Annotated in this window: 50 protein-coding genes, 5 tRNA genes and 2 pseudogenes (1 of these 57 running past the window's edge); 50 read left to right on the top strand and 7 right to left on the bottom strand. The window is 65.4% G+C overall.

All coding sequences use genetic code 11. The features are described 5' to 3' along the window. The 4 genes in view from WKW82_RS21585 to WKW82_RS21570 are tightly spaced (at most 17 nt apart) and all read left to right on the top strand, a layout consistent with a single transcriptional unit that may run on beyond the window. Window positions 1–253: the final stretch of an AMP-binding protein gene (locus tag WKW82_RS21585; RefSeq protein ID WP_340344389.1), read on the top strand. 1,217 nt of this gene lie to the left of the window's left edge; only the last 253 of its 1,470 coding nucleotides appear in the window; the start codon falls outside the window, past its left edge; it ends in the stop codon at window positions 251–253. Next, a complete protein-coding gene (locus WKW82_RS21580; protein ID WP_340344388.1) occupies window positions 250–948 on the top strand; it encodes an iron-containing redox enzyme family protein in 699 nt (232 codons plus the stop codon). The genes WKW82_RS21585 and WKW82_RS21580 overlap by 4 nt, the downstream gene beginning before the upstream one ends. Further along, window positions 945–1,829, top strand: coding sequence for an SDR family oxidoreductase (locus WKW82_RS21575; protein WP_340344387.1), 885 nt, complete (start codon window positions 945–947; stop codon window positions 1,827–1,829). The genes WKW82_RS21580 and WKW82_RS21575 overlap by 4 nt, the downstream gene beginning before the upstream one ends. Window positions 1,830–1,846: 17 nt before the next feature. Next, window positions 1,847–2,542 (top strand): tetratricopeptide repeat protein, encoded by a 696-nt coding sequence (locus WKW82_RS21570; RefSeq protein ID WP_340344386.1) that lies wholly within the window; start codon window positions 1,847–1,849, stop codon window positions 2,540–2,542. A gap of 28 nt (window positions 2,543–2,570) precedes the next feature. On the opposite strand, the gene WKW82_RS21565 is transcribed toward WKW82_RS21570, so the two are convergent. Further along, on the bottom strand, window positions 2,571–3,911 hold the full coding sequence (locus tag WKW82_RS21565; RefSeq protein WP_340344385.1) for an ATP-binding protein: 1,341 nt from the start codon (window positions 3,909–3,911) through the stop codon (window positions 2,571–2,573). After that, window positions 3,908–4,582: a response regulator gene (locus WKW82_RS21560; RefSeq protein WP_340344384.1), complete on the bottom strand. Its 675-nt coding sequence runs from the start codon at window positions 4,580–4,582 to the stop codon at window positions 3,908–3,910. The genes WKW82_RS21565 and WKW82_RS21560 overlap by 4 nt, the downstream gene beginning before the upstream one ends. A gap of 135 nt (window positions 4,583–4,717) precedes the next feature. On the opposite strand from WKW82_RS21560, the gene WKW82_RS21555 reads away from it, so the two are divergent. Next, entirely contained in the window at window positions 4,718–5,395 is a 678-nt protein-coding gene (locus tag WKW82_RS21555; protein ID WP_340344383.1) for a phosphoglycolate phosphatase, read from the top strand. 120 nt (window positions 5,396–5,515) lie between these two features. On the opposite strand, the pseudogene WKW82_RS21550 reads toward WKW82_RS21555, so the two are convergent. Continuing rightward, a pseudogene (locus WKW82_RS21550) lies at window positions 5,516–6,068 on the bottom strand (chalcone isomerase family protein). Between the two features lie 331 nt (window positions 6,069–6,399). On the opposite strand from WKW82_RS21550, the gene trpE reads away from it, so the two are divergent. From trpE to WKW82_RS21415, 27 genes are all read left to right on the top strand, one after another. After that, complete coding sequence (gene trpE / locus WKW82_RS21545; RefSeq protein ID WP_340344382.1) at window positions 6,400–7,902, top strand: anthranilate synthase component I; 1,503 nt, start codon at window positions 6,400–6,402, stop codon at window positions 7,900–7,902. Next, window positions 7,899–8,288 carry a GxxExxY protein gene (locus WKW82_RS21540; RefSeq protein WP_340344381.1) on the top strand — a complete coding sequence of 130 codons (390 nt, stop codon included), beginning with the start codon at window positions 7,899–7,901 and terminating at the stop codon, window positions 8,286–8,288. Before trpE ends, WKW82_RS21540 begins: the two co-directional genes overlap by 4 nt. Next, window positions 8,285–8,869 (top strand): anthranilate synthase component II, encoded by a 585-nt coding sequence (locus WKW82_RS21535; protein WP_340344380.1) that lies wholly within the window; start codon window positions 8,285–8,287, stop codon window positions 8,867–8,869. Before WKW82_RS21540 ends, WKW82_RS21535 begins: the two co-directional genes overlap by 4 nt. A gap of 11 nt (window positions 8,870–8,880) precedes the next feature. Beyond that, window positions 8,881–9,936, top strand: a complete 1,056-nt coding sequence (gene ltaE, locus WKW82_RS21530) for a low-specificity L-threonine aldolase (protein ID WP_340344379.1) — start codon at window positions 8,881–8,883, stop codon at window positions 9,934–9,936. A 17-nt stretch (window positions 9,937–9,953) separates the two neighbouring features. Then, complete coding sequence (gene trpD / locus WKW82_RS21525) at window positions 9,954–10,988, top strand: anthranilate phosphoribosyltransferase (protein WP_340344378.1); 1,035 nt, start codon at window positions 9,954–9,956, stop codon at window positions 10,986–10,988. A 2-nt stretch (window positions 10,989–10,990) separates the two neighbouring features. Then, window positions 10,991–11,791, top strand: coding sequence for an indole-3-glycerol phosphate synthase TrpC (gene trpC / locus WKW82_RS21520; RefSeq protein WP_340344377.1), 801 nt, complete (start codon window positions 10,991–10,993; stop codon window positions 11,789–11,791). Between the two features lie 9 nt (window positions 11,792–11,800). After that, complete coding sequence (locus tag WKW82_RS21515) at window positions 11,801–12,529, top strand: uracil-DNA glycosylase (RefSeq protein WP_340344376.1); 729 nt, start codon at window positions 11,801–11,803, stop codon at window positions 12,527–12,529. A gap of 45 nt (window positions 12,530–12,574) precedes the next feature. Then, window positions 12,575–12,660, top strand: a tRNA-Tyr gene (locus WKW82_RS21510). Window positions 12,661–12,767: 107 nt separating this feature from the next. After that, a tRNA-Gly gene (locus tag WKW82_RS21505) sits at window positions 12,768–12,841 on the top strand. 50 nt (window positions 12,842–12,891) lie between these two features. After that, window positions 12,892–12,966, top strand: a tRNA-Thr gene (locus WKW82_RS21500). 124 nt (window positions 12,967–13,090) lie between these two features. Further along, entirely contained in the window at window positions 13,091–14,284 is a 1,194-nt protein-coding gene (tuf, locus tag WKW82_RS21495) for an elongation factor Tu (protein ID WP_340340188.1), read from the top strand. 12 nt (window positions 14,285–14,296) lie between these two features. Further along, window positions 14,297–14,372 (top strand) — tRNA-Trp (locus WKW82_RS21490). Window positions 14,373–14,488: 116 nt separating this feature from the next. Next, complete coding sequence (gene secE, locus WKW82_RS21485; RefSeq protein WP_340344626.1) at window positions 14,489–14,872, top strand: preprotein translocase subunit SecE; 384 nt, start codon at window positions 14,489–14,491, stop codon at window positions 14,870–14,872. Next, window positions 14,872–15,465, top strand: coding sequence for a transcription termination/antitermination protein NusG (gene nusG / locus WKW82_RS21480; RefSeq protein ID WP_340344375.1), 594 nt, complete (start codon window positions 14,872–14,874; stop codon window positions 15,463–15,465). The genes secE and nusG overlap by 1 nt, the downstream gene beginning before the upstream one ends. 154 nt (window positions 15,466–15,619) lie before the next feature. Then, a complete protein-coding gene (gene rplK / locus WKW82_RS21475) occupies window positions 15,620–16,051 on the top strand; it encodes a 50S ribosomal protein L11 (protein ID WP_213958619.1) in 432 nt (143 codons plus the stop codon). Beyond that, window positions 16,052–16,747: a 50S ribosomal protein L1 gene (gene rplA, locus WKW82_RS21470; RefSeq protein WP_340344374.1), complete on the top strand. Its 696-nt coding sequence runs from the start codon at window positions 16,052–16,054 to the stop codon at window positions 16,745–16,747. A 249-nt stretch (window positions 16,748–16,996) separates the two neighbouring features. Beyond that, on the top strand, window positions 16,997–17,533 hold the full coding sequence (gene rplJ / locus WKW82_RS21465) for a 50S ribosomal protein L10 (protein ID WP_340344373.1): 537 nt from the start codon (window positions 16,997–16,999) through the stop codon (window positions 17,531–17,533). A 46-nt stretch (window positions 17,534–17,579) separates the two neighbouring features. Next, the gene (gene rplL, locus WKW82_RS21460; protein WP_340344372.1) at window positions 17,580–17,954 is read left to right on the top strand and encodes a 50S ribosomal protein L7/L12; all 375 of its coding nucleotides are present in this window, start codon (window positions 17,580–17,582) and stop codon (window positions 17,952–17,954) included. A gap of 420 nt (window positions 17,955–18,374) precedes the next feature. After that, a complete protein-coding gene (gene rpoB, locus WKW82_RS21455; protein ID WP_340344371.1) occupies window positions 18,375–22,487 on the top strand; it encodes a DNA-directed RNA polymerase subunit beta in 4,113 nt (1,370 codons plus the stop codon). A 20-nt stretch (window positions 22,488–22,507) separates the two neighbouring features. Then, on the top strand, window positions 22,508–26,758 hold the full coding sequence (gene rpoC, locus WKW82_RS21450) for a DNA-directed RNA polymerase subunit beta' (protein WP_340344370.1): 4,251 nt from the start codon (window positions 22,508–22,510) through the stop codon (window positions 26,756–26,758). A 101-nt stretch (window positions 26,759–26,859) separates the two neighbouring features. Then, on the top strand, window positions 26,860–27,465 hold the full coding sequence (locus WKW82_RS21445) for a LemA family protein (protein WP_340344369.1): 606 nt from the start codon (window positions 26,860–26,862) through the stop codon (window positions 27,463–27,465). A gap of 174 nt (window positions 27,466–27,639) precedes the next feature. After that, window positions 27,640–29,031 (top strand): 16S rRNA (cytosine(967)-C(5))-methyltransferase RsmB, encoded by a 1,392-nt coding sequence (gene rsmB / locus WKW82_RS21440; RefSeq protein WP_340344625.1) that lies wholly within the window; start codon window positions 27,640–27,642, stop codon window positions 29,029–29,031. A gap of 43 nt (window positions 29,032–29,074) precedes the next feature. Next, window positions 29,075–29,638 carry a DUF4390 domain-containing protein gene (locus WKW82_RS21435; protein ID WP_340344624.1) on the top strand — a complete coding sequence of 188 codons (564 nt, stop codon included), beginning with the start codon at window positions 29,075–29,077 and terminating at the stop codon, window positions 29,636–29,638. A gap of 80 nt (window positions 29,639–29,718) precedes the next feature. Further along, window positions 29,719–31,983 carry a sensor histidine kinase gene (locus WKW82_RS21430; protein WP_340344623.1) on the top strand — a complete coding sequence of 755 codons (2,265 nt, stop codon included), beginning with the start codon at window positions 29,719–29,721 and terminating at the stop codon, window positions 31,981–31,983. 21 nt (window positions 31,984–32,004) lie between these two features. Continuing rightward, a complete protein-coding gene (locus WKW82_RS21425) occupies window positions 32,005–32,700 on the top strand; it encodes a response regulator (RefSeq protein ID WP_340344368.1) in 696 nt (231 codons plus the stop codon). Between the two features lie 18 nt (window positions 32,701–32,718). Next, window positions 32,719–32,794: transfer RNA gene (locus WKW82_RS21420), tRNA-Phe, on the top strand. A 234-nt stretch (window positions 32,795–33,028) separates the two neighbouring features. Then, window positions 33,029–34,537 carry an arylsulfatase gene (locus WKW82_RS21415; protein WP_340344367.1) on the top strand — a complete coding sequence of 503 codons (1,509 nt, stop codon included), beginning with the start codon at window positions 33,029–33,031 and terminating at the stop codon, window positions 34,535–34,537. 195 nt (window positions 34,538–34,732) lie between these two features. Here WKW82_RS21415 and WKW82_RS21410 read toward each other — a convergent pair whose 3' ends face one another. Then, a complete protein-coding gene (locus tag WKW82_RS21410; protein WP_340344366.1) occupies window positions 34,733–35,380 on the bottom strand; it encodes a TetR/AcrR family transcriptional regulator in 648 nt (215 codons plus the stop codon). Between the two features lie 17 nt (window positions 35,381–35,397). Beyond that, window positions 35,398–36,003, bottom strand: a complete 606-nt coding sequence (locus WKW82_RS21405) for an acyltransferase (protein WP_340344365.1) — start codon at window positions 36,001–36,003, stop codon at window positions 35,398–35,400. A 284-nt stretch (window positions 36,004–36,287) separates the two neighbouring features. Here WKW82_RS21405 and WKW82_RS21400 point away from each other — a divergent pair, with 284 nt between their 5' ends. The 15 genes from WKW82_RS21400 to WKW82_RS21330 all read left to right on the top strand — a co-directional run bounded on the left by WKW82_RS21400 (window position 36,288) and on the right by WKW82_RS21330 (window position 51,663). After that, window positions 36,288–37,070, top strand: coding sequence for an enoyl-CoA hydratase-related protein (locus WKW82_RS21400; RefSeq protein ID WP_340344364.1), 783 nt, complete (start codon window positions 36,288–36,290; stop codon window positions 37,068–37,070). An 8-nt stretch (window positions 37,071–37,078) separates the two neighbouring features. Beyond that, complete coding sequence (gene paaI / locus WKW82_RS21395) at window positions 37,079–37,522, top strand: hydroxyphenylacetyl-CoA thioesterase PaaI (protein WP_340344363.1); 444 nt, start codon at window positions 37,079–37,081, stop codon at window positions 37,520–37,522. A 31-nt stretch (window positions 37,523–37,553) separates the two neighbouring features. Further along, the gene (paaK, locus tag WKW82_RS21390; RefSeq protein ID WP_340344362.1) at window positions 37,554–38,867 is read left to right on the top strand and encodes a phenylacetate--CoA ligase PaaK; all 1,314 of its coding nucleotides are present in this window, start codon (window positions 37,554–37,556) and stop codon (window positions 38,865–38,867) included. Window positions 38,868–38,883: 16 nt separating this feature from the next. Next, the gene (gene paaA / locus WKW82_RS21385; protein ID WP_340344361.1) at window positions 38,884–39,894 is read left to right on the top strand and encodes a 1,2-phenylacetyl-CoA epoxidase subunit PaaA; all 1,011 of its coding nucleotides are present in this window, start codon (window positions 38,884–38,886) and stop codon (window positions 39,892–39,894) included. Continuing rightward, entirely contained in the window at window positions 39,891–40,184 is a 294-nt protein-coding gene (gene paaB / locus WKW82_RS21380; RefSeq protein ID WP_340344360.1) for a 1,2-phenylacetyl-CoA epoxidase subunit PaaB, read from the top strand. Before paaA ends, paaB begins: the two co-directional genes overlap by 4 nt. A 7-nt stretch (window positions 40,185–40,191) precedes the next feature. Beyond that, window positions 40,192–40,968, top strand: a complete 777-nt coding sequence (gene paaC / locus WKW82_RS21375) for a 1,2-phenylacetyl-CoA epoxidase subunit PaaC (RefSeq protein ID WP_340344359.1) — start codon at window positions 40,192–40,194, stop codon at window positions 40,966–40,968. Next, on the top strand, window positions 40,965–41,501 hold the full coding sequence (gene paaD, locus WKW82_RS21370; protein ID WP_340344358.1) for a 1,2-phenylacetyl-CoA epoxidase subunit PaaD: 537 nt from the start codon (window positions 40,965–40,967) through the stop codon (window positions 41,499–41,501). The genes paaC and paaD overlap by 4 nt, the downstream gene beginning before the upstream one ends. An 11-nt stretch (window positions 41,502–41,512) precedes the next feature. Further along, a complete protein-coding gene (gene paaE / locus WKW82_RS21365) occupies window positions 41,513–42,598 on the top strand; it encodes a 1,2-phenylacetyl-CoA epoxidase subunit PaaE (protein ID WP_340344357.1) in 1,086 nt (361 codons plus the stop codon). Between the two features lie 253 nt (window positions 42,599–42,851). After that, a complete protein-coding gene (locus tag WKW82_RS21360) occupies window positions 42,852–43,997 on the top strand; it encodes an ABC transporter substrate-binding protein (protein WP_340344356.1) in 1,146 nt (381 codons plus the stop codon). A 190-nt stretch (window positions 43,998–44,187) separates the two neighbouring features. Beyond that, the gene (locus WKW82_RS21355; RefSeq protein ID WP_340344355.1) at window positions 44,188–45,216 is read left to right on the top strand and encodes a branched-chain amino acid ABC transporter permease; all 1,029 of its coding nucleotides are present in this window, start codon (window positions 44,188–44,190) and stop codon (window positions 45,214–45,216) included. Next, on the top strand, window positions 45,213–47,072 hold the full coding sequence (locus WKW82_RS21350) for a branched-chain amino acid ABC transporter ATP-binding protein/permease (protein WP_340344354.1): 1,860 nt from the start codon (window positions 45,213–45,215) through the stop codon (window positions 47,070–47,072). Before WKW82_RS21355 ends, WKW82_RS21350 begins: the two co-directional genes overlap by 4 nt. Before the next feature lie 70 nt (window positions 47,073–47,142). After that, window positions 47,143–47,898, top strand: coding sequence for an ABC transporter ATP-binding protein (locus WKW82_RS21345; RefSeq protein WP_340344353.1), 756 nt, complete (start codon window positions 47,143–47,145; stop codon window positions 47,896–47,898). 35 nt (window positions 47,899–47,933) lie between these two features. Next, on the top strand, window positions 47,934–49,979 hold the full coding sequence (gene paaZ / locus WKW82_RS21340) for a phenylacetic acid degradation bifunctional protein PaaZ (RefSeq protein WP_340344352.1): 2,046 nt from the start codon (window positions 47,934–47,936) through the stop codon (window positions 49,977–49,979). Window positions 49,980–50,770: 791 nt separating this feature from the next. Beyond that, window positions 50,771–51,256: a DUF433 domain-containing protein gene (locus WKW82_RS21335; protein ID WP_340344351.1), complete on the top strand. Its 486-nt coding sequence runs from the start codon at window positions 50,771–50,773 to the stop codon at window positions 51,254–51,256. Next, complete coding sequence (locus WKW82_RS21330) at window positions 51,253–51,663, top strand: PIN-like domain-containing protein (RefSeq protein WP_340344622.1); 411 nt, start codon at window positions 51,253–51,255, stop codon at window positions 51,661–51,663. Before WKW82_RS21335 ends, WKW82_RS21330 begins: the two co-directional genes overlap by 4 nt. A 279-nt stretch (window positions 51,664–51,942) precedes the next feature. Here the strand turns inward: WKW82_RS21330 and WKW82_RS21325 are convergent, their stop codons facing one another. Beyond that, entirely contained in the window at window positions 51,943–53,544 is a 1,602-nt protein-coding gene (locus WKW82_RS21325; RefSeq protein ID WP_340344350.1) for a phospholipase D-like domain-containing protein, read from the bottom strand. A gap of 218 nt (window positions 53,545–53,762) precedes the next feature. Between WKW82_RS21325 and WKW82_RS21320 the strand changes: the two genes are divergently transcribed. Then, window positions 53,763–54,407 carry a Crp/Fnr family transcriptional regulator gene (locus WKW82_RS21320; protein WP_340344349.1) on the top strand — a complete coding sequence of 215 codons (645 nt, stop codon included), beginning with the start codon at window positions 53,763–53,765 and terminating at the stop codon, window positions 54,405–54,407. A gap of 118 nt (window positions 54,408–54,525) precedes the next feature. Here WKW82_RS21320 and WKW82_RS21315 read toward each other — a convergent pair whose 3' ends face one another. Then, entirely contained in the window at window positions 54,526–54,861 is a 336-nt protein-coding gene (locus WKW82_RS21315; RefSeq protein ID WP_340344348.1) for a GNAT family N-acetyltransferase, read from the bottom strand. A gap of 356 nt (window positions 54,862–55,217) precedes the next feature. On the opposite strand from WKW82_RS21315, the gene WKW82_RS21310 reads away from it, so the two are divergent. Together WKW82_RS21310 and WKW82_RS21305 are read left to right on the top strand one after the other, a co-directional pair. Beyond that, the gene (locus tag WKW82_RS21310) at window positions 55,218–57,245 is read left to right on the top strand and encodes an FAD-dependent oxidoreductase (protein ID WP_340344347.1); all 2,028 of its coding nucleotides are present in this window, start codon (window positions 55,218–55,220) and stop codon (window positions 57,243–57,245) included. A 228-nt stretch (window positions 57,246–57,473) separates the two neighbouring features. Next, window positions 57,474–57,671, top strand: a pseudogene (locus WKW82_RS21305) (tripartite tricarboxylate transporter substrate binding protein); the annotation flags it as partial.

The following is a 57,671-nucleotide window of genomic DNA, read 5'->3' as shown; positions in this document are numbered from 1 at the left end:
ATTGAGCGCGGTGCTGTGGCCGGTGCATGCGGACGCGCCCGATGCCGTGCTGAACGCCGCCGTCGACACCGCCAACGCCACCTTGCCCGACTACGCACGCGTGCGGCGCTGGGTGCGCGCGCGGGCCGCTTTCGGCGCAGAGGCCGGCACGGCCACCGCCAATGGCAGGCCGCAGCGCGCGGCCATCCTGCAACTTCACGCCGACGCACTGCTTGCCCCGGCGCTTTCAACCGACGAATGGGAGACTTCATGAGCTTTCACGCCCGACTTCTCGCGCAGACTGCCGACGCCCGCATGGGCCTGCTGGGCACACCCATCATCCAGGGCTGCCTGCGCGGGGAGGTCTCGTTGCCCAGCTACCTGGCATTCCTGCGCGAGGCGTACCACCATGTGCGGCACACCGTGCCGCTGCTGCATGCCTGCAAGGCCGCGCTGCCGGAGCGCAACCACTGGCTGCAAGGCCCGCTGGATGAATACATCGAGGAGGAGCAGGGCCACGACCAGTGGATCCTGGACGACATTCGCGCGTGCGGCGGCGACGCCGATGCCGTGCGGGACGGCATGCCCGGCCACGCCACGGAAGTGATGGTGGCTTATGCCTACGACACCATCGCGCGGCGCAACCCGCTGGGCTTCTTCGGCATGGTGCATGTGCTGGAGGGCACCAGCGTCTCGCTCGCGCTGATGGCCGCCGAGCAGATCCAGAGGCCGCTGCAATTGCCTGACGCGGCCTTCACCTACCTGCGCTCGCACGGCACGCTCGACCAGCAGCACACGGCGCACTTCGAACTGCTGATGGACCAGGTCGCAAACCCGCATGACCAGGACGACATCGTCCACGCCGCGCGCGCATTCTTCCGGCTCTATGGCGATGTCTTCCGCAGCCTTCCGCTGCCGAAAGTCGAGGCGGGGCCAGACGCCGCGACCGCCACGGGAGCCACGGCATGAAGGCCGCTGCCAGTCGGGTGCTCTTCACGGGCGCGGGCGGCGGCATCGGCAATGCGGCCATCCCGCTGCTCGTGAAGGCCGGCGCATCGGTCATGCTGGTCGGGCGTTCGCCGGCGCGGCTCGCCGCGCAGGCACGTGCGCTGGTGCGCGACGGCGGCGTCGAGCGACAGCGCGTCGAGTGGTACGCAGCCGACCTCGCGCGCGAGGCCAGCCTGGAAGGCATCGCGGACGTGGCGACCGGATGGGGTTGCAACGTGCTGGTGCACGGCGCAGGCGTACCGGGATTCGGGCGCATCGAATCGCTGGCCGCCGCGGACATGGCAAAGGTGCTGCACCTCAACCTGCTCGTCCCCATGCTGCTGACCCAGGCATTGCTGCCGCAGCTGCGCGGCCTGCCGGCGGCGCAGGTCATCTTCGTGGGCTCGGCACTCGGCCGGCTCGGGCTGCCCGGCTTCAGCGTGTACAGCGCCAGCAAGTTCGGACTGCGCGGCTTTGCCGAATCGTTGCGCCGCGAGCTCGCCGACACGCAGGTGCGCGTGCAATATTTCGGTCCGCGCAGCACGCGCACCGGCTTCAACAGCGGCGAGGTCGAGCGCTACAACGCGGCCACGGGCACGGCCATGGACGCGCCCGATGTCGCCGCGCGTGCGCTGCTGCAAATGCTCGAGAGCGGCAAGGCGGAGTGCTTCCTCGGCTTTCCCGAGAAGCTGGCGGTGCGCCTCAATGGCCTGGCCCCCATATGGCTGGATGGCGCCTTCCACAAGCATCGGCGCAGCCTGCCGCCCGTGACGCAGGCGGCAAGGCCGGTCGCGGGCCGGGGCGAGCCGCGCGAACTCGTCGTCCCGCCCGACTCCCACTCCCTTTTCGACAACAGCCTGTGAACCCCAGAGGAGGATCCATGAAAAAACGCGCGTTCCCGTCCGCAATCTCCATCGACTTCGCCCCGGACCGGCGGCGACTCCTGGGCGTGCTCGCCGCTTCGTCCGTGGCCGCGTCGTTGCCGGCGGCCGTGCGTGCCGCGCCCGTGGACGATGCGGTCGCCGAACTGCAGCATGACTGGGAGGTGATCCGCTACCAGACGCCTGCGGCCGAACGCCAGAAGCGCTTCGAGGCGCTGGCGGGAAAGGCCCGCAAGGCCAGCGAAAGCTTCCCCGGCCGGCCGGAGCCGCTGGTCTGGGAGGGCATCATCGTCAGTTCGTGGGCCGGTGAGAAGGGCGGCCTTGGCGCGCTCGGCCTGGTCAAGCAGGCCAAGGCACTCTATGAGTCCGCCATCGCGATCAACGGCGATGTGCTCGATGGATCGGCCTACAACAGCCTGGGCGTCCTGTACTACAAGGTTCCCGGCTGGCCCGTGGGCTTCGGCGACAAGGCCAAGGCGAACGAGTTGCTGCAAAAGGCCTTGTCGATCAACCCGAAGGGGATCGACCCCAACTACTTCTATGGCGAATACCTGGTCGAGACCAAGCAGCCCGACCAGGCGGTGGCGTATCTCGAGCGCGCCATCCAGGCAGCCCCCCGTCCGGGCCGCCAGATTTCCGATGCGGGGCGGCGCGAAGAGGCCCGGGCGCTGCTGCAAAAGGCCAAGGCGAAGTAGTCCAGGCGCCGTCGCGTGAGGGCGGCCTTCAGAACCGCAGCAGCACTTTCACGCCCCGGCCTTCCGCGATCGAGCCGAACACCGGTTCCAGCCCGTGCAACTGGGCGATCCGGCGCACGATCGACACGCCCAGCCCGCTGCCAATCTCGGACTGGCCGTCCGGCCGGTAGAAGCGCTCCCCCAGCCGGACCAGTTGTTCGGGGGACAGCGGTGGTCCTTCGTTCTCGAGTTCCAGTTGCTCGGGGCCGATGCGCAGGGTCACCGTGCTGCCCCTGGGCGCATAGCGCACCGCGTTGTCCACAAGGTTGCGCAGCAGCACGGTCATCAGGTGCTCGTCGCCCAGCAGTGGCATCGGGTGCTGGCCATGCGGCGGCCACTCGCATGCGAGTTCGATATGCCGGCGCTCGGCCAGCGGCAGGCAGTCGCTCATCACCTGTTCCACGATCGCGGGCCAGTCGATCTCGGCCTGCATGGCCGGTTTCGCGCCCGACTCGACCCTGGAGAGCGACAGCATCTGCGTGACCAGCCGCCCCATGCGATCCAGGCCGGTGCTGAACTTCTGTTCGGCCTCTTCGCGTTCGCCAGGGTTCGCCGAGCGTCGCACCACATCCCACTGGGCCCGCAACACCGCCAGCGGTGTTCGCAATTCGTGCGCGGCATCCGCGGTGAAGCGGCGTTCGCGGACCAGGAGTTCCTCGATCCGGGCGAACAAGCCATTCATCGCACCCAGCAGCGGTCTGAGCTCGACAGGTGCCAGCGCGTCGGGTACCGGTTTCAGATCGGCGGCATCGCGCGCTCGCAATTGCACGGTGAGCTGTCGCACGGGCGAGAGCGCACTGCGCACCGCCCACGTCATCACCGCGAGCAGGACCGGCAACACCAGCAGCCACGGCACGACCTGCGTCACCGTCAGCCCATACACCATTTCGTCTCGCTCGTAGGCACGCTGCCCGGCGGCAACGAGCCATTGGCCGTCGACGGACTGCAAGTAGTAGACGCGCCAGATGTGGCCATCCACCGTCTCCTCGACGAAACCGCTGGCCTGCGGCAGATGCTGCAGCTGTATGCCTTCGCGGTCCGCCAGCATGCGCTTGCCGTCGCGGTCCCAGACGGCGATCGCGAGATCGCGCACGTCGGCTTCGCCGGCCCCGGCATCGCCTTCGCGCGGCTCGGGCGGCAACCGCGCGTTCATCCCGGTGTAGGACGGCCCCAGCGTCGATTGCACCTCGCGCGCCAGCCTGATCAGCCCGGTGTCGAACATCTCGTTGACTTCGTGCCGGGCGCGGCTGATCGACAGATACAGCGCCACCCCCCACACCAACGGCGCGCAGACCAGCAAGTAGAGAAGCAGCCGGCGCTGGAGACTCATGGGCTGGCCTCGCCGGAGCCGATGGCATAGCCCACGCCGCGCACGGTGCGCACGATGGCCGGGTCGATCTTGCGGCGCAGGTGGTGGATATGCACTTCGAGCGAGTTGCTCTCGGGCTCGGCGCCACTCCAGTCGTAGAGCTTTTCCTGCAGGTAGGCCTTGGACAGCACGCGCTGCGACTGGCCGAGCAGGACCTCGAGCAGGGCCAGCTCACGCCCGGTCAGGTCGACCTGGACGCCACGCCAGCGCACGATCTTGGTGGCCGGGTCGTATTCGAGCGCCCCATGCTGCCAGACAGCCTGTGCATGTCCGACGGTCCGGCGCAGCAGCGCCCGCAGGCGAGCGGCCAACTCATCGATGGTGATGGGCTTGACCAGGTAGTCGTCGGCGCCCGCATCGAGCCCCGCGATGCGTTGCTCGATGCCGTCGCGCGCGGTCAGCACGAGCAGCGGGCATTTCACGCCGCGCTCGCGCCAGCGCTGCAGCCAGACCATGCCATCGCCACCGGGCAGACCCAGGTCGAGTACCACGGCATCGAAGGGGGCGCTGACGAGTGCCGCATCGGCCCTGGCGCCGCTTTCGAACCAGTCGACGGCGTGGCCGAGCTGGCGCAGGCCCGTGGCCAGCGCATCGCCGAGCAGGGCGTCGTCTTCGACAATCAAGAGCCGCATGGAACAGGCGTCGGCGGTGCGTGGGAGTGGAGGGTGGCGTGCCGCTGCCATTATGAGGACCGCGGACCACTGGGGGCGTCGCGATCCTGTCGCAGCGGATAAGCTGGCGGCGTCTTGAACGCCATCGCACCTGCCTTGAACACCCTCCGCTTCGACACCTCCACATTCGACGCAGCCATCGTCGACCTCGACGGCACCATGGTCGACACGCTCGGCGATTTCGTCGTGGCGCTGAACCTGATGCTCGACGATCTTTCGCTGGCGCATGTCACGGCCAAGGACGTCGAATCCATGGTCGGCAAGGGCTCCGAGCACCTGATCCGCTCGACCTTGCGCCATGTGCGCGGCAGCGAGGCCGACGAGGCGCTGTGCGATGCGGCCTGGCAGCGCTACACCCACCACTACCTGATCATCAACGGCCAGCATTCCGCGGTGTACCCCGGCGTCGTTGAAGGCCTCATGGCTCTACGCGCCCAAGGCCTGCGCCTGGCCTGCCTCACCAACAAGCCGAACGATTTCGCCAAGCCCCTGCTCGCGGCCAAGGGCCTCGATGCTTACTTCGAATTCGTCTTCGGCGGCGACGCCTTCGAGCGCAAGAAGCCCGACCCACTGCCCCTGCAGAAGACCTGCGAGGCGCTCGGTACCTCACCCGCGCGCACGCTCATGGTCGGCGACTCCAGCAACGACGCGCAGGCCGCCCGCGCGGCCGGTTGCCCGGTCGTGCTGGTGACCTACGGCTACAACCACGGCGAGCCGATCCAGGGCGTCGATGCCGACGCCTTCGTCGACAGCCTGGCTGAACTCAGAGGGTGAGAAGATTTCGTAGCGAGGGCGCCAGCCGGGAGGCCGGTTCGCGGAGCGCAGCCGTACACCCGTACGGCGAGCACCGCAGGCCCGAGATCGGCGGCCGCAGTAGAAAGATTCTCAGCCTCGTCACGCAGCCTTGCCCAGCAACGCATCCTTGAGCTTCCAGTCGGCCGGATTCGTGCCGATCCAGATGCGCAGCAGCGCGTTGAAGAAAGCGTGCTCGTTGATCGGCTCGCCCTGCACCACGCCCTTGACGGTGACCACCGTGCCGATGTCGGGCACCCAATCGACGGTGAAGGTGTCGCCCGCCTTCAACGGCTTCTGCTCGGTGAACCTGGCTCATCCGCAGCAGCCCTGGCACGACGGCGCTGAATTCGCTGCGCGGCATGTTGTCCGCCACGCCGCGGGTGAACAGCTTGCCGAACTCGTTGGCGTCGATGTCGCGCAGCACCGTCACGGTGATGCGCTTCGGGCCGGCGGAAGCCAGTGCCTCTTCCGTCGTGCCGACCTTCTTGCCGAGATAGAGCCCGGCGGTGTAGACCTTGAACACGGCCTTGTAGCGCACGCCGGCGCCGTTGAGCTTCAGCTTGCTGCCGCGAAGTTCGATGCCTTCGTCGAGCTTGACGCCTGCCACGTCGATGGTGGCCGCCGACGCCCCAACAGCGCGAATGAAGCCAATGCCAGAAGAGCTTGGGGATGTGCGCGCCGGATGGCGGTCTGGAGCATCAAAAAAGTCTCCGTCATGTCTCGAAACTCCCCGGGATGTATCTTTTTGTACATGCATTCTCGCTCAGCTAAACTCCGCCGTTCCATGTTCATTCATCACGTCATCCAGACAGGTCAAGGCAGCCGGGGAGCCTGGCCCTGGCGTCGCCCGTCGTCGCTGTCTCGTTGATTGCACGGCGCACGCCGTGCGCCCGCGGCGCCTGATCACTTCTCGACTCAGGGCCACCCATGAATGACACCGCCACCGGCCAACGACGCGCCGGCCGGCAGACGGAGGACATCTCGTGATCACCGAACTCGAATTCAAGAGCCTCAGCGCCCAGGGCTACAACCGCATCCCGCTGATGATCGAGGCCTTTGCCGACCTCGAAACTCCGCTCTCGCTCTACCTCAAGCTGGCCCACACCAAGGACGGCGGCAAATACAGCTTCCTGCTGGAATCGGTCGTCGGCGGCGAGCGCTTCGGCCGCTACAGCTTCATCGGCCTGCCGGCCCGCACGCTGATCCGCGCCAGCGGCTTCGGCGCCGAGGCCCGCACCGAAGTCGTGACCGACGGCGTTGTCGTCGAGACCGCCAGCGGCAACCCGCTCGACTTCATCGATGCCTACCAACGCCGCTTCAAGGTCGCGCTGCGCCCCGGCCTGCCGCGCTTCTGTGGCGGCCTGGCCGGCTACTTCGGCTATGACGCGGTGCGCTACATCGAGAAGAAGCTCGAAAAGACCTGCCCGCCCGACACGCTCGGCTGCCCCGACATCATGTTGCTGCAGTGCGAGGAACTGGCGGTCATCGACAACCTCTCGGGCAAGCTCTACCTGATCGTCTACGCCGACCCGACGCGCCCCGAGGCCTACCCCAACGCCAAGCGCCGCCTGCGCGAACTGCGCGACCAGCTCAAGTACTCCGTCGCCGCCCCGCACGTCAGGCCGACCCAGGCGCACCCGCCCGAGCGCTCCTTCGCCAAGGCCGACTACCTGGCCGCCGTCGAACGCGCCAAGGAACTCATCGCCGGCGGCGACTTCATGCAGGTCCAGGTCGGCCAGCGCATCAGCAAGCGCTACACCGAATCGCCGCTGTCGCTGTACCGCGCGCTGCGCTCGATGAACCCCTCGCCCTACATGTTCTTCTACGACATGGGTGACTTCCACGTGGTCGCCGCCTCGCCCGAGATCCTGGTGCGGCAGGAGAACATGCCCGACGGCGAACAGAAGGTGACCATCCGCCCGCTCGCCGGCACGCGCCCGCGCGGGGCCTCGATCGAGCTCGACAAGGCTGCTGAAGTCGAACTCATCAACGATCCCAAGGAGCGCGCCGAACACGTCATGCTGATCGACCTGGCGCGCAACGACATCGGCCGCATCGCGAAGATCGGCACGGTGAAGGTGACCGAGGCCTTCGCGGTCGAGCGCTACAGCCACGTGATGCACATCGTGAGCAACGTCGAAGGCACCCTGAAGGACGGCATGCGCGCCATCGACGTGCTCAAGGCGACCTTCCCCGCCGGCACCCTGACCGGCGCGCCGAAGGTCCACGCGATGGAGCTCATCGACGAACTGGAACCCATCAAGCGCGGCCTCTACGGCGGCGCCTGCGGCTACATCAGCTATGCCGGCGATATGGACGTGGCCATCACCATCCGCACCGGGATCATCAAGAACCAGGTGCTGCACGTGCAGGCGGCGGCGGGGGTTGTTGCCGATTCGGTGCCGGAGCTGGAGTGGAGGGAAACCGAAGCCAAGGCGCGGGCCTTGCTGCGGGCGGCCGAGTTGGTGGAAGAGGGGTTGGAATGAGCTCGCCGGACATCCAGAACGATTTCTCGCACGAGATCATCGGCGCCTGTGTCGAAGTGCAGCGCGTGCTCGGCACCGGCCTGAGCGAAGCCGCCTACGCCGCCGCGCTGGAGGTCGAACTTGCGGAGCGCGAGATCGGCTTCAAGCGGGACGTGCCGCTGTCGGCCACCTACAAGAACCGGCCGCTCGGCGAGGTGTACCGGGCCGGCTTCGTCGTCGAGCAATCGGTGATCGTGGAATTGCGCGCCGCCGATGTGCTGACGGACCTGCACCGCGCGCAAGTCATGGCCGCATTGCGGCTGTCGGGCCTCAAGCTGGGCCTGCTGATCAACTTCAATGTGTTCCCCGTCGTCAAAGGCGTCCACCGGATCGTGAGCAAGCCATGAAAGTCCTGATGATCGACAACTACGACTCGTTCACCTACAACATCGTCCAGTACCTGGGCGAGTTGGGTGCCGATGTCGATGTGGCGCGCAACGACGAGATCAGCGTGGCGCAGATCGGCGAGCGCATTGCGGCGGGCATCACGCGGCTCGTGATTTCGCCGGGCCCTTGCTCACCGGCGGAAGCGGGCGTCTCGGTCCCCGCCATCGAAGCCTTCAAGGGCAAGCTCCCCATCCTCGGCGTCTGCCTCGGTCACCAGGCCATCGGCGCGGCCTTCGGCGGCAAGATCATCCGCGCGCAGCAACTGATGCATGGCAAGACCAGCGAGATCACGACCACGCAGGAGGGCGTCTTCGCCGGCCTGCCCGAGAAGTTCGTCGTCAACCGCTACCACTCGCTCTCCATCGAGCGCAAGTCCTGCCCCGCCGAACTCGCCATCACCGCCTGGACCGACGACGGCGAGATCATGGGCGTGCGCCACACCGGCTTTGCGCACGACGTGCGCATCGAGGGCGTGCAGTTCCACCCCGAATCGATCCTGACCGAGCACGGCCACGCCATGCTCAAGAATTTCCTCGACTGAGACGACAAGCCATGGCATCCGCTTCCACTACCGTCGACCTGCGCAGCGACACCGTCACCCAGCCCACTCCCGCCATGCGCGCCGCGATGATGGCCGCGCCGCTCGGCGACGACGTTTTCGCAAGCGATCCGACCGCCAACGCGCTGCAGGAAAAGATCGCTTCGATGCTCGGCTTCGAAGCCGCACTGTTCGTCCCCACCGGCACGCAGAGCAACCTCTGCGCAATCCTCTCGCACTGCGGCCGCGGCGACGAATACATCGTCGGCCAGATGGCCCATTGCTATCGCTGGGAAGGTGGCGGCGCGGCGGTGTTCGGCAGCGTGCAGCCGCAGCCGCTGGACCACGCGCCCGACGGCACGATTCCCCTCGCGCAGATCGAGGCCGCGGTCAAGCCCGATGACGCGCATTTCGCGCGCACGAAGATGCTCGCGCTGGAGAACACCCTCGGCGGAAAGCTGCTGCCCTTCGACTACGTGCAGGCCGCCACCGGCCTCGCTAAATCAAAGGGCCTGCAACGCCATCTCGATGGCGCACGCCTCTTCAACGCTGCGGTGGCCCAGGCCGCGCAAACCGGCAGCGATGCGCGCATCGAAGGCCGCCGCATCGCGCAATGCTTCGACAGCGTCTCGGTCTGCTTCAGCAAGGGCCTGGGCGCACCGATCGGCTCCGCGCTGTGCGGCTCGCGCGAGTTCATCGCGCGCGCCCATCGCATCCGCAAGATGGCCGGTGGTGGCATGCGCCAGTCGGGCTTGCTGGCTGCCGCGGCCTCGCATGCACTCGACCACCACATCGATCGTCTCGCCGACGACCATGCGCTTGCGCAACGCCTCGCGGACGGCATCTCCGGCATCGACGGCTTCATCGTCGAGAAGCCGCAGACCAACATCGTGTTCGTCGACCTCGAAGGCCCGGCCAAGGCCAAGTCCGCCGGCTTGATGGCGCACCTCGCCGAGCACGGCGTGCTGGCCACGGGCCTCTACAAGCTGCGCTTCGTCACGCACCTGGACGTCGACGCGGCGGGTGTGGACCGCGCGATCGAGACGGTCCGCGCGTACTTCAAGAACTGAAAAAAGGAGACTCCACCATGCCCATCACCCCGCAGGAAGCGCTCCAGCGCACCATTGAACACCGCGAGGTCTTCCACGACGAGATGCTGCACATCGTGCGCCTCATCATGAGCGGCGAATGCTCGCCCGTGATGATGGCCGCGCTCATCACCGGCCTGCGCGTCAAGAAGGAAACCATCGGCGAGATCACCGCCGCCGCGCAGGTCATGCGTGAGGTGTCGACCAAGGTGCCGGTTGCGGACACCCGCAACCTGGTCGACATCGTCGGCACCGGTGGCGACGGCTCGCACACCTTCAACATCTCCACCTGCTCGATGTTCGTGGCGGCTGCGGCCGGCGCCAAGGTCAGCAAGCACGGCGGGCGCAGCGTGTCGAGCAAGTCGGGCAGCGCCGACGTGCTGGAGTCGCTTGGCGTCAACATCAACCTGAAGCCCGAGCAGATCGCGAAATGCATCGCCGACGTCGGCATCGGCTTCATGTTCGCGCCCAACCACCATCCGGCGATGAAGAACGTCGCGCCAGTGCGCAAGGAACTGGGCATCAAGACGATCTTCAACATCCTCGGCCCGCTGACCAATCCGGCCGGCGCGCCGAACATCCTCATGGGCGTGTTCCATGCCGACCTGGTCGGCATCCAGGTGCGCGCGCTGCAACGCCTCGGCACCGAGCATGCGATGGTCGTCTATGGCCGCGACGGCATGGACGAGATCTCGCTTGGCGCGGCCACGCTGGTCGGCGAACTCAAGAACGGCGAGATCCGCGAATATGAACTGCATCCGGAAGACTTCGGCTTCGCGATGTCGAGCAACCGCGCCCTGCGCGTGGAAACGCCGGACCAATCGAAGGCCATGCTCATGAGCGTGCTCGACAACCAACCGGGCCCGGCGCGCGACATCGTCGTGCTCAACGCGGGTGCCGCGCTCTATGCGGCCAACGTGGCCGACTCCGTCGCCGCGGGCGTGGCCAAGGCACGCGCGTCCATCGAGTCCGGCGCGGCCAAGGCCAAGCTCGCCGAACTGATCAAGGCAACCAGCGCGGCAGGAGCGAACTGAGCATGTCCGACATCCTCGACAAGATCGTTGCGGTCAAGCACCAGGAAGTGGCGGCGCTGAAGCAGCGCACGCCGCTGGACGCCATCCGTTTCGACGCCGAAAGCCGGGTGCTCACGCGCGATTTCGTGGGCGCGATGCGCACCAGGATCGCCGCAGGCCAGGCGGCCGTGATCGCCGAGGTCAAGAAGGCCAGCCCGAGCAAGGGCGTGATCCGCGCCGACTTCATCCCGGCCGACATCGCGCAGAGCTATGCGGAAGGCGACGGCACCATCAGCGCGGCCTGCCTTTCGGTGCTGACCGACAAGCAGTTCTTCCAGGGCGGCATCGACTACCTCAAGCAGGCGCGCGCGTCCTGCGAACTGCCGGTCCTGCGCAAGGATTTCATGGTCGATGCTTGGCAGATCTACGAATCGCGCGCGATCGGTGCCGACGCGATTCTGCTGATCGCGGCCGTGCTCGACGATGCGCAGATGAGGGACTTCGAAGCCATCGCGCTGGGTCTGGGCATGGCCGTGCTGGTCGAGGTGCACGACGCCGCCGAACTGGAACGCGCCCTCCAACTCAAGACGCCGCTGGTGGGCGTCAACAACCGCAACCTCCGCAACTTCGAGGTGTCGATCCAGACCACCATCGACCTGCTGCCCAAGCTGCCTGCCGACCGCCTGATGGTCACCGAATCCGGCATCGCCACCCGTGACGACGTCGCGAAGCTGCGCGCCGCCGGCATCCACGCCTTCCTGGTCGGCGAGACCTTCATGCGCGCCGACGAACCGGGCGACGCGCTCGCCGAACTGTTCCGCTGAGGCGCTCGCATGCCGGAAGCACGTACGGATCAACTGTCCAGCAGCAATCCGGTCGACTGGCCGGTGGCGCCCGGCTGGCAGCCGCTGGTCGACGGATTCTTCGCCAGCCCGGTCGGCCAGAAGCTGCTCGGCTTCCTGGGCGAGCGACTGGCGAGCGGCGCGACGATCTTTCCGCCGCAGCCGCTGCGCGCGCTGGAACTCACGCCGCCCGAGCAAGTCCGCGTCGTCGTGCTCGGCCAGGACCCGTACCACGGCCGCGGACAGGCCGAGGGGCTGGCCTTTTCGGTCGCGCCCGGCGTGGCGATCCCGCCGTCGCTGCGCAACATCTTCAAGGAGTTGCAGCGCGACCTCGGCACGCCGACCCCGCCGTTCCCGAATCCGGGCGGCAGCCTGGTGAACTGGGCGAAAAAGGGCGTGCTGCTGCTCAACACCTGCCTGACCGTGGAGGAGGCCCAGCCCGCCAGCCATGCCGGCCAGGGCTGGGAGGTGCTGACCGACGCCGTGATCGGCCAAGTGGCGCAAGGCGACCGCGCCGTTGTCTTCATGCTCTGGGGCGCCCACGCCCAGAGCAAGCGCGCCCTGATCGACATGCAGCGCCACAAGGTGCTGGTCGCCAACCACCCCTCGCCGCTGTCGGCCCTGCGGCCGCCGCTGCCCTTCATCGGATGCGGCCATTTCGGGCAGGCGAGAGCCTGGCGGGACGCGCAAGGCACGGCTTCGGTGCGAAATTCTGGGTAGCGGATCGACGGCCCCTTCTATTCATGCTATATTCCGAGGCTCGCTGGAGAGGTGGCCGAGTGGTTAATGGCAGCAGACTGTAAATCTGCCCTCTTACGAGTACGCTGGTTCGAATCCAGCCCTCTCCACCAGCGATTGAATACGGTCAGCAGAGAAAGAGCGTTTGGAAACTGCCTGGATCGGGCCCATGGGTTGGGTTCCATACAGGTTTCGGGGTGCCTGTTGAAGTGCCCCAGATGCGGGAGTAGTTCAATGGTAGAACCCCAGCCTTCCAAGCTGATGACGCGGGTTCGATTCCCGTCTCCCGCTCCAGTCGGTGTGTATTTGATGTCCGTGTTGATTGTTGGATAGCGTTGGTTTTTGCCCTTTTGGCTCAGTGGTAGAGCACTCCCTTGGTAAGGGAGAGGTCGCGGGTCCGATTCCCGCAAAGGGCACCAAATTTCAAGGGGTGGCGCATCCGCCCCGGGTCGTGTTGAAGGTGTCGATGGAAGGCCACTTGTCACCATGACATCGCGGCCCCATGTCAGTGTGTTGATTCAGTAATTTCTTCGGAGCGAAAAAATGGCAAAAGGCAAGTTCACCCGCACCAAGCCGCACGTCAACGTCGGCACGATCGGTCACGTCGACCACGGCAAGACCACGCTGACCGCTGCAATCGCAACGGTGCTGTCGGCCAAGTTCGGCGGCGAAGCGAAGGCGTATGACCAGATCGACGCAGCGCCCGAAGAAAAGGCCCGCGGCATCACCATCAACACCGCCCACGTCGAGTACGAAACGGCCAACCGCCACTACGCCCACGTCGACTGCCCCGGCCACGCCGACTACGTCAAGAACATGATCACCGGCGCTGCCCAGATGGACGGCGCGATCCTGGTGTGCTCGGCCGCTGACGGCCCGATGCCCCAGACCCGTGAACACATCCTGCTGGCACGCCAGGTGGGTGTGGGCTACATCATCGTGTTCCTGAACAAGTGCGACATGGTCGACGACGCCGAGCTGCTCGAACTCGTCGAAATGGAGGTCCGCGAACTGCTGGACAAGTACGAATTCCCGGGCGACGACACCCCCATCATCCACGGCTCGGCCAAGCTCGCCCTGGAAGGCGACAAGGGCAAGCTGGGCGAAGAAGCCATCATGAAGCTGGCTGAAGCGCTCGACACCTACATCCCGACGCCGGAACGCGCCGTGGACGGCACCTTCCTGATGCCCGTCGAAGACGTGTTCTCGATCTCGGGTCGCGGCACGGTCGTGACCGGCGCCGTCGAGCGTGGCGTGATCAAGGTCGGCGAAGAAATCGAAATCGTGGGCATCCGCCCGACGGTCAAGACCACCTGCACCGGCGTGGAAATGTTCCGCAAGCTGCTCGACCAAGGTCAAGCGGGCGACAACGTCGGCGTGCTGCTGCGCGGTACCAAGCGCGAAGAAGTCGAACGTGGCCAAGTCCTGTGCAAGCCGGGCTCGATCAAGCCGCACACGCACTTCACCGCCGAGGTGTACGTCCTGTCGAAGGACGAAGGCGGCCGTCACACGCCGTTCTTCAACAACTACCGTCCGCAGTTCTACTTCCGCACGACGGACGTGACTGGCGCTATCGAGCTGCCGAAGGACAAGGAAATGGTCATGCCTGGCGACAACGTCAGCATCACCGTGAAGCTGATCAACCCGATCGCGATGGAAGAAGGCCTGCGCTTCGCCATCCGTGAAGGCGGCCGTACCGTGGGTTCGGGCGTCGTTGCCAAGATCCTGGACGTCTAAGGAATTTGCCGTAGGGGTATAGCTCAATTGGCAGAGCGTCGGTCTCCAAAACCGAAGGTTGTAGGTTCGATTCCTACTGCCCCTGCCACCTGAAGGTGGCGCGCTGATAAGGCAAAAAGCCCGTCGCAACCACGACGGGCTTCGGCGTTGACAGATGCCGCAAATGAATTGAAGGCCGCGAGGCCACAGGAAACACTGCCCAAGATGGCTACTACTCAAATTGAAACCGTGAGCACCGGCGCCGACAAAGCCAAGTTGGCTGCGGCGGTGGTGTTGGCGGTGGGCGCCATTGTTGCGTTCTACCTGCTGTCGAAGCAAGGTGGCGTGGTGCAGTGGATCGCCCTGCTGGTCGGCCTGGCTGCCGCCGTCGGCGTGTTTGCCAGTTCCGAGAACGGCAAGCAGCTGATCGCCTTCGGCCGCGACTCGTGGCGCGAAGTCAAGAAGGTGGTCTGGCCGACCCGCAAGGAGGCCATCCAGATGACCGCCTATGTGTTCGGCTTCGTGGTGATCATGTCGATCTTCCTTTGGCTCACCGACAAGACCCTCGAATGGGTGTTTTTTGACCTCATTCTGGGTTGGAGAAAGTAATGACCGAAGAAGTTGAAGTTTCGTCGGAAGTGACGTCGGCGCTGCCGCCCCCGGCCAATCCGGACCTGCGTTGGTACGTGGTCCACGCCTACTCGGGCATGGAAAAGGCGGTCGAGCGCAACATCACCGAGCGCATCAATCGCGCCGGCATGCAGAGCAAGTTCGGCCGCATCCTGGTGCCGACCGAAGAAGTGGTCGAGATCAAGAACGGCCAGAAGCGCACCACCGAGCGTCGTTTCTTCCCGGGCTACGTGCTGGTCGAAATGATCATGGACGACGAGAGCTGGCACCTGGTGAAGCACACCAACAAGGTGACGGGCTTCGTCGGCGGCGCCAAGAACCGTCCGGCGCCGATCTCGCAGAAGGAAGTCGAGGACATCGTCAACCAGATGCAGCAGGGCACCGAGAAGCCGCGTCACAAGGTGGAGTTCGTCGTGGGCGAATTCGTGCGCGTCAAGGAAGGCCCGTTCACCGACTTCAACGGCACCGTCGAAGAAGTGAACTACGAGAAGAACAAGGTGCGCGTGTCCGTGATGATCTTCGGACGCGCCACGCCGGTGGAGCTGGGCTTCGCCGAAGTCGAAAAGACTTGATAGAGACGTAATGGGGAACCAAATCCCGCTCGGCGGGTCATCTGGTTCCTGGTTTCCTTGCATACCGACTCGGCAAGGAACGTAGAAGCAAGAGTCGTCAACCCCGGGGAGCTGTTGCCGAGTGCGCAGCGTTATCACCCGCAAGGAGTAAAGCATGGCGAAAAAAATCGTCGGCTTCATCAAGCTGCAAGTGCCAGCTGGTAAGGCCAATCCCTCACCGCCGATCGGTCCCGCACTGGGCCAACGCGGTCTGAACATCATGGAGTTCTGCAAGGCGTTCAACGCGCAAACGCAGAGCTACGAGCCGGGTCTGGCGCTGCCGGTGGTCATCACCGCCTTCGCCGACAAGAGCTTCACCTTCATCATCAAGTCGCCGCCCGCTGGCGTCCTGATCAAGAAGGCCATCAAGCTGGACAAGGGCTCGGCCCGTCCGCACACCGACAAGGTTGGCAAGATCACGCGCGCTCAGCTCGAAGAGATCGCCACCACCAAGATGAAGGACCTGACCGCGGCCGACATGGACGCAGCAGTTCGCACCATCGCCGGTACGGCCCGCTCGATGGGCGTGAATGTGGAGGGCGTGTAAATGGCCAAGATCACCAAGAAGCAAAAAGCACTGGCTGGCAAGGTTGAAACGACCAAGCTGTATCCGCTGGTCGATGCCATCGGCATCGTCAAGGAAGCCGCTACCGCCAAGTTCGACGAATCGATCGACGTGGCGGTGCAACTCGGCATCGACGCCAAGAAGTCGGACCAAGTCGTTCGCGGCGCGGTCGTGATGCCCAACGGCACCGGCAAGACCAAGCGCGTGGCTGTGTTCGCCCAGGGCGCCAAGGCTGAAGAAGCCAAGGCCGCCGGTGCCGACATCGTCGGCATGGACGACCTGGCTGCCATGGTCAAGGCTGGCGACATGCCTTTCGACGTGGTCATCGCGGCACCGGACGCCATGCGCGTCGTCGGTACGCTCGGCCAGATCCTCGGCCCGCGTGGTTTGATGCCCAACCCCAAGGTTGGCACCGTGACCCCGGACGTTGCCACCGCCGTCAAGAACGCCAAGGCTGGCCAGGTCCAGTTCCGCGTCGACAAGGCCGGCATCATCCACGGCACGATCGGCCGTCGTTCGTTCGACACCGACAAGCTGCAAGGCAACCTGGCTGCGCTGATTGAAGCGCTGGTCAAGGCCAAGCCGGCGTCGAGCAAGGGTGTGTACCTGCGCAAGGTGGCTGTGTCGTCGACGATGGGTGTGGGTGTCCGCGTGGACACGCAAACCATCTCGGGCTAAGCAAGTAATTTGCCCCGCCGGTCAAACGGCAGGGCGATGTGGTGGGTCGCAGCAACCGTCAAAGGTCGCTGTGGGCCATCCAAGACCGCTGGTGAACAGGGCAGCCTGTTCTTAATTGCCTCTCCCGCGCGAGAAGCGATCAGCGCAGATGGCGATCCCGCTGCAAGGAATTTCGTTTCCAAACAGTTGGTCGCTGCATGTAGCGCAATCCGAGGCCCCGGCCGAAGGTTGCATTAAAAGGAGTAGACCTTGAGTCTGAATCGCAGTGAGAAAGAAGCGGTCATCAGTGATGTGACCAGCCTCGCCGCAAAAGCTCAAACGCTCGTGATGGCGGAATACCGTGGCATCACGGTGGCCGAGATGACCAAACTGCGCGCCGAAGCACGCAGCAAGGGTGTGAACCTCAGCGTGTTGAAGAACACGCTGGCACGCCGTGCTGTCGCTGGCAGCTCGTTTGAGATCGTCGGCGACCAGATGACCGGCCCGCTGATCTATGGCTTCTCCGAAGACGCTGTGGCCGCCGCGAAAGTGGTGGCCGATTTCGCGAAGACCAACGCCAAGTTGGTCATCCGCGGTGGCGCATTCGGTGGCAAGGCCCTGGACGTCGAAGGCGTGAAGCAACTGGCCAACATCCCTTCCAAGGAAGTGCTGCTGGCGCAATTGCTGGGCTTGATGCAATCCCCCATTTCCCGCACCGCCCGCGTCCTCGCGGCACTCGCGGAAAAGCGTGGTGGCGGCGAAGCACCTGCAGAAGAAGCGGCTCCGGCCGAAGCACAAGCCGCTTGAAGCGCTTGTGTCTGAAACATTCAACCCAATTGTTAGGAAACAAAAAATGGCATTCGATAAAGACGCATTTCTGACCGCGCTGGACAGCATGACGGTCCTGGAACTCAACGACCTGGTCAAGGCCATCGAAGAGAAGTTCGGCGTGAGCGCCGCAGCAATGTCGGCTCCCGCCGCTGGTGGTGGCGCCGCTACTGCTGTCGTCGAAGAGAAGACCGAATTCAACGTCGTGCTGACCGAAATCGGCGCGAACAAGGTGTCGGTCATCAAGGCCGTGCGCGAAATCACCGGCCTGGGCCTCAAGGAAGCCAAGGACCTGGTCGAAGCCGCTCCCAAGGCTGTCAAGGAAGGCCTGTCGAAGGCTGACTCCGAAGCTGCCAAGAAGAAGCTGGAAGATGCCGGCGCCAAGGTGGAACTGAAGTAATTCAGTCCCTTCAAGGGCTGGAGGCGCCTGAAAAGGCCCTCCAGCCTTTCGCGCTTTCAGAGCGCACCCGAAAGCCGGCTTTTTGCCGGTTTCCCGGAGACCTGAAAGGTCGACGGAAAGCCCAAAAATGGGTTTTCCAGAGGTCGAAAGGTCGACGGAAAGCCCAAGAAATGGGTTTGTCGGAGGCCGAGAGGTCGACGGAAAGCCCAAGCAAATTGGGTTTCCCGGAGACAAAGGTCGACGGAAAACCAGAAAAGATGGCTTTCGAGTGTCTTCTGACCCCGACTGCAGAAGACCCCTTGGTTCGGGTGATGTGCAACGCATCACCGTCCGCCAACGGCTGGTAGTGGCCAGCCGCCAAGGAGTGGTGCATTTTGCGCCCGAACCAAGTCGCTGAAGATCTCAAGCTCCGGAGCTCTCATGGCCTATTCGTACACAGAACGCAAGCGCATCCGAAAAAGTTTCGGCAGCCGCGACAGCGTCGTTGAAATCCCCTACCTGCTGCAAATGCAGAAGGACGCGTACACCGCGTTCCTGCAAGCCGGCATCGCCCCGCAAAAACGCACCGTCGAAGGCCTGCAGGCCGCGTTCGACGCTGCCTTCCCTATCGTCTCGCACAACGGTTTCGTCGAGATGAAGTTTCTCGAGTACAACCTCGCGAAACCCGCCTTCGACGTGCGCGAGTGCCAGACTCGCGGCCTGACCTTCGCCTCGGCCGTGCGCGCCAAGGTGCAGCTGATCATCTATGACCGCGAGTCGTCGACTTCGCAGTCGAAGGTGGTCAAGGAAGTGAAGGAACAAGAGGTCTACATGGGCGAAGTGCCCCTGATGACCGAGAAGGGTTCCTTCATCATCAACGGCACGGAACGCGTGATCGTTTCGCAGCTGCACCGTTCGCCGGGCGTGTTCTTCGAGCACGACAAGGGCAAGACCCACTCCAGCGGCAAGCTGCTGTTCTCGGCCCGCGTGATTCCTTACCGCGGCTCGTGGCTCGACTTCGAGTTCGACCCGAAGGACATGCTGTACTTCCGCGTCGACCGTCGCCGCAAGATGCCCGTGACGATCCTGCTGAAGGCCATCGGCCTGAACCCGGAATCGATCCTCGCGAACTTCTTCGTGAACGACAACTTCCGCCTGATGGACAGCGGCGCGCAGATGGAATTCGTCGCCGAGCGTCTGCGCGGCGAAGTGGCGCGCTTCGACATCACCGACAAGTCGGGCAAGGTCGTGGTCGCCAAGGACAAGCGCATCACCGCGCGCCACACGCGTGAACTCGAGCAGTCGGAAACCACGCACATCAGCGTGCCGGAAGACTTCCTGGTCGGCCGCGTCATCGCCCGCAACATCGTCGACGCCGACTCCGGCGAAATCCTGGCCAAGGCCAACGACGAACTGACCGAAGCGCTGCTGAAGAAGCTGCGCACGGCCGGCGTGCAGGACATCCAGGTCATCTACACCAACGAACTCGACCAGGGCGCGTACATCTCGCAGACCCTGCGCATCGACGAAACCGTCGACGAGTTCGCTGCGCGCGTGGCCATCTACCGCATGATGCGCCCCGGCGAGCCGCCGACGGAAGACGCAGTGCAGGCCCTGTTCCAGCGCCTGTTCTACAACCCGGACACCTACGACCTGTCGCGCGTCGGCCGCATGAAGTTCAACGCCAAGGTCGGCCGCGACGAATCGACCGGCCCGATGGTGCTGACCAACGAAGACATCCTGGCCGTGGTCAAGATCCTCGTGGACCTGCGCAACGGCAATGGCGAAGTGGACGACATCGACCACTTGGGCAATCGCCGCGTGCGTTGCGTCGGCGAACTGGCCGAGAACCAGTACCGCACCGGCCTGGCCCGCATCGAGAAGGCCGTGAAGGAACGTCTGGGTCAAGCGGAGCAAGAGCCGCTGATGCCGCACGACCTGATCAACAGCAAGCCGATCTCGGCCGCACTGAAGGAATTCTTCGGTGCGTCGCAGCTGTCGCAGTTCATGGACCAGACCAACCCGCTGTCCGAGATCACGCACAAGCGTCGTGTCTCGGCCCTGGGCCCGGGCGGTCTGACCCGCGAACGCGCAGGCTTCGAAGTCCGTGACGTGCACGTGACCCATTACGGCCGCGTGTGCCCGATCGAAACGCCTGAAGGTCCGAACATCGGCCTGATCAACTCGCTGGCCCTGTACGCCCGCCTCAACGAATACGGCTTCATCGAGACGCCGTATCGCCGCGTGGTCGACAGCAAGGTCACGATGGACATCGACTACCTGTCGGCCATCGAGGAAGGCAAGTACGTCATCGCCCAGGCCAATGCGGCCCTGGACAAGGACGGCCGCCTGACCGGTGACCTGGTCTCCGCGCGTGAAGCCGGCGAATCGATCCTGGTCGGTGCCGAGCGCATCCAGTACATGGACGTGTCGCCCGCGCAGATCGTGTCGGTGGCTGCTTCGCTCGTGCCCTTCCTGGAGCACGACGATGCGAACCGCGCATTGATGGGCGCCAACATGCAGCGCCAGGCCGTGCCGGTGCTGCGTCCCGAGAAGCCGATGGTCGGTACCGGTATCGAGCGCGTTTCCGCGGTCGACTCGGGCACCGTGGTCACGGCCACCCGCGGCGGTATCGTCGATTACGTCGACGCGACCCGCATCGTGGTGCGCGTGAACGACGACGAGGCGCAAGCCGGCGAAGTCGGCGTGGACATCTACAACCTGATCAAGTATCAGCGTTCGAACCAGAACACCAACATCCACCAGCGTCCGATCGTCAAGCGCGGCGACAAGATCGCCAAGGGTGACGTGGTGGCCGACGGCGCATCGACCGACCTGGGCGAACTCGCCCTGGGCCAGAACATGCTCATCGGCTTCATGCCGTGGAATGGCTACAACTTCGAAGACTCGATCCTGATCAGCGAACGCGTCGTCGCCGAAGACCGCTACACCTCGATCCACATCGAGGAACTGGTGGTGATGGCCCGCGACACGAAGCTGGGCGCCGAAGAAATCACCCGCGACATCCCGAACTTGGCCGAGCAACAGCTCAATCGCCTGGACGAGTCCGGCATCATCTACGTCGGCGCCGAAGTGCAACCCGGTGACACGCTGGTGGGCAAGGTCACGCCGAAGGGCGAGACCACGCTGACGCCGGAAGAGAAGCTGCTGCGCGCGATCTTCGGCGAGAAGGCTTCGGACGTGAAGGACACCTCGCTGCGTGTGGACCAGGGCTCGCAAGGCACCGTGATCGACGTGCAGGTGTTCACCCGCGAAGGCATCACGCGCGACAAGCGCGCCCAGCAGATCATCGACGATGAGCTGAAGCGCTTCCGCCTGGACCTGAACGACCAGCTGCGCATCGTCGAGGCCGACGCCTTCGACCGTATCGCCAAGCTGCTGACCGGCCGTGTCGCCAATGGCGGCCCGAACAAGCTGGCCAAGGGCACGAAGATCGACAAGGCTTACCTTGATTCGGTCGAGAAGTTCCACTGGTTCGACATCCGCCCGGCGGAAGACGACGTGGCATCGCAGCTCGAGTCGATCAAGAACTCGCTGGAGCAGACGCGCCACAGCTTCGACCTCGCGTTCGAAGAAAAGCGCAAGAAGCTCACGCAGGGCGACGAGCTGCCCGCGGGCGTGCTCAAGATGGTCAAGGTCTACCTGGCCGTCAAGCGCCGCCTGCAACCCGGCGACAAGATGGCCGGCCGCCACGGCAACAAGGGTGTGGTGTCGAAGATCGTTCCGGTCGAAGACATGCCGCACATGGCCGACGGCACGCCGTGCGACATCTGCCTGAACCCCCTGGGCGTTCCTTCGCGGATGAACGTGGGCCAGGTGCTGGAAGTGCACCTGGGCTGGGCCGGCAAGGGCGTGGGCCAGCGCATCGGCGACCTGCTGCAGCAAGAGGCCAAGGTGGCCGAGTTGCGCAAGTTCATGGAACAGCTCTACAACGGCTCCGGCCGCAAGGAAGACCTGAGCCAGCTGAGCGACGCCGACGTGCTCGAGATGGCGCAGAACCTGCAAAGCGGCGCGACGTTCGCGACGCCGGTGTTCGACGGTGCCTCGGAAGAGGAAATCCGCGGCATGCTGAAGCTGGCCTTCCCGGACGACATCGCCAAGGCCAAGGGCCTGACCGAGACGCGTACGCAGGCCTACCTGTACGACGGCCGCACCGGCGAGCAGTTCGAGCGTCCTGTCACCGTCGGCTACATGCACTTCTTGAAGCTGCACCACTTGGTCGACGACAAGATGCACGCCCGCTCCACCGGTCCGTACTCGCTCGTCACGCAACAACCGCTGGGCGGCAAGGCCCAGTTCGGTGGCCAGCGTTTCGGTGAAATGGAAGTGTGGGCGCTGGAAGCCTATGGCGCCGCCTACGTGCTGCAGGAAATGCTGACGGTGAAGTCCGACGACGTGGTCGGCCGCACCAAGGTCTACGAGTCGATCGTCAAGGGCGAACACTCCATCGAAGCCGGCATGCCGGAATCGTTCAATGTGCTGGTCAAGGAAATCCGTTCCCTGGGCCTGGACATCGAACTCGAACGCTCATAAGCAGACAAGGAAAGAGTCACATGAAGTCATTACTCGACCTGTTCAAGCAATTCACGCCGGATGAGCATTTCGATGCCATCAAGATCGGCATGGCTTCGCCCGAGAAGATCCGTTCATGGTCTTTCGGCGAAGTGAAGAAGCCCGAGACGATCAACTACCGCACCTTCAAGCCCGAACGCGACGGCCTGTTCTGCGCCAAGATCTTCGGGCCCATCAAGGACTACGAATGCCTTTGCGGCAAGTACAAGCGCCTCAAGCACCGCGGTGTCATCTGCGAGAAGTGCGGCGTTGAAGTCACGCAGACCAAGGTTCGCCGCGAACGCATGGGTCACATCGACCTGGCCGCACCGTGCGCGCACATCTGGTTCCTGAAGTCGCTGCCGTCGCGTCTGGGCCTGGTGCTCGACATGACGCTGCGCGACATCGAACGCGTGCTGTACTTCGAAGCGTACGTGATCACCGACCCCGGCATGACCCCGCTGAAGAAGCGCGACATCATGTCCGAGGACGACTACGACGCGAAGCGCAAGGAATACGGTGACGAGTTCGTCGCCAAGATGGGCGCGGAAGGCATCAAGGACCTGCTTGAAGGCATCGAACTCGACAGCGAGATCGAACGCCTGCGCGGCGACCTGACCGGTTCCGAAGTCAAGGTCAAGAAGAACTCCAAGCGCCTCAAGGTGCTGGAAGCCTTCCGCAAGTCGGGCATCAAGCCCAACTGGATGGTGCTGGAAGTGCTGCCCGTGCTGCCGCCGGACCTGCGTCCGCTGGTGCCGCTGGACGGCGGCCGCTTTGCGACCTCCGACCTGAACGACCTGTACCGCCGCGTCATCAACCGCAATTCGCGTCTGCGCCGCCTGCTGGAGCTGAAGGCTCCGGAAATCATCGCGCGCAACGAAAAGCGGATGCTGCAGGAAGCCGTGGACTCGTTGCTGGACAACGGCCGCCGTGGCAAGGCCATGACGGGCGCCAACAAGCGCGCGCTCAAGTCGCTGGCCGACATGATCAAGGGCAAGAGCGGTCGTTTCCGCCAGAACCTGCTGGGCAAGCGCGTGGACTACTCGGGCCGTTCGGTCATCGTGGTGGGCCCGACGCTCAAGCTGCACCAGTGCGGCTTGCCGAAGCTGATGGCGCTTGAACTGTTCAAGCCCTTCATCTTCTCGCGCCTCGAAGCCATGGGCATCGCGACCACGATCAAGGCTGCCAAGAAGGAAGTCGAGTCGGGTACGCCGGTGGTCTGGGACATCCTTGAAGAAGTCATCAAGGAACACCCGGTCATGCTGAACCGTGCGCCGACGCTGCACCGCCTCGGCATTCAAGCGTTCGAGCCGATCCTGATCGAAGGCAAGGCCATCCAGCTGCACCCGCTCGTCTGCGCGGCATTCAACGCCGACTTCGACGGTGACCAGATGGCTGTGCACGTGCCGCTGTCGGTGGAAGCACAGATGGAAGCCCGCACGCTGATGCTGGCCTCCAACAACGTGCTGTTCCCCGCTTCGGGCGAACCGTCGATCGTGCCGTCGCAAGACGTGGTGCTGGGCCTGTACTACACGACCCGCGACCGCATCAACGCCAAGGGCGAAGGCCTGGTCTTCTCCGACATCGGCGAAGTCCAGCGCGCGCTCGACGCCAACGTGGTCGAACTCACCGCCAAGATCGCCGTCCGCATCACCGAGTATTCGAAGGACAAGGAAACCGGCGTGTTCACGCCGTCGACCTCGCTCATCGACACGACCGTGGGCCGCGCGCTGCTGTCCGAGATCCTGCCGAAGGGCCTGCCGTTCTCGAACATCAACAAGGCGCTGAAGAAGAAGGAAATCTCCAAGCTCATCAACGTCTCGTTCCGCAAGTGCGGCCTGAAAGAGACCGTCGTGTTCGCCGACAAGCTGTTGCAGAACGGCTTCCGCCTGGCGACCAAGGCCGGCATCTCGATCGCCATCGACGACATGCTGGTGCCCGCTGAAAAGCACGGCATCATCGATCGCTCGGCCAAGGAAGTGAAGGAGATCGAACAGCAGTACGTGTCCGGTCTGGTCACCTCCGGCGAACGCTACAACAAGGTGGTGGACATCTGGGGCAAGGCCGGCGACGAAGTGTCGAAGGTCATGATGGCCAAGCTGTCCAAGCAGAAGGTCATCGACCGCCACGGCAAGGAAGTCGAGCAGGAATCGTTCAACTCGATCTACATGATGGCCGACTCGGGCGCTCGCGGTTCCGCCGCGCAGATCCGCCAGGTCGCCGGCATGCGGGGCCTGATGGCCAAGCCTGACGGCTCCATCATCGAGACGCCGATCACCGCGAACTTCCGCGAAGGCCTGAACGTGCTGGAGTACTTCATCTCCACCCACGGTGCTCGCAAGGGCTTGGCTGACACGGCACTGAAGACCGCGAACTCGGGTTACCTGACCCGTCGTCTGGTCGACGTGACGCAGGATCTGGTCGTGACCGAGCAGGACTGCGGTACGCACGGTGGCTACCTGATGCGCGCGATCGTCGAAGGCGGTGAAGTGATCGAGTCGCTGCGCGACCGAATCCTCGGCCGTACCGCGGCGGAAGACGTGCTGCACCCGGAAAACCGTGCGGTGCTGCTGAACGCCGGCCAGATGTTCGACGAAGACACGATCGAAGAACTGGAAGCCCAGGGCGTCGACGAAGTCAAGGTCCGCACCGCGCTGACCTGCGACACGCGCTTCGGCATCTGCGCCACCTGCTACGGCCGTGACCTGGGTCGCGGCGGCCTGATCAACATCGGCGAAGCCGTCGGTGTGATCGCCGCGCAGTCGATCGGTGAACCCGGCACGCAGCTGACGATGCGGACCTTCCACATCGGTGGTGCCGCTTCGCGCGCCGCCATCGCCTCCAGCGTGGAAGCCAAGTCGAACGGTTCGATCGGCTTCAACGCCACGATGCGCTACGTGACCAACTCCAAGCAGGAGCTGGTGGTGATCTCGCGTTCCGGCGAAATCATCATCCACGACGAGCATGGCCGCGAGCGTGAACGTCACAAGGTGCCGTATGGCGCCACGCTGACGGTCAAGGCCGACCAGACCATCAAGGCCGGCCACGTGCTCGCCAACTGGGACCCGCTGACCCGACCCATCATCACCGAATTCGCCGGCAAGACCCACTTCGAGAACGTCGAAGAAGGCCTGACCGTCGCGAAGCAGGTCGATGAAGTGACGGGCCTGTCGACCCTGGTCGTGATCGACCCGAAGCGCCGCGGCGCTGCGAAGGTGGTTCGTCCGCAGGTGAAGCTCATCGACGCCTCCGGCGCCGAAGTGAAGATCCCCGGCACCGACCACTCGGTGACGATCGGCTTCCCGATCGGCTCGCTGGTGCAGATCCGCGACGGCCAGGACGTGGGCCCCGGCGAAGTGCTGGCCCGCATCCCGGTCGAAGGCCAGAAGACGCGCGACATCACCGGCGGTCTGCCGCGTGTGGCCGAGCTCTTCGAAGCCCGTTCGCCGAAGGACAAGGGCACGCTGGCCGAGATGACCGGTACCGTGTCGTTCGGCAAGGAAACGAAGGGCAAGGTCCGCCTGCAGATCACCGATCCGGAAGGCACGGTCCACGAGGAACTCGTGCTCAAGGAAAAGAACATCCTGGTGCACGAAGGCCAGGTGGTGAACAAGGGCGAAAGCGTCGTCGACGGTCCGGCCGATCCGCAGGACATCCTGCGCCTGCTGGGTTCGGAAGAACTGGCGCGCTACATCGTGGACGAAGTGCAGGACGTGTACCGCTTGCAGGGTGTGAAGATCAACGACAAGCACATCGAGGTGATCGTTCGCCAGATGCTGCGCCGCGTCGTGGTCGACAACATCGGCGACACGAACTACATCTCGGGTGAACAGGTCGAACGCAGCGAAATGCTCAACACCAACGACGCCCTGCGCAGCGCTGGCAAGATCCCCGCGACGTTCACCAACCTGCTGCTCGGTATCACGAAGGCCTCCCTGTCGACCGACTCGTTCATCTCCGCCGCATCGTTCCAGGAAACGACGCGCGTGCTGACCGAAGCCGCGATCATGGGCAAGCGCGACGAACTGCGCGGCCTGAAGGAAAACGTGATCGTCGGCCGCCTGATCCCCGCAGGCACCGGCATGGCCTACCACCAGGCCCGCAAGGTCAAGGACCAGATGGACGAGGCCGAGCGCCGCGCCATCGCCGAGTCCGAAGCCGCGGAACTGGCCGGCGACAGCTCGTCCAGCACCGAGGAGGCCGCCACGGCCACCGCGGATGCCGGCGAAGGAACCGCTGCCGCCAGCGAGTGATCGCCCGCGCAACCCGGCCATGACCCCATGACCGGACCCAGACGCCCCCTTTTCGCTCGCGCGGATCGGGGGCGTTTTTCATGGCCACTTAGAACCATCCAATGAATCTCCTGCCTGAAGGCTGGCCCTGGTGGATCGCCGGCGCAGTGGCGCTGTTCTGGTTCATCGGCGCGCACAACCGGCTGGTGCGGCTGCGTTCCACCGCGCTGCAGGCCTATGGCGCGCTCGATGCCGCGCTGATGCGCCAACTCGATTTCGTGCAGACCCATGTGATCCCGACCGCGCCGAGTGCCTTCGGCCCGGGCGAGCTGACCAGCGGGGCATCGCTGCGTGCGGCGGCCCGGCAGTTCGGCAACATGCTGGGCGCCACGCGCAAGCGGCCGCTGGACATGCAGGCGATGGCGGCACTGGGAACCGCGCTGCACGCGATGCTGTCGGCCTGGCAGCGGCAGCACGGGGATCCATCCATGGTCTTCGAGGCCGACGGCACGCTGTCGCGGCCCGCGACGTGGGCCGGCTCCGGCGACGATCCTTCGGTCGCGACGATCGCCGCACCCATCGCCTGGCCCGAACCGTCGGCGGCGCCGGAGATCGCGCGCGGCCAGTTCAACCAGGCGGTGCTGAACTACAACGCGGCCATCGGGCAGTTTCCGGCGATGCTGATGGCGTTGATGTTCGGCCTGCGTCGTGCGATGCCATTGGTGTAGCTGCTTTCGGCATCCGCCAGCGGGTTGCGGGGCCTTCGAGATTCGCCAGGACACAAGGCGTGAGGCCGCCGCAACATTGAAGCCAGCAATTCAGCGTTGCCTCGCTCGCTGGTTGTTACCATCAACCGCTTGCGAGACCTCACCGACCCCCCATCCAGTTTGACGTCGCCCCACCTGGGGCCGCCGTTGTGGCGCCAGTTGCAATTGACCGCACAAGCCCTCGCGGCGATTCGCGCCGGCACTTCCGGCAGTGCTGCGTTCGAGGCGGTCGAGCCCGCGCTGCGCCCGGGCGTGCAGGCGCTGGGTTTCCAGGCCCTGCGCTGGCTGGGCCGTGCCGAGGCGCTGCGACGCCAACTCGCCAAACGCACGCCACCGCCCAACGCCGATGCCCTGCTGTGCACAGCCCTGGCGCTGGGCTGGGATGCCGACAACTCGCCCTACGAACCCTTCACGCTCGTCGACCAGGCGGTCGAGGCGGCCAAGCGCGACCCGGCGACGCGGGCGCAAGGCAGCTTCATCAACGCCTGCCTGCGCCGCTTCCTGCGCGAGCGCGATGACCTCGTGGCCGCCACCAACCACGAGCCGGTGGCGCAATGGAACCACCCGCGTTGGTGGATCGAAAGGCTCCGGCGCGACCACCCGCGCGACTGGCAGCGCGTGCTCGAGGCCAACAACCAGCAACCGCCGCTCACGCTGCGCGTGAACACGCGCAAGACCTCGCAAGGCCTCTACCTGCAGACGCTGTCGGCCGCGGGCATGGCGGCCACGCCGGTGGCGGGGAGTGGGGTGCAACTCGCACGTGCGCGACCGGTGCCGCAGTTGCCGGGCTTTGCCGAGGGCGAATTCTCGGTGCAGGACAGCGCCGCGCAGATCGCTGCGCCCTTGTTGCTCGACGGCCTGCGCCCTGGTGGCATGGCTTTGCCATCTCGACTTGATCCCGCGCGAGACGCGAGCGGGGCGCAGCCCGGCCCTGGGGGCCCAGTTCAACTTCGCGTGCTCGACGCCTGCGCCGCGCCCGGCGGCAAGACCGCGCACCTGCTCGAATATGCCGGCGACATGCCCATCGAGGTCACGGCGCTGGAGATCGACGCCGCCCGCAGCCGTCGCATCGGTGAGACGCTGGCGCGCCTCGACCTCAGCGCCACCGTCCTGGTGGCCGATGCCGTCCGGCCCGAGAAGTGGTGGGACGGCCAGCTTTTCGACGCCATCCTGCTCGACGCCCCCTGCACCGCGTCCGGCATCGTGCGGCGCCATCCCGACGTGCGCTGGTTGCGGCGCGAGAGCGACGTCGAGCAGTTGGCGCTCCAGCAAGCGATGCTTCTGGCCGCGTTGTGGCCGCTGGTTCGACCCGGCGGACGCCTTCTTTATTGCACTTGTTCGGTGTTTAGGCAGGAGGGTTCGCACCAAATCGAGGCGTTTCTTGCGCACAACACCGATGCCCGTTTGCGGCCTTCGCCAGGCCATTTGCTGCCTCAAAGCGGCGGCAATGCGCGTGGCGTCCCGGACAATGGGTTGGGTGAACACGACGGTTTCTTCTACGCCCTGCTTGAAAAACCAGCTCGCTAGCCGGCGTGGCTGGCCGATCACGGCCTGGTTCGTGGCGATCTGGATGGTATTGCTGGGCTGGCTACCGACCCCGGCGGCCGCGGAGGCGGCCGAGGTCACGCAAATGAAGCTGGAACGCAGCGGCGACGGCGTGTATCTCACGGCTGCCGTGCAATTCGAATTGCCAACCCTGGTGGAAGAGGTGCTCGACAAGGGCATTGCCGTCTACTTCGTGGCGGAGGCGGAGCTTTATCGCGAACGCTGGTACTGGACGGACGCCCGTGTCGCGCAGGTGGCGCGCTACATGCGACTGGCCTACCAGCCACTCACGCGCCGCTGGCGCCTCAACGTGTCCCCCGTGCCCATCACCAATGCAGGTTTCGGCGCGACGCTGAACCAGAACTTCGACTCGCTGTCGGATGCCCTGGACGCGGTCAAGCGCGTCGGCCGGATGCGCATGGGCGACGCGAGCGACATCGCGGACGACGCCGTCCATCCGGTCCAGTTCCGCTTCCGCCTCGACATTTCGCAACTGCCGCGACCCTTCCAGATCGGCATGGCCGGCCAATCCGACTGGAACATCGCGGCGGAACGCACCGCCAAGCTGGCCGTAGGGAAGACGCCGTGATCCCCGGCCAGGCGCCGCGCGACGAACGGCGCAATACCCAGCCTGCCCAGCACACGCACCATACGCGCCGCACGAAAGCCGTGCGTTGGGCCTTGGGCGTCGGTGCCGCGGCGATCACGGCCATCGGTCTGGTGATGATGTTCCTGCTGGCGCAGGCGACCAACAACCGGGCGCTCTACGAACGCAACTACGCGCTGCTGTTCGGCATCAACGTCGTGGTCGCGATCTTCCTGCTGCTGGTGCTGGTGTGGGTGGCGTTCCGGTTGATCCAGCGCCTGCGGCTCGGCAAGTTCGGCAGCCGCCTGCTGATCAAGCTGGCGGCCATCTTCGCGCTGGTGGGCGTGGTGCCTGGCGCGCTGATCTACGTGGTGTCTTACAACTTCATGTCGCGCTCCATCGAGAGCTGGTTCGACGTCAAGGTCGAGGGCGCGCTCGATGCGGGCCTCAACCTGGGCCGGGCCACGCTGGATTCGCTGACCGAGGACCTGTCCAGCAAGGCGCGTGCGGCCAGCGCACAACTGGCGGAGGTCCCCGACACCAGCGCCGGCCTGGCGCTCGAGCGCATCCGCGACCAGCTCGGCGCGAGCGACGCCGTGCTCTGGACCGGCAGCGGCCAGCTCGTGGCCAGCGCCGGCACCTCGCGCTTCCAGCTCAATCCGGAGCGGCCGACGCCGCTGCAGTTCCGCCAGGCGCGCACCGAGCGCGGCGTGGCGCACATCGAGGGGCTGGACGAGGCATCGCCGCCGGGCGCGACGCCGCCGGTCGCGACCGTGCACGCGCTCATGATCGTGCAGCGGCCGGGCTTCGAGTTCAGCACCGATGCGCGCTTTCTCCAGGTGACTCGCCCGATCCCGCCGGCACTCGTGGCCAACGCGCTGGCCGTACAGGAAGCCAACCGCGAGTACCAGGAGCGCGCGTTGGCGCGCGGCGGCCTGCGGCGCATGTACATCGGCACGCTCACGCTGTGCCTGTTCCTGGCGGTGTTCGGCGCGGTGCTGCTGGCGGTGCTGTTCGGCAATCAGCTCGCGCGACCGCTGCTGGTGCTGGCAGACGGCGTGCGGCAGGTGGCCGGCGGCGACCTGCGGCCCACCACCGTGCTGCAGACCCGGGATGAACTCGGTGGGCTGACGCGCTCGTTCGCGGTCATGACACAGCAATTGGCAGATGCGCGCGGCGTCGTCGAGAAGACCATGGGCGAGCTTGAGGCGGCGCGGGGCAACCTGCAGACCATCCTCGACAACCTGACGTCCGGCGTGATCGTGCTGGACGCGGCGGGCACGGTTCTTCAGACCAACCCGGGCGCCACACGCGTGCTGCGTGCGCCGCTGGCTGCCTTCGAGGGCCAGCGATTGGCGGCGGTACCGAGCCTCGCGGACTTCGCGCAGGACGTGCAGCAGCAATTTGACGACTTCCAGGTCGAGCACCTGCAGCACGGCCTCGACCATTGGCAACACGCCTTCGAGCTGCACCCGCCCGGCGGCGGCATGCAGCAGGACACCATCAACATCGTGGCCCGCGGTGCAGAGCTGCCGGGCAGCGCGCGGCTGCTGGTGTTCGACGACATCTCCGAGATCGTCTCGGCCCAGCGCGCCCAGGCCTGGGGCGAAGTGGCGCGCCGCCTGGCGCACGAGATCAAGAATCCGCTCACGCCGATCCAGCTTTCCGCCGAGCGCCTGCAGATGAAACTCAAGGGCAAGGTCGAGCCGCCGGAGCTGGCGATCCTCAACAAGTCGGTCAAGACCATCGTCGACCAGGTCGATGCGATGAAGCGGCTGGTCAACGAGTTCCGCGACTATGCGCGCCTGCCGGCGGCAGAGCTGAAGCCGGTCGACCTCAATGCCGTCGTGGTCGACGTGCTGAGCCTCTACGAGACGGAGGCTCCCACAGTGACGGTGCACACCGAACTCGACCCGCGCTGCCCGGCCATACGTGGAGACGCGCAGCAATTGCGCCAGGTGATCCATAACCTGCTGCAAAACGCGCAGGATGCCACCGAGACGGCGCAGGGTGGCAAGGGCAGTGGAGAAGTCATCGTCCGCACCCGCCTGGACGATACGGGCAAGCGCGTGCGCCTGACGCTGCAGGACAGCGGTCACGGCTTTGCCGAGAACATCCTCAAACGCGCCTTCGAGCCCTACGTCACGACCAAGGCCAAGGGCACTGGCCTGGGACTTGCCGTCGTCAAGAAAATAGCCGACGAACACGGCGCGCGCATCGAACTTTCCAATCGCATCGTCGAGGGGGCTGTAGTGGGTGCGCAAGTCTCGCTATCATTCGCGCTGGCGGCTGAACAGCCGGCCACACCCGCAATACCCGACGAACACTCGCCTACCACTGTCGCCTGAGCGCGCACACCTGAAGCATTCATGGCAAACATTCTTGTCGTCGACGACGAGCTGGGCATCCGAGACCTGCTATTCGAGATCCTCAACGACGAAGGTCACAACGTCGAATTGGCCGAAAACGCCGCCGAGGCACGCGCAGCGCGCCAGCGTGCGCGGCCCGACTTGGTCCTGCTGGACATCTGGATGCCCGACACCGATGGCGTCACGCTCCTCAAGGAGTGGTCGACTGCCGGCCTGTTGAGCATGCCCGTCATCATGATGAGCGGGCACGCGACCATCGACACCGCGGTCGACGCCACGCGCATCGGCGCTTTCGCCTTCCTTGAAAAACCCATCACCCTGCAGAAGCTGTTGAAGGCGGTCGAGCAGGGCCTGGCCCGCGAGAGCGCGCGCCGCGCCGCCGCCAGCGTGGTGCCCACGACCAGCCATTTCGCGGCGGCCGTGACCACCACCGGCGACCACGGCCTGATGCCGCTACCGACCGCGGCCCTCGTCGTCGAAGCCGGCCCGCGCGCCAACCAGAGCTTCGACCTCGACCGCCCGCTGCGCGATGCGCGCGATGGCTTCGAGAAGGCGTACTTCGAGTTCCACTTGGCGATGGAGAACGGCTCCATGACCCGCGTGGCCGAGAAGACCGGCCTGGAACGCACCCATCTCTATCGAAAACTCAAACAATTGGGTGTCGATCTTTCGAGAGGGCGCAGAAGCGCTGTATAATCGAAGGCTCCATACCAAGGCCCGGTAGCTCAGTTGGTAGAGCAGCGGATTGAAAATCCGCGTGTCGGTGGTTCGATTCCGCCCCAGGCCACCAAACATCAAGAGCCCTTGATTCCTAGCAGGATCAAGGGCTTTTTGCTGTCCGGCGCTTGCCGAGCCTTGCGTTGCCGAGTGGCAGGCTGCCCAGCGCGTGCAACGCGCACCCGCTATACCAAAAGCTAGTTGCGACGCCAGTCCACGCGCGGAAGATCGCTGGCTCACCGGGGCTGTGTCCCCTGGTGCAGTGCTGCCTTTCCTGGCGGCGATCCACAACGCAAGGAGCGACAGAATGGCGACCAAAACCAAGCAACCCAATATTCTTGTCATGTGGGGCGACGACATCGGTCAGTCGAACCTGAGCTGCTACACCAAGGGCATGATGGGCTATCGCACGCCCAACATCGACCGGATCGCCAAGGAAGGCATGATCTTCACGGATGCCTATGCCGAGCAGAGTTGCACGGCCGGGCGCGCGTCGTTCATTACCGGCCAGTGCGGCTTGCGCACGGGCCTGACGAAGGTGGGTTTGCCCGGCGCGGAACTGGGCCTGAAGGCCGAGGACATCACCATTGCCGAGGCGCTCAAGCCGCTCGGCTACCGTACGGGCCAGTTCGGCAAGAACCACCTCGGTGATCGCGACGAACACCTGCCCACGGTGCATGGCTTCGATGAGTTCTTCGGCAACCTCTACCACCTGAACGCCGAGGAAGAGCCCGAGGAAGTCGACTATCCCAACGCGAAGGACTTCCCCAACTTCAAGAAGAAGTACGGCCCGCGCGGCGTGCTGCATTGCTGGTCCGACGGCAAGGGCGGCCAGAAGATCGAGAACACCGGGCCGCTGACCAAGAAGCGCATGGAGACGATCGACGACGAGTTCATGGCCGGGGCCAAGAAATTCATCAAGGCTGCGCACGACGCAGGCGAGCCCTTCTTCGTGTGGTTCAACACCTCGCACATGCACGCCTGGACGCACCCGAAGCCGGAGAGCATCGGACAGTCCGGTCGCTGGCAGTCGGAGTACCACGACGTGATGATCGATCACGACAAGCACATCGGCGAGCTGCTCGACTTCCTCGACGAACTCGGCATCGCCGACAACACCTTCGTCAAGTACAGCACCGACAACGGCCCGCACATGAACACCTGGCCGGATGCGGGCACGACGCCGTTCCGCAACGAGAAGAATTCGAGCTGGGAAGGCGCGTACCGGATCCCGCTGGTGGTGCGTTTCCCGGGCGTGATCCCGGCCGGTTCGGAGTCGAACGAAATCATCAGTCACCTCGACTGGTTCCCGACCATCCTGGCGGCGGCCGGCGACCCGGACATCAAGGAAAAGCTCAAGAAGGGCCACAAGATCGGCGACAAGACCTTCAAGGTCCATCTCGACGGCTACAACCTCGTGCCCTATCTCACGGGCAAGGAAAAGAAGAGCCCGCGCCCCGGCTTCATCTACTTCACGGACGAGGGCGACGTGGCGGCCATCCGCTACGACCACTGGAAGATGTTGTTCATGGAGCAGCGCGTGACCGGCACGCTGAAGATCTGGCAGGAGCCCTTCGTGGTGCTGCGTACGCCCTACATCTTCAACCTGCGGATGGACCCGTACGAGCGCGCGCAGATCACGTCGAACACTTTCTACGACTGGATGTTCCGGCACATCTACCTGCTGGTGCCGGCGCAGGCCATCGTCGGGGAGTTCCTGGCGACGTTCAAGGAATTCCCGCCGCGGCAGAAGGCAGCGAGCTTCAGTCTGGACCAGGTGCTGGCGAAGATGATCGATTCGTCGAGCGGGGGCTGACTCACCGATCCGCGAAGCGCCTGCGGCGCTGCGCGGCTGCTCTTGCGGACCGTCCGAGCCTGCGCCGGCAGGCTTGGAGCCGCGGTCCTCAGCCCAATATAGCGCGCACCCTGTGCCCGGCGAAGCCGATTCCACGTTGGCTTGCGACGGGTGCCGCTGCGCGACCCGATTTGTTCCCAATGCTGGCGCTGCGTCCTATCGCGCCGCCAGCCTGTCGCTGCGCGGGACGGGTTCGTGCGACGCTTCCGGCAGGCGCACCTCGCCGATGCCGCCCAAGAACAGGTCCGCGACGATCGGCGCCATGGCGTCGTAGTCGAGCTCGCCGTCGGGCTTCATCCAGGTGAACATCCAGTTGATCATGCCGAACAGCAGCATGGTCAGCGGCTTGGACAGGTGCGCGCTGGGTTGGCCCGCGCGCATCTCCGACACCGCGCGCGCAAAGCCGGCGACGACGTGACGCTCCTTGTCGAGCACGCGCTCGCGGTCGTCGGGTTCGAGGAACTTGACGTCCTCGGTCAGCACGCGGTGCGCGTCCTGGGCGTTGGCGTATTCGGCCACGATGCGGTGGATCAGGTGGCGCAGCCTGGCTTCGCCCTGCAGGTGGGCGGAAGCCTCGTCATCGATCAATGCCTGGAGGCGCGAGACGTGCCCTTCGGCAATGCTGACGAGCAGGCTGTATTTGTCCTTGTAGTAGTGGTACAGCGAGGCTTTCGACAGTCCGCAGGCCTCCGCGACCTGGTTCATCGATGCGGAGGCATAGCCCCGCTTCGCGAACAGCGCGGCGGCGCGGGACAGGATCATCTCCCGCTGGTCTTCGTAGGTGGCAGCTCGTCCGCGTGGCATGTCGCTGTGTCCCCGGCCTACTCGTCGCGCTTGGTCGCGATCAATGTCTTCACCGGCGAATGCTGCACGCGCGGTCGATCGGCTTCGACCGCCGCAAGCGGCTCGACCTCGACCAGGCTGGCGTGGCAGCGGCGCGTGAGTTCCTGGTAGGTGAGGGTGCCGTCGAGCTTCCAGGCGATCTCCTGGTCGCTGAGTTCGCGCTTGACCTTGGCGGGCATGCCGGCGGCGAGGCTGCGCGGCGGCACCTTCATGCCGGCCGGCACGAAAGCGCATGCGGCGACGAAGGAGTTCGCGCCGATCTCCGCCTCGTCCATCACCACCGCGTTCATGCCGACGAGCGCATCGCGCCGGATCACGCAGCCATGCAGCACCGCGCCGTGGCCGACATGGCCGTTCTCCTCGATGAGCGTGTCCTGCAGCGGAAAGCCGTGCATCACGCAGGTGTCTTGCACATTGGCCCCGGCGTGGAGCACGATGCGACCAAAGTCGCCGCGCAGGCTGGCGTTGGGGCCGATGTAGCAGTTGGGGCCGACGATCACGTCGCCGATGAGTACGGCGGTGGGGTGCACGTAGGCGCTCGGGTCGACCACCGGCACGACGCCTTCGATGGAGTAGCAGGGCATGTCTCTTCCTTTTTTGTTGACTATGGAGGCTCTGATCAAGTTCGCCGCGAGGGCGCGCGCCTCGGCTTGGGATGGGATGCAAGGCGCAAACCGCAGTCATAGCCGAAGCTATGGCGAGGATTTGCAACGCCGCAGACCCCCAAGCAGAGGATGCGCGAACCGCGGAGGACTTGATCAGAGTCTCCCTAGGGTTTGCACTAGGGCAAACGGCTTGCGCAGCGAAGTCGGGAAATAATAAACTCTACCGAACGGTCGGTCAATAATGTTTTGAGAGACAAGAAGAGATGACAGAACCCACGATTTCGGTGAACCAGGCAGGCGGCGTGACCACGCTGACGCTGAGCCGCCCCGCTGCGATGAACAGCTTCACGAGTGCGATGCATGCGGAGTTGCTGGCGGCGTTGAATGCCGCAGCAAACGATGCCTCGGTGCGCTGCGTGATCATCACGGGCGCAGGGCGCGGTTTCTGCGCGGGGCAGGATTTGAGCGATCCGGCGGCCGCGCCGGGGCAGGACCTGGGCAAGTTGATCGAGGCCAACTATGCCCCGCTGGTCGAGCGTGTGCGTTCGATGCCGGTGCCGGTGATCGCCGCGGTCAACGGCGTGGCCGCCGGTGCTGGCGCCAACCTTGCGCTGTGCTGCGACCTGGTGATCGCCGCGCGCTCTGCCAGCTTTATCCAGGCCTTCTCGAAGATCGGGCTCGTCGTCGACACCGGCGGTACATGGTTGCTGCCCCGGCTGGTGGGTTCGGCGCGCGCCATGGGGCTCGCCATGCTGGGCGACAAGGTGCCCGCGGCCGACGCGGCGCAGATGGGAATGATCTGGCAGTGCGTCGATGACGCAGCGCTGCTCGACACTGCCAATGCCTTGGCCACGCGGCTCGCCGGCATGCCGACGCGCGCGCTGGTCGCGACGCGGCAGGCTCTCACCGCGGCCCAAGGCATGGACATGCGTCAGGCGCTGCAACTGGAAGCCTCGCTGCAATCCGAACTGGGCAGCGCGCACGACTACCTGGAAGGCGTAGACGCCTTCCGCAACAAGCGCGCGCCGACCTTCTCCGACCGCTAAGCATTCCCATGACCGAAGTCCTATCGCCCCAACAAACCGCCGAGCACGTCCGCGAAGGCATGCTGCGCAACGACCGCGCCACGCGCTTGCTCGGCATGCGCATCGTCGAGGTCGCGCCCGGCCGCGCCACGATCCACATGCAGGTGCGCGAAGACATGCTCAACGGCCACGACATCTGCCACGGCGGCTTCATCGCTACGCTGTGCGATTCGGCCTTCGCCTTCGCTTGCAACTCGTACAACGAGCTCACGGTGGCCTCCGGCTTCGGCATCGACTTCATGGCGCCGGGCAGGCTCGGCGACGAGCTCGTCGCGCGATGCGAAGAGGTGTCGAAGTCCGGCCGCACCGGCGTCTACGACACGGAAGTCACCAATCAGCGCGGCGAGCGCCTCGCGGTGTTCCGTGGTCGGTCGTACACCATGAAGGGCAAGCCGGCTGTCCAGCCCGCCTGACCCGCCGCCAGTCCGAAGAGGAGACAAGAACATGCCCGTGAAGCAACCCGCCCCCGGCGACCTGTCGGCCATCGAGACGGCCAGCCGCGACGAGATCGCCGCGCTGCAACTGGCGCGCATGAAGGACACGCTGCAACGCGCCTACGACAACGTGCCGCACTACCGCAAGGCCTTCGATGCCAAGGGCGTGAAACCAGGAGACCTGAAGCAGCTCAGCGACCTGTCGAAGTTCCCCTTCCTGGTGAAGACCGACCTGCGCGACAACTACCCCTTCGGGCTGTTCGCCGTGCCGCGCGAGCAGTTGTCACGCGTGCATGCCTCGTCGGGCACCACCGGCAAGCCGACGGTCGTCGGCTACACCAAGAACGACATCGACACCTGGGCCGAACTCGTCGCGCGTTCGATCCGCGCCGCGGGCGGACGTACCGGCGACCTGATCCATATCGCCTATGGCTATGGCCTCTTCACCGGCGGCCTCGGCGCGCACTACGGTGCCGAACGCGCGGGCTGCACGGTCGTGCCGATGGGCGGCGGGCAGACCGAGAAGCAGGTGCAGCTGATCCAGGACTTCAAGCCCTCCATCATCATGGTCACGCCGAGCTACATGCAGGTGGTCATCGAGGAGTTCGCGCGGCAGGGCATCGATGCGCGCGAGAGCTCGCTGAAGGTCGGCATCTTCGGCGCCGAGCCGTGGACCGAGGCGATGCGCCACGACATCGAGCACAAGGCCGGCATCGACGCGGTCGACATCTATGGCCTGTCCGAAGTGATGGGCCCGGGCGTGGCCAGCGAATGCATCGAGAGCAAGGACGGCCCGGTGATCTGGGAGGACCACTTCTATCCCGAGATCATCGACCCCATCACCGGCGAGCTGGTGCCCGATGGCGAGGAGGGCGAACTGGTTTTCACTTCGCTGACCAAGGAAGCCTTGCCCGTGGTGCGCTACCGTACGCGCGACCTCACGCGGCTGCTGCCGCCGACGTCCCGCTCGTTCCGTCGCATGGGCAAGATCGTCGGCCGCAGCGACGACATGATGATCATCCGCGGCGTCAACGTGTTCCCGACACAGGTCGAGGAGATCGTGCTCGCGCACGAGGCGCTCACCGGCCTCTACCAGATGCACATCAGCCGCGAAGGCCTGCTCGACCAGGTCGAGGTGCATTGCGAACTGCAACCCCACAGCATCATCTCCGAGAGCGACCGCGTCGCGGTGGCCAAGTGGGTGCAGCACCGCATCAAGACGCTGGTCGGCATCTCGACCGAAGTCCGCGTGTTCGACCCGAACACGATCGAGCGCACGCAGACCGGCAAGGCCCGCCGCGTGGTCGACAAACGTCCCCGCTGAACAAGGAGAACACCTCATGTACACGCAAGCCATGGACACGATGGGCAAGGAGCCCGGCGACGGCAAGAAGGCCGTGCGCTCCGCCGACGAGATGCGCCTGGAAGAGAACTTCGATGCGCACATCGATGCTGGCGACTTCATCGAGGCGAAGGACTGGATGCCCGACCACTACCGCAAGACGCTGGTGCGGCAGATCAGCCAGCATGCGCATTCGGAGATCGTCGGCATGCTGCCCGAGGGCAACTGGATCTCGCGCGCACCCACGTTGAAGCGCAAGGCCATCCTGCTGGCCAAGGTGCAGGACGAGGGCGGCCACGGGCTCTACCTCTATGCCGCCGCTGAAACGCTCGGCACCTCGCGCGACCAGATGTTCGACGCGCTGCACTCGGGCAAGGCCAAGTACAGCTCGATCTTCAACTACCCGACGTTGACCTGGGCCGACATCGGCACCATCGGCTGGCTGGTGGATGGCGCGGCGATCATGAACCAGGTGCCGATCTGCAGGTGCTCGTATGCGCCGTATGCGCGGGCCATGATCCGCATCTGCCGCGAGGAGAGCTTCCATCAGCGTCAGGGCTATGAGGCCCTGCTCACGATGATGACCAAGGGCACCGATGCGCAGAAGGCGATGGTGCAGGACGCGGTCAATCGCTGGTGGTGGCCGTCGATCATGATGTTCGGTCCGCCGGATGACCAGTCGCCCAACAGTGCGCAATCCATGCGCTGGGGCATCAAGCGCTTCAGCAATGACGACCTGCGCCAGAAGTTCATCGACGCGGCGGTGGAGCAGGCGCGCATCCTCGGCGTGACCTTGCCCGATCCGGACCTCCAGTGGAACGAAGAGCGCCAGGCGCATGACCACGGCGCGATCGACTGGAGCGAGTTCTGGCGCGTGATCGGCGGCGACGGGCCGTGCAATCGCGAACGGCTCAACGCCCGCGTCAAGGCATGGGACGACGGCGCATGGGTGCGCGATGCCGCGCTCGCACACGCACGCAAGCAAACAGCATTGAAGGAAGCAGCATGAGCTCAGTCGAAAACGAATGGCCCTTGTGGGAAGTCTTTGTCCGCAGCAAGGCGGGCCTGGACCACAAGCATTGCGGCAGCCTGCATGCCGCGGATTCGAAGATGGCGATCCAGATGGCGCGCGACGTCTACACGCGCCGCCAGGAAGGTTGCAGCGTGTGGGTCGTGCTGTCCGAGCAGATCGTGGCCAGCGACCCGGGCGAGAAGGACATGTACTTCGATCCGGCCGAGGACAAGGTCTATCGCCACCCGACTTTCTACGCGCTGCCCAAGGCCGTGGACCACATGTGAGCGCGTGATGTCCACAGCCTCCATCGAACTCCAGCTGACGCCCTCCGCGCAGTACCTGCTGCGCATCGGCGACACCTGCCTGATCCTCGCGCAGCGCCTCGGCGAATGGTGCGGTCACGCGCCCATCCTCGAGGAAGACATCGCCATGTCGAACATCGCGCTCGACCTCATCGGCCAGGCGCGCGCCCTGCTGACGCGTGCCGGCGAGATCGAAGGCAGGCAGCACGACGAAGACCAACTGGCCTTCCTGCGCAACGAGCGCGACTACTTCAACCTCACGCTGGTCGAGTTGCCGCGCGGCGACTTCGCGGTCAGCGTGCTGCGCAACACCATGGTCTCGACCTGGCTCAAGCTGTTGTGGGAACGGCTCGGTAGTTCCAGCGACGTTGAAGTGCAGGCCATCGCCGGCAAGGCCTTGAAGGAAGCGCGCTATCACCAGCAGCATTCGGGCGACTGGGTGGTGCGCCTGGGTGATGGCACCGACGAGTCGCGCGAGCGCATGAAGGCCGCCCTGGCCTACCTGTGGCGCTATGCCGCCGAGATGTTCGACACCGATGCGGCCGACGAGCAGGCGCACGCTGCCGGCATGGGGCCGCTGTGGTCCGAACTGAAGGCGCCATGGCAGGCCGAGATGCAACTCATCCTCGACGAAGCCGGCCTGCAGATGCCCGCCGATTCCGCCTTCCGCAGCGACGGCAAGCGCGGCGTGCACAGCGAGCACATGGGCTTCATCCTGGCCGACATGCAGTACCTGCAACGCGCCTTCCCCGGAGGCGTGTGGTGACGGTGGAACTCTGCGCGGCACCCGCGCAGGACGAGCGCACGCGCGCCGCCTGGGACGTGCTCGCGACGGTGCTGGACCCCGAAGTGCCGGCCGTGTCGGTGCGCGACCTCGGCATCGTGCGCGACGTGATCGCGCATGACGGCGAGTTGGAGATCGTGCTGACGCCGACGTATTCCGGCTGCCCTGCGACCGAGGTGATCGAGCATGACGTGCTCGCAGCGATCGACGCGGCAGGCCTCGGTCCGGCCCGCGTGAGCCTGCGCCGAGCGCCCGCCTGGACCACCGACTGGATCAGCGCCGAAGGCCGCCGCAAGCTCACGGAATACGGCATCGCGCCGCCCGGCCCGGCAACATCGAACGAAGCCGTGCCGATCCGCTTCTTCGGTCGCCGCAGCGAGGCGCAACAACTGGCCTGCCCGCGTTGCGGCAGCTTCCACACCGAGCGGCTCGCGGCCTTCGGTTCCACCGCATGCAAGGCGATCTACCGTTGCCTGGCCTGCAAGGAACCCTTCGAGCACTTCAAGCCGATCTGAGCGAGAACACCATGTCCGTCATGTTCCATCCCCTGCGTGTGCGCGCCATCGAGCCCGACACGCAAGAGGCCGTCATCGTCTCCTTCGACGTGCCGCCCGACCTGCGCGAAGTGTTCGGCTTCACGCAGGGCCAGTACCTCACCCTGCGCACCGACATCGACGGCCAGGACCTGCGCCGCTCGTACTCGATCTGCGCCGGCGTCGATGACGGCGAACTGCGCGTCGGCGTGCGCAAGGTGCGCGGCGGCGTGTTTTCCAACTGGATCAACGAGCACCTGCAGCCCGGCCACACCGTGCAGGTGATGGCGCCGCAAGGCCGCTTCTTCGTGCCGCTCGATCCGGCGTCGAAGCGCCACCATGTCGGCATTGCCGGCGGCAGCGGCATCACGCCGATCCTGTCGATCATGAAGACGGTGCTGGCGCGCGAACCGAAGAGCCGCTTCACGCTGATCTACGGCAACCGCCTGCTGCAGTCGACAATGTTCAAGGAAGAGATCGAAGACCTCAAGAACCGCTACATGACGCGGCTGTCGCTGCAGATGGTGTTCTCCGATGAGCACACCGATGCGCCGCTCAACCACGGCCTGATGAACCGCGAGAAGATCAGCGAGTTCCTGAAAAGCGTGGTGCCGGCGGGCGGCATCGACCATGTGTTCGTGTGCGGGCCGTTCCAGATGAACGACGAGGCCGAGGCCGCGCTGCTCGACGCCGGCGTGCCCGAGGAGCGCATCCACATCGAGCGCTTCGGCGTGGCCTTGCCCTCGACCGGGCCTGTGGGCGCGGTGGTACATGAAGCCAAGCCCGGCGACGCCGAGACGGCGCGCATCGTCATCATTCGCGATGGCCTGCAGCGCGAGATCTCGTTCACCAAGAACCAGCCCAGCATCCTCGATGCGGCATCAGCCGCTGGCCTTGAGGTGCCGTACTCCTGCACTTCGGGTGTCTGCGGAACCTGCCGTGCCAAGCTCATCGAAGGCGAGGTGCGCATGGAGCGCAACTTCGCGCTGGACAAGAAAGAAGTGGCCAGCGGCTTCATCCTGACCTGCCAGGCGCATCCGCTGACTGAGCGGGTCGTTCTATCTTTCGACGAACGTTGATTGATGCACCCGATTGCACCGCGCTCGCTGCGCCATGCGGCGTTGCTCCTCCTTGTGGGCATGAGCCCACGGCGTCGTCGCGCCTTGCCTGGCACACCGATCGCGGCACACTCGGGCGCATCAAACAGCGCTGCCACGTGCAGGGGTACATACCGATGACGAGGCGCATGTGAAGCCGGTCCACTAACGCCGGGCATTTTTCAGCTCATCTTTCAAGCATCCCTTTCCCCATCCACTCCGGAGAAGACCAACCATGAAATCGTTCAAACCCCTGCTGCTGATCGCCTTGCTGGGCGCGGCGCTGGCCGCGCAGGCCGACATCAACGTCGGCGTCACGCTGTCGGCCACCGGCCCGGCGGCATCGCTCGGCATTCCGGAGAAGAACACCATCGCGCTGATGCCCAAGACCATTGGCGGCCAGAAGGTCAACTACATCGTGCTCGACGACGCGTCCGACACGACCGCGGCCGTGGCCAACACGCGCAAGCTGATCACGGAAAGCAAGGTCGACGTGGTGCTGGGCTCGACCGTCACACCGGCCTCGCTGGCGATGATCGACGTGATCTCCGAAGCCAAGACGCCGATGATCTCGATGGCCGCTTCGGCGCGCATCGTCGAGCCGATGGACGACAAGCGCAAGTGGGTCTTCAAGACGCCGCAGAACGACATCATGATGTCGCTGGCCATCGCCGAGCACATGCAGAAGCTGGGCGTGAAGACGGTGGGCTTCATCGGTTTCTCCGACGCGTACGGTGAAGGCTGGTTCCAGGAATTCGGCAAGGCCGCGGGCCTCAAGGGCCTGACTATCGTGGCCAACGAACGCTTCAGCCGCAGCGACACCTCGGTCACCGGCCAGGCGCTGAAGATCATGTCGGCCAAGCCCGATGCGGTGCTGGTCGCCGGCTCGGGCACGCCCGCTGCGCTGCCGCAGAAGACGCTGAAGGAACGCGGCTATGCCGGCAAGATGTACCAGACGCACGGCGTGGCGAACAACGATTTCCTGCGTGTGGGCGGCAAGGACGTCGAAGGTACCTTCCTGCCCTCGGGTCCGGTGCTGGTTGCCGACCAGTTGCCTGCATCGAACCCGGTGAAGAAGAGCGCGATGGCCTATATCGCCGCCTATGAAGGCGCGAACGGCAAGGGCAGCGTCTCGACCTTCGGCGGCCATGCCTGGGATGCCGGCTTGCTGATGACGACCGCGGTGCCGGTGGCGCTGAAGAAGGCGCAACCCGGCACGCCGGAGTTCCGCGCCGCGCTGCGCGATGCACTGGAGCAGATCAAGGAAACACCCGGTGCGCACGGCATCTTCACCATGTCGCCGACCGATCACCTGGGCCTGGACCAGCGCGCACGCGTGATGGTCAAGATCGAGAACGGCGCCTGGAAATACCAGCCTTGAGAGGGTAGGAAACCTTCTGCTGCGACCACCGATCCCGGGTCAGCAGAGTCGGGGGAGGCATGACAAGCGCTACGCACTCTTGTCTGCCTCCGCCTCGATGTCGTTGTCGCCGTCGTGAGTACGGCCGGCGACCCGACCTTCGTGTGATCGCTGCGAAATCTTCTCAACTTCTCTCCGCAGGAACCAACTTATGGACGCACAGATCGCCCTGCTGCTTGCGCAGGACGGCCTCGTCAATGGCGCGGTGTACGGGCTGATGGCGCTGGCCCTGGTGCTGGTCTTCTCCGTCACGCGCGTCATCTTCATTCCGCAGGGCGAGTTCGTCGCCTTCGGTGCGCTGTCGATGGCCATGATGCAGGCCGGTCGCGTGCCCCCGACGCTGTGGTTGCTGCTGGTGCTGGCCGCGGCGGCGCTCATCGTCGAGGCCTGGCGCTGGAAGCGCGGCGTGACGGTCGAGTGGGCCTCGGCGATCCTGTGGTGCGTGGCCTTCCCGGCGCTGGCTTGCGCGCTCGCGCTGGTGTGGCGGCCTGCCGGAGTCGCGGCGCAGGCCTTCACCACGCTGGTGCTGGTCATGCCGCTGGGTCCGCTGCTTTACCGCCTCGCGTTCAGGCCGATGGTCAATGCCACGGTGCTGACCCTGCTGATCGTCTCTGTTGCGCTGCATGGCGTGCTGGTGGGACTCGGCCTGCTGTTCTTTGGCGCAGAGGGGTCGCGCACGCCGGCGTTCTCCGAAGCGCGCTTTGAACTGGGTGGCTTGCAAGTCAGCGGCCAGTCGCTCGTCGTGATCGGCGTGACCTTCGTGCTGGTGGTGCTGATGTTCCAGTTCTTCGGCCGCTCGATGGTCGGCAAGGCCCTGCGCGCGACCGCGATGAACCGCGTCGGCGCACGGCTGATGGGCATTCCGACGGAACTCGCGGGCGACGTGAGCTTTGCCTTGGCCGCGCTCATCGGCGCGGTGTCGGGCCTGCTGATCGCACCGCTGACCACGGTCTACTACGACACCGGCTTTCTCATCGGCCTGAAGGGCTTCGTCGCCGCCATCGTCGGTGGCCTCGCGAGCTATCCCGCCGCACTGCTCGGCGCATTGCTGGTTGGGCAGCTTGAATCGTTCTCTTCGTTCTGGGCCAGTGCCTTCAAGGAGGTACTGGTGTTCACGCTGATCATCCCGGTGCTGTGGTGGCGCTCACTGCGCAGCCATCATGTGGAGGACGAGGAATGACCACCTCCGCCAACAACACTTCGCTGCCGAAGACCACGGCGAGTGGCTTTCTCACGCGCCGCCATCTCACGCTCGCCGCCGTCCTGGTGCTCGCGGTGGTCTGGAACTGGCTGCCCGAATTCACCGTCGTGGTGATGAGCTACATCGGCCTCTACGCGATCGTCGCGGTGGGGTTGGCCATGCTCACCGGAGTCGGCGGCATGACTTCCTTCGGGCAGGCCGCGTTCGTCGGCATGGGCGCCTACGCGACGGCGTGGACCTGCACCTCGCCGATGGCTGCGTCCACGATCGGCGCGGTGGTGGGCAACGGCTTGCTGCCCTGGGTCGGGCTGCTGCTGGGCCTGGTGCTGACCTTCGCGCTGGCCTGGATGCTCGGCGCAGTCACGGTCAAGCTGCAGGGCCACTACCTGCCGCTGTGCACCATCGCCTGGGGCCTGAGCCTCTACTACCTGTTCGGCAACATGGAGTTCCTCGGCGGGCAGACCGGCATCACCGGCGTGCCGGCGCTGGTCATCGCGGGCTGGTCGCTGGCATCGCCGCGCGCGCTCGGTGTGGTGATCTGGGGCGTGCTGCTGCTCGGCCTGTGGCTGCTGCACAACCTGCTCGATTCGCGCGAAGGGCGCGCGGTGCGTGCGCTCAAGAACGGCCGGCTCATGGCCGAGTCGATGGGTGTGGACACGGCCCGATATCGCATCAAGCTGTTCGTGCTGGCTGCCCTGCTGGCCGCGATTTCCGGCTGGCTGTACGCGCACATGCAGCGCTTCGTGAACCCGACGCCGTTCAACCTCAACATCGGCATCGAGTACCTGTTCATGGCGGTGGTCGGCGGCGCCGGGCACCTGTGGGGCGCGGTGCTGGGCGCGGCGCTGATCACGCTGCTCAAGGAGAAGCTGCAGGACGTGCTGCCGAACCTGCTCGGCACCAGCGGCAACTTCGAGGTGATCGTGTTCGGTCTGTTGATGCTGCTGGTGTTGCAGCGCTTCGCGGAAGGCCTGTGGCCGGCGCTGGAACGTCTGGGTCAGCGCTTCCTGCGGCCCGAGCCTGTGCGTGCGCCACGCGGCATGGCGACGCTGGCGCGGCGCGTGTTGCCGGCGCGCGGCACGGTGTTGCTGCAGTCGTCCAAGGTCACCAAGCGCTTCGGCGGGCTGGTCGCCAACAACGACGTGACGATGAACGTGAAGGCGGGCGAGATCCATGCGCTGATCGGGCCGAACGGCGCGGGCAAGAGCACCTTCTTCAACATGATCTCGGGCGTGGACGATCCGACCGAAGGCGAGGTGCGCCTGATGGACAAGCCCATGCGCGAACTGCCCGCGCGCGACTTCGCATCGCTGGGGCTGAGCCGCACCTTCCAGCATGTGCGCCTGCTGGGACAACGCAGCGTGATCGAGAACGTGGCGCTGGGCGGGCACCTTCGTGCGAAGCGCGGCTGGATCGCATCGATGTTGCGGCTGGACCGTGGCGAAGAGGCCGCGTTGCTGGCCGAGGCGCGGCACCAGATCGAGCGTTGCGGGCTTGGCGCGCATGCCGATACGCCCGCCGCTTCGCTGGCATTGGGACAGCAGCGCGTGGTCGAGATCGCGCGTGCGCTGGCCAGTCAGCCAGCCGTGTTGCTGCTGGACGAACCGGCCGCCGGCCTGCGTCATCTGGAAAAGCGCGCACTCGCTGAACTGCTCTCGCAACTGCGCGCCGAAGGCCTCGGCATCCTGGTGGTCGAGCACGACATGGAGTTCGTCATGAACCTGGCCGACCGCATCACGGTGCTGGAGTTCGGCACGGTCATCGCCGAAGGGACGCCCGCGGAAGTGCAGGTCAATCCGCGCGTGCTCGATGCCTACCTGGGCGGTGCCGAATGAACGGGCCTAAGCCCGCGCCCGCCTCAGCCTGCGCAGACGCGCAGGGCGTGCAGCCCGTTGAAAGATTGAGATGAACAAGCTACTCGAACTCGACGCCTTCAGCGTCTCCTATGGCAGCGTCGAAGCCTTGCACAGCGTGCAGCTCGACGTGAACGAAGGCGAGATCGTCACCGTCATCGGCCCCAATGGCGCCGGCAAGACCACGCTACTCTGCGCGGCGATGGGACTGCTGCCATCCAGCGGCTCCCTCACCTTGGCCGGCGAGCGCATCGCAAGGCCCACCGTCGAAACCATGGTCGCGCGCGGCGTCGCGCTGGTGCCGGAGAAGCGCGAGCTGTTCGGCGAGATGTCGGTGGAAGACAACCTGCTGCTCGGCGGCTTCTACCGCTGGCGCAAGGGCCAGCGCGACCAGAAGGCGCGCATGGAGGAGGTCTTCCAGATCTTCCCGCGCATGCGCGAGCGGCGCGAGCAGATGTCGTCCACGCTCTCGGGCGGCGAGCGCCAGATGCTGGCCATCGGCCGCGCACTGATGGCGCGTCCGCGCCTCTTGATGCTCGACGAACCCTCGCTCGGCCTCGCGCCATTGATCGTCCGCGAAGTGCTGCAAGTGGTCTCCTCGCTGCGCAGCCACGGCGTCTCGGTGCTGCTGGTCGAGCAGAACGCACGCGCCGCGCTCCAGGTGGCCGACCGCGGCTACGTGCTGGAAACCGGCGCCGTCGCACTCTCCGGCGCGGCGAGCGACCTGCTGCACGACCGACGAATCATCGATACCTATCTCGGCATCGGGAATGCACAGCGCGACGACGCTGCGCCGGCCCACGCCTGATCCTCTTTCACACAACCAGCTAGGGACATTCACAAGTGACCAACGTTCTCCAGAGTTACATCGCCGGCCGCTGGGTCGGCACCCAGGCCGCGCAGACGCTCAACAGTGCAATCAACGGCCAACCCGTGGCCAGCACGCATGCGGAAGCACTCGACTTCGGCGAGGCCGTCTCGCATGCACGCAAGGCCGGCCTGCCCGCCTTGCTGGCGCTGGACTTCCAGCAGCGCGCCGAACGCCTCAAGGCGCTGGGCAAGTACCTCGCGCAGCACAAGGAAAAGCTCTACGCCATCTCGGCTCACACCGGCGCCACGCGTGCCGACGGCTGGATCGACATCGAAGGCGGCGCCGGCACCTTGATGGCCTATGCCAGCATGGGCAGCAACGAACTGCCTTCGGGCAACCTGGTGCACGAAGGCCCGGCGATGCCGCTCGGCCGCAAGGGCGGCTTTGCCGGCACGCACATCCTGGTGCCGCGCCAGGGCGTGGCGGTGCACATCAATGCCTTCAACTTCCCGGTGTGGGGCCTGCTCGAGAAGTTCGCGCCGAGCTTCCTGGCCGGCATGCCCTGCATCGGCAAGCCTGCCACCGCCACCAGCTACCTGACCGAGGCGCTGGTGCGCCTCATCAACGAATCGGGCCTGCTGCCCGAAGGCGCGCTGCAACTCGTCATCGGCGGCACGGGCGACCTGCTCGATCGGCTCGATGGCTCGGACTTCGTCACCTTCACCGGCTCGGCCGACACCGCGGCCAAGCTGCGCGTGCATCCGAACGTCGTGCGCAACTCGATCCCCTTCAATGCCGAGGCCGACTCGCTCAACTGCGCGATCCTCGCGCCCGACGTGACGCCCGACGACGAGGAGTTCGACCTGTTCGTGAAGGAGGTGGCGCGCGAGATGACCACCAAGGCCGGCCAGAAGTGCACCGCCATCCGTCGCGCCATCGTGCCGCGCCAGCACGTCGATGCGGTCGCGGAACGGCTGCGCGCGCGCCTGGCCAAGACCGTCATCGGCGACCCGACGCGCGAGGACGTGCGCATGGGCGCGTTGGCCTCGCGTGCGCAATTCGACGACGTGTCGGAACGCGTCGCGATGCTGATGCAAGGTGCCGAGCTGGTCTACGGCGCACGCGATGGTTTCGCACCCGTGGGCGATGGCGTGGCCAACGGCGCGTTCTTCTCGCCGACCTTGCTGCTGAGCCGCAAGCCGCTCGAACACGATGCGGTGCATGACGTCGAAGCCTTCGGCCCGGTCAGCACGCTGATGGCCTACGACGGCATCGACGAAGCGATGGCGCTGGCTGCGCGCGGCCGCGGCAGCCTGGTCGGCACGCTGGTCACGCGCGACCCGAAGACGGCCGCGCGCGTCATTCCCGCCGTGGCTGCATTGCATGGCCGCTTCCTCGTACTCGACCGCGAGGCCGCCGCCGAATCGACCGGTCACGGTTCACCGCTGCCGCAGCTCAAGCACGGCGGCCCGGGCCGCGCCGGCGGTGGCGAGGAACTCGGCGGCATCCGCGCCGTGAAGCATTATTTGCAACGCACGGCCGTGCAGGGCTCGCCGACCATGATCGCGGCCATCACCGGTGAATACATGCGCGGCGCGGCGCGGCAAGAGAGCGAATCGCATCCTTTCCGCAAGCACTTCGAGGACCTGCAGATCGGCGACTCGCTGCTCACGCATCGCCGCACGGTGGGCGAGGCCGACATCGTCGCCTTCGGCGGCATCTCGGGCGACTACTTCTACATGCACTTCGACGAAGTGGCCGCGAAGGAATCGCCCTTCGGCAAGCGCATCGCGCACGGCTACTTCGTGCTGTCGGCGGCGGCCGGCCTGTTCGTGTCGCCAGCGCCGGGGCCGGTGCTGGCCAACTACGGGCTGGACACGCTGCGCTTCGTGAAGCCGGTCGGCATCGGCGACACGATCCGCGCGCGCCTCACCGCCAAGCGCAAGATCGACCGCAACAAGAAGGACGCCAACGGCGTCGGGCAAGGCGTGGTCGCGTGGGATGTGGAAGTCACCAACCAACTCGATGAGGTGGTGGCGAGCTACGACATCCTGACGCTCGTTTCCAAGCGGGCCTGAGAGGGAACCCCTCCTCTCCTTCACGAGGGGCCTTCGCTCTCGTGCTGTCTACCGGCAGGCCCCAGATGCCCAATGCATGCGCGGGTTTCCGGGGCAGTTCCCGGTGGCTCTGCGGCGATAAGGAAAAGTCCACCGCACCGAGGTAGCGACCTGTGCAAGCGCGACACCATTCGTTACAGTCGACGCATGGGTATCCAAGATCGCGACTATTACGGAGAGCACTGGCGCAAGCAGCAACAGGCAGAGGCGGGCGGCTGATCAGGCAAAGACGGGTATGGGCGAAGCAGTGAGCCCTGCTTTCCGACGCACGGGGCGGCCCGACCTGGTCGGTGCAAACTGGCATTGGAGCTTGAAGCTCTTGGTGTGGCTGGCCATCGTCGTCCTGCTCGTGACGGCCCGCTGCCTCTTGCCAGTCTGAGCGATGCTGCATTCTTGGGCTATTGCGGCTATGGACATGTGCCCCTCCGAAGCGAGCCATAGCGAGAAGAGGTTTTATTCGCGTGTTTGTCGAAAACCTATGCACATGATGGCGATCTCTCCTCTACCTAGGTATCAGATGCGCACCGGTGACTTACACTTTCTGCCCAGATGGCCCAGCCCAACCTCCTCGACACCGGGATCTACTCTCTTCCGCAAGCCGCGCGCTTGATCGGTGCGGAGCCGCGTGCCGTACGCAGGTGGAGGGGCATCGTTGGAAGTACAGAGACGGCCACCGGCACACCGGTCCCCTGTGGAAAACCCAGCTCGCGGATGCCGAGTTTGACCATCCAGCTATCGGTTTTCGCGACCTTATGGAGCTGCGCTTCGTTCGAGCGTTCGTTGATGCGGGAGTGAGCCTCCAGGTAGTTAAGGCCACGATTGAGGTCGCTCGTGAGCGCTGGGGGACCGATTACCCCCTGACGGCCAGGCGGTTCTGCACCGACGGCAAAGTCATTTTCGAATCCGCCGTGAACCAGGTCGGCGAGGAGATGCTGACCGACGTCCGCCGCAAGCAGATTGTGTTCACCCACGTGATCAAGCCCTCGCTCTACGCCGGGATCGAGTACGACGGCAGTGCCGCCCGGCTGTGGATGCCAGCCGACAGCAAAGGCGTTGTGTTGGATCCGTCGCGTCAGTTTGGCTCTCCTATCGTGCTGGGCACCAGCATCGCTACTGAGACGCTGTTCGATGCCTTCTTGGCCGAGGGCCGAGATCGCAAGACAGTTGCGCGCATGTTTGAAATCGACCCCAAGCAAGTCGATTCGGCCGTGCGGTTCGAGGAGCGGCTACGGGCCTGAAGTTCTTTTTTGACGCGAATCTGTCGCCGCGCATGGCGCGCGGCATCGCTGGCCTTTCCGGCACATATGGCGATGTGCAGGTGGCGACTCTCTTGGACATGTTCCCGAAGGACGTCAAGGACGTCGATTTCATCAACAGCTTGAGTGAGACGGGCCAATGGTGCATTGTCTCGATTGACCGCTTCACCAAGCACCACAATGCCGAGCGCGAAGCCCTGCGCCGTGGCGGTCACATCGTCTTCGTGCTGGAGAAGCAGTGGTCGACAGTGCCGTACTGGATCAAGGCCGAACGCTTGGTGAAGTGGTGGCCCCAGATCGTCAATCAAGCACGAATCCTGGAAAGCGGCATGCTCTCCGTGCCATTTGCGCATCGCACTACCGCCAAGTTCAAGCAGATCAGGCTCTAGTTGGCACGTCGATCGCGGGCCTCTCGGGCGCATTCGCCCGTGGTTCTCAACGGCATTTCGCTGCGTCCAGAACACCAGCAATGTGAGCCAAGGACGCGAGCGTTGATCAGTGGGTACCGCAGGTTCTCCCACGTGTCGACGGTGCTGGGTGTTCCCCGCAGCGAAATAAAGGAGGAGCCGAAGGCGGGGGACATTCGCGGAGGGGAATACCCAGTGGCCTCGGCACGCATCCCTATGACTTGAAGCGGCGTTGATCGTCAAGCAGCGCAACAGAAGCCATCACAGCAACTGTTCACTCACGAAGAACGACGTGAACGACACGCCGAGTTGCCGACGCCAGTTGCGGCTGGGCTCGGCCGTGAACACCAGCGGCTGCTCCGTCGCGGACGGTGCGACCCATTGCAGCTTGGGTCGCGCTGCACCGGGCTGCATCCGCAGTTGGTAGCTGCGCGGCAACTGCTCGCGCTGCAGCAGCGTCGCCACCTGCATCGCCAGCTCGGGGCTGTCGATGACCAGGCCCATCTCGGTGTTGGAATGGGCCGAGCGGCGGTCCATGTTCATCGAGCCGATCGACAGCCAGCGATGGTCGACCACGGCCACCTTGGCATGCAGGCGCCCGAGCGAGCCGTGCGATACGGCTGCAGTGGCCTGCGGCGCATCCACGCCGGGCATCATTTCGTAGAGCGCCACGCCCATGCCCAGCAACTCGTCGCGATAGCGTGAGTAGCCGACATGCACCAGCGGCTCGTCGGTGGTGGCGAGCGAGTTGGTCAGCACCGCGACGCGCACCTTGCGGGCGGTGGAAGCCTGCAGGATGTCGAGCATGCGCGTGTCCGGAATGAAGTAGGGCGAGGTCACCATCACGTCGGAGCGTGCCGATTGCAGCAGTTCCAGGTTGCCGCTCATGACCGCGCCATCGACCAGGTTCTGCTCGTGCGTCGCCTTCATCGGCGCATCGGCCATCACGCGCACGCTGGCCAGGTGCAGGTCCACGCGACCGTTGGCCAACTGTGCGCCGACCGGGCCTTGACCGAGCAGGTCGCGTTCGGCCACCGCTTGCGCCGCCGTGTCCGTGCCGCCCCCTTGCGCCCATGCATCGAACTGCGCGCGTGCGACTTGCGGGGCGCGCTCCGTTGCCACGAGGCTCTGGATCGGATAGGCATGCTCGCTGTTCCAGTAGGCATCGAACACCGCCGACTGTTCGCCAACCACCTTGCCCGCCGCAATGACGTCCATGTCGATGAAGTTGGCTGGCTGGCTGCGGCCGAAGTAGGCGTCGCCGATGTTGCGGCCGCCGCTGATCGCGAAGGCGTTGTCGGCGATGAACAGCTTGTTGTGCATGCGCCGGTTGACGCGCGTGAATTCATTGAGCGACAGCAGCACGCGCGAGGGCACGGCACCGCCGCGTACCGCGAGCGGGTTGAACATGCGTACCTCGACGTTGGGGGCGGCGGCCAGGCCGGCGAGCAGGTCGTCCTCGCCGCCCGCATGAAGGTCGTCGATCAGGAGGCGCACGCGCACGCCGCGATCGGCCGCGCGGGCCAGCGCCTGCAGGAACTCGCGGCCGGAGGCGTCGTTGGCGATCTGGTAGTACTGCGCGTCGATGGTGCGTCCGGCGGCGTTGGCCAGCGCCATGCGCGCTTCCAGGGCCTGGCCGCCGTCGGGCAGCAGGCGCAGGCCTGAAATCTTGGCGTCCTCTGGCAGCGAGGCAGCCGCCACCGCCGTCAACCGTGTCGCGCCATCGGCGTCGGTCAGGGCGTGTGAAGGCGAGCGCACGACGTCCCCCGGCAGGCTGGCGCATGCGGTCATCAGCGCGGACAGCATGATGCCAAGGCAAAGGGCGATCAGGCGGACCAGGTGCTTCGACGACTGCGCGAACATCACGGGCTCCAAGGTGGTACAGGTAGGGGAGGGTGTGGTTAATCTAGCCCGTCGCCCACGGGCGGACGAGTGCCCAATGCGCATCAGCGATGTGACATTGATCACAGCCAATCAAGACTGGATAATTTGCTGCACACCAGCAAGAGCGACGCACGGGGGTCGGCGTTGCGCCGGTGTATGCCGATGTAGTGCGCCATGCCAGAAAAACGGAGTGACCGATGCGTTCCGACGACGAGGGGGTCAGAGACCAACTGCCGCCTGCCCTGCTGGATGCCATTGCGCTTCGCGGTGCCACGCGCGCGTTCCCGGCGCAAACCATCCTCATCAACGAAGGCGACACCACCGATTCGCTCTACATCGTGCTGAGCGGTCGGGTGAAGGTCTATGCGAGTTCGGACGAGGGGCGGGACGTGGTGCTCACCGAATACGGACCGGGCGAGTACTTCGGCGAACTCTCGCTCGACGGTGCCAAGCGTTCCGCATCGATCAAGGCCATGGAGCCCTGCACCTGCCGCGTGGTCCAAGGCTCGGAGCTGCGCCAGTTGATGATCGAGTATCCCGACTTCGCGATGCACCTGACGCGCAAGCTGATCCGCATGGTGCGGCGCCTGACGGAGCAGGTGCGCAGCATCGCCACGGAAGACGTCTATGGCCGCATGGTGCGGGTACTGAACGACATGTCCGAGCAGATCGGGAATGAGCGCGTGCTGCGCCAGAAGCTCACGCAGCAGGACATCGCGGATCGCGTCGGAGCGTCGCGCGAGATGGTGAACCGGGTGATGAAGGAACTCACGGCCGGCGGCTATGTGACGCAGCGCAATGGGCGGCTGGTGATCGTGCGGAAGTTGCCGTCGGCCTGGTAGGGGGCGACTTGGGGAGCGAATACGGGTACCGAACGCAGAAGTCGCAAAGGTCTCGCAGAAGTCGCAAAAGAAAACCGGAAAAAGGGCCTCTGAATACCTTCTGCGTTCAGTCCCGCATTCAGGCGCCTTCCTGCGCACTCTCGAACCGGTCGCCGCGCCCATCTGTTCCCTGACGGGCCAGCTTGCCAAGGCCGGGTTCAGACAGCCTGAAGCTGAGTCGCTCCACGACTTGCCGTGCACCCAGGCCTTCGTAGAAGGCGATTCCCCTGGCGTTCGTTGCCTTGACCGGCCAGTCGATCCGTCGGCAGCCGTAGTCGACGGTGTACTGCGCAACCCACGTCATGATGGCCTTGCCGACGCCAAGGCCGCGCTCCGATGACCGGACGAAGAGTTCTTTCAACTGGCAGTGGCGGCGTTGCTCGGGCGTCGGCTCGACGAGCGACCAGGTCAGCATCCACGCAGGCCACCACCAGGCGCAGCGGCGACTCCACACCCAGCAGGTTGTCGACGAGGTGGGCTCGCACCATGTCACGGGGAACCGACGAGCCCTCGTTGTAGTAGGCGTGCAGTTCGCACAGTACGTCCACGAAGGATTCGTACTGGGGCGGGGAGATCAGGTCGACTTGCATGGGCTGTCGTTTGAAAACTTGAAGTGGCGTCAAGGGTACGCCGCTCGACCGTCTTGAACGGGCGCTTGTCGAATCGGAACTGCCGAACGAATGCGGTTGGACCGTTTGCCGGACCACCCACGCAGATTCCCGTCGTCGCAAGCATCCCGCTGCTGTACGCTCCGGCGAGGAGGGACTCCCCATGCAGCAATCGGCGGCGCAGGACACCACGCCTGGCGCGAGGATCAAGGTCGCGATCCTCGGTGGCGGCCCGGGTGGCATCTCGGCGGCGTTCTGGCTGAGTGCGACGCCCGCACTGCGGGCCCGCTACGAGGTCACCGTGCACACACTGGGCTGGCGTCTGGGTGGCAAGTGCGCGAGCGGGCGCAACATGGCGGTCGGCGGGCGCATCGAGGAGCATGGCCTGCATGTCCTCATGGGTTGCTACCAGACGGCGTTCCAGACGATCCGCGCCTGCTATGCCGAGTGGACGCCACGCGCCTCCAGTCCCTTTAAGGTCTGGACCGACGCCATGACCCCGCAGTGGCAAGCGGCCGTCGAGGAGCAAGCGCCTGGCGTCACGCCGCCGCTCTGGGCGCCCTGGACCTTCACACTGCCCGAGTTCTCCGGCCAGCCAGGCGATGCAGTCGCAGCGACCGATACCGAGGCGCTGGTGGGCCTCATGGCCGACGCTGCACTGGCGATGCTCGATGCGAACCTCGACCCAGCCCTGGCCGCGCAGTTGAACTACCGGCCAGCCCTGGCGCTGCTGCGCCGGCTCGCGTCCTCCCCGACCATGCAGAACGGCTCCACCGAGGGCATCGATGCCACACGGGTCGAACTGCAGGGTGCGGCTGAACGCATCCGGTCGCGGGTCATCCCTGCGGGCCGGCCTGACAAGATCGACAGTGCGACATCGGCTTCGATGGGGACCGGGTTTCCGGACACCCTGAACCGCTTGTGGATCCTGGCCGACCTGGCGTTTTCCGTCGGGCTCGGCTGGCTCTGCGATTTGTGCGCGCGCGGGCCTTCTGCCTACGACGCACTGAACGCACAGGATTTCCGCAACTGGCTGGGCGGACATGGCGCGACGCAATCGACGATGGACTCGGCACCGATCCGCGCGCTCTACGACCTGACCTTCGCCTATCGCAACGGCGATGCATCCACGCTTGCCAACGGATCGATGGCCGCCGGCGTGACCTTTCGATTCGTCATGGACATGGTCTTCGGCTATCGCCACGCGCCGTTCTGGAAGATGAACGCCGGCACCGGCGACGCGTTGTTCACGCCGCTCTACCAGGTCCTCGAGGCGCGCGGCGTGAAGATCGACCTGTTCCATCGCGTGACCGGCATCGAGCTGAGCGCCGACAAGTCGCAGGTCGGCACCATCCGGATCGACCAGCAGGCCGCGTTCGTCAACGGCAGGTACCAGCCCTTCGTGGTCGTGAAAGGCCTCGACTGCTGGCCGGACCAGCCGCTGTGGGAGCAGCTCGTGGACGGCGAGCAGTTGCGCGCGGACGGCGTCAACTTCGAATCCAGTGGCGATACGACGTCGGCGGGACAGGTCGACCTGACGCTCGGCACGGATTTCGACCTGGTCGTGCTGGCCGTACCGCCCGATGTCATCGAGGCCGTCGCGCCGCAGCTTTCGGCCGCGAATGCGCGCTGGCAAAGCATGGTCGCGCAGAGCGCTTCGGTGGCGACCGAGGCCTTCCAGCTCTGGCTTGCGCCGGGGCTGGACAAGCTGGGATGGACGTCGGACGCGACCATCGTGTCGGCCTATGCGGAGCGCTTCGACTCGTGGGCCGACATGTCGCAACAGTTGCCACTCGAAGACTGGCCTGCCGCCAATGCCCCGCAAGCGATCGAGTACTTCTGCGGCTGCCTGCCCGCGGATGCCTTACCCGCGAACCCGAGCCAGGACGCGCAAGCCTGGCTCGACGCATCGATCGCAGGGCTGTGGCCCGCTGTCGCCGTGCCCGGCGGGCCGATGAAACCCGGCACCGAGTTGTCCCGCTACTGCCGAGCGAACTGGGAAGGCTTCGAGCGCTATGTGCAGACCCCGGCGGGCAGCGTGAAGTACCGGCTGCCACCGGGCCCCGCGCAGTTCGGCAACCTGTACCTCGCGGGCGACTGGACGCTGACACGATTCAGCGGCGGCTGCTTCGAATCGGCCGTCGAGTCGGGGTCGCTCGCAGCGGCTGCGATCGCCGCGCGAACCATCTGATTCGGCGCAGGCTTCACTGGAAAGGGCGGTCGCCCGCGTAGTGGAAGCCCGCACAACGCGCGGTTGCCGTTCTGTCGTGTGCGATTGTCGATCTGTCGATCGAGGTTGACGCGTGCCTTCTGGCGGGCGAGCCCCTATCGTTGCGTATCCAAGCAAGCAGTCACCGCACTGCGACGACCCGCCCCGGCTTGGCGCAACCCACCCATCGCAACTCCAGGAGACAACGCCATGACGACATCCCTTTTGAAGCGGCGCGCCGCATTGTTCGCCCTCTCGGCCCTGACCTTGGCCGCCTACGTCCCCGCGGCCCAGGCCCAGGACGCCGCCAAGTGGCCGACGCGCACCGTCCGCCTGGTCACGCCCTATCCGACGGGCGGCGCACCGGACACGATTGCCCGCGTGGTGGCCGAGAAGCTCTCGCGCAAG

It is taken from the genome of Variovorax rhizosphaerae, assembly GCF_037889975.1.
GTDB classification, from domain to species: domain Bacteria; phylum Pseudomonadota; class Gammaproteobacteria; order Burkholderiales; family Burkholderiaceae_C; genus Variovorax; species Variovorax rhizosphaerae.
The sequence above is the reverse complement of the archived record's forward strand: the minus strand, read 5'-3'. Positions and strand labels throughout refer to the sequence as shown.

Coding starts and splice junctions, on each gene's coding strand:
- WKW82_RS21325 (WP_340344350.1), bottom strand. CDS start 53,544: ATGTTCGCGCAGTCGTCGAAGCACCTGGTCCGCCTGATCGCCCTTTGC.
- WKW82_RS21410 (WP_340344366.1), bottom strand. CDS start 35,380: ATGCCACGCGGACGAGCTGCCACCTACGAAGACCAGCGGGAGATGATC.
- rplK (WP_213958619.1), top strand. CDS start 15,620: ATGGCGAAAAAAATCGTCGGCTTCATCAAGCTGCAAGTGCCAGCTGGT.
- WKW82_RS21320 (WP_340344349.1), top strand. CDS start 53,763: ATGCGTTCCGACGACGAGGGGGTCAGAGACCAACTGCCGCCTGCCCTG.
- WKW82_RS21310 (WP_340344347.1), top strand. CDS start 55,218: ATGCAGCAATCGGCGGCGCAGGACACCACGCCTGGCGCGAGGATCAAG.
- WKW82_RS21535 (WP_340344380.1), top strand. CDS start 8,285: ATGAAAGTCCTGATGATCGACAACTACGACTCGTTCACCTACAACATC.
- WKW82_RS21515 (WP_340344376.1), top strand. CDS start 11,801: ATGCCGGAAGCACGTACGGATCAACTGTCCAGCAGCAATCCGGTCGAC.
- ltaE (WP_340344379.1), top strand. CDS start 8,881: ATGGCATCCGCTTCCACTACCGTCGACCTGCGCAGCGACACCGTCACC.
- WKW82_RS21315 (WP_340344348.1), bottom strand. CDS start 54,861: ATGCTGACCTGGTCGCTCGTCGAGCCGACGCCCGAGCAACGCCGCCAC.
- WKW82_RS21350 (WP_340344354.1), top strand. CDS start 45,213: ATGACCACCTCCGCCAACAACACTTCGCTGCCGAAGACCACGGCGAGT.
- WKW82_RS21580 (WP_340344388.1), top strand. CDS start 250: ATGAGCTTTCACGCCCGACTTCTCGCGCAGACTGCCGACGCCCGCATG.
- rpoC (WP_340344370.1), top strand. CDS start 22,508: ATGAAGTCATTACTCGACCTGTTCAAGCAATTCACGCCGGATGAGCAT.
- tuf (WP_340340188.1), top strand. CDS start 13,091: ATGGCAAAAGGCAAGTTCACCCGCACCAAGCCGCACGTCAACGTCGGC.
- paaI (WP_340344363.1), top strand. CDS start 37,079: ATGACCGAAGTCCTATCGCCCCAACAAACCGCCGAGCACGTCCGCGAA.
- WKW82_RS21360 (WP_340344356.1), top strand. CDS start 42,852: ATGAAATCGTTCAAACCCCTGCTGCTGATCGCCTTGCTGGGCGCGGCG.
- WKW82_RS21335 (WP_340344351.1), top strand. CDS start 50,771: ATGGAGCTGCGCTTCGTTCGAGCGTTCGTTGATGCGGGAGTGAGCCTC.
- WKW82_RS21540 (WP_340344381.1), top strand. CDS start 7,899: ATGAGCTCGCCGGACATCCAGAACGATTTCTCGCACGAGATCATCGGC.
- WKW82_RS21435 (WP_340344624.1), top strand. CDS start 29,075: ATGGTATTGCTGGGCTGGCTACCGACCCCGGCGGCCGCGGAGGCGGCC.
- WKW82_RS21575 (WP_340344387.1), top strand. CDS start 945: ATGAAGGCCGCTGCCAGTCGGGTGCTCTTCACGGGCGCGGGCGGCGGC.
- rplA (WP_340344374.1), top strand. CDS start 16,052: ATGGCCAAGATCACCAAGAAGCAAAAAGCACTGGCTGGCAAGGTTGAA.
- secE (WP_340344626.1), top strand. CDS start 14,489: ATGGCTACTACTCAAATTGAAACCGTGAGCACCGGCGCCGACAAAGCC.
- paaB (WP_340344360.1), top strand. CDS start 39,891: ATGAGCTCAGTCGAAAACGAATGGCCCTTGTGGGAAGTCTTTGTCCGC.
- paaC (WP_340344359.1), top strand. CDS start 40,192: ATGTCCACAGCCTCCATCGAACTCCAGCTGACGCCCTCCGCGCAGTAC.
- WKW82_RS21570 (WP_340344386.1), top strand. CDS start 1,847: ATGAAAAAACGCGCGTTCCCGTCCGCAATCTCCATCGACTTCGCCCCG.
- WKW82_RS21355 (WP_340344355.1), top strand. CDS start 44,188: ATGGACGCACAGATCGCCCTGCTGCTTGCGCAGGACGGCCTCGTCAAT.
- paaK (WP_340344362.1), top strand. CDS start 37,554: ATGCCCGTGAAGCAACCCGCCCCCGGCGACCTGTCGGCCATCGAGACG.
- WKW82_RS21445 (WP_340344369.1), top strand. CDS start 26,860: ATGAATCTCCTGCCTGAAGGCTGGCCCTGGTGGATCGCCGGCGCAGTG.
- trpC (WP_340344377.1), top strand. CDS start 10,991: ATGTCCGACATCCTCGACAAGATCGTTGCGGTCAAGCACCAGGAAGTG.
- paaA (WP_340344361.1), top strand. CDS start 38,884: ATGTACACGCAAGCCATGGACACGATGGGCAAGGAGCCCGGCGACGGC.
- WKW82_RS21400 (WP_340344364.1), top strand. CDS start 36,288: ATGACAGAACCCACGATTTCGGTGAACCAGGCAGGCGGCGTGACCACG.
- trpD (WP_340344378.1), top strand. CDS start 9,954: ATGCCCATCACCCCGCAGGAAGCGCTCCAGCGCACCATTGAACACCGC.
- paaE (WP_340344357.1), top strand. CDS start 41,513: ATGTCCGTCATGTTCCATCCCCTGCGTGTGCGCGCCATCGAGCCCGAC.
- WKW82_RS21415 (WP_340344367.1), top strand. CDS start 33,029: ATGGCGACCAAAACCAAGCAACCCAATATTCTTGTCATGTGGGGCGAC.
- WKW82_RS21425 (WP_340344368.1), top strand. CDS start 32,005: ATGGCAAACATTCTTGTCGTCGACGACGAGCTGGGCATCCGAGACCTG.
- WKW82_RS21565 (WP_340344385.1), bottom strand. CDS start 3,911: ATGAGTCTCCAGCGCCGGCTGCTTCTCTACTTGCTGGTCTGCGCGCCG.
- WKW82_RS21345 (WP_340344353.1), top strand. CDS start 47,143: ATGAACAAGCTACTCGAACTCGACGCCTTCAGCGTCTCCTATGGCAGC.
- rplL (WP_340344372.1), top strand. CDS start 17,580: ATGGCATTCGATAAAGACGCATTTCTGACCGCGCTGGACAGCATGACG.
- WKW82_RS21560 (WP_340344384.1), bottom strand. CDS start 4,582: ATGCGGCTCTTGATTGTCGAAGACGACGCCCTGCTCGGCGATGCGCTG.
- rpoB (WP_340344371.1), top strand. CDS start 18,375: ATGGCCTATTCGTACACAGAACGCAAGCGCATCCGAAAAAGTTTCGGC.
- WKW82_RS21405 (WP_340344365.1), bottom strand. CDS start 36,003: ATGCCCTGCTACTCCATCGAAGGCGTCGTGCCGGTGGTCGACCCGAGC.
- nusG (WP_340344375.1), top strand. CDS start 14,872: ATGACCGAAGAAGTTGAAGTTTCGTCGGAAGTGACGTCGGCGCTGCCG.